Source organism: Nocardia sp. NBC_01327 (genome assembly GCF_035958815.1).
GTDB lineage: Bacteria > Actinomycetota > Actinomycetes > Mycobacteriales > Mycobacteriaceae > Nocardia.
In genome coordinates, this window is the sequence record NZ_CP108383.1 from 4,362,443 (window position 1) to 4,417,783 (window position 55,341).

At 66.9% G+C, this 55,341-nt stretch carries 59 protein-coding genes and 1 riboswitch (2 of these 60 only partly in view); of the genes, 23 read left to right on the plus strand and 36 right to left on the minus strand.

What is annotated here, in order from left to right; genetic code table 11:
- Positions 1–258 carry the 3' end of a TetR/AcrR family transcriptional regulator gene (locus OG326_RS19890; protein WP_327146147.1) on the plus strand. The gene continues 324 nt to the left of window position 1, outside the view, so 258 of the gene's 582 nt are visible here — the last part of the coding sequence; its start codon lies beyond the left edge, outside the window; the stop codon is at positions 256–258.
- Complete coding sequence (locus tag OG326_RS19895) at positions 251–1,699, plus strand: CoA transferase (protein ID WP_327146148.1); 1,449 nt, start codon at positions 251–253, stop codon at positions 1,697–1,699. Before OG326_RS19890 ends, OG326_RS19895 begins: the two co-directional genes overlap by 8 nt.
- A gap of 116 nt (positions 1,700–1,815) precedes the next feature.
- Here OG326_RS19895 and OG326_RS19900 read toward each other — a convergent pair whose 3' ends face one another.
- Positions 1,816–2,457 (minus strand): hypothetical protein, encoded by a 642-nt coding sequence (locus OG326_RS19900; RefSeq protein ID WP_327146149.1) that lies wholly within the window; start codon positions 2,455–2,457, stop codon positions 1,816–1,818.
- A 126-nt stretch (positions 2,458–2,583) separates the two neighbouring features.
- Between OG326_RS19900 and OG326_RS19905 the strand changes: the two genes are divergently transcribed.
- On the plus strand, positions 2,584–3,870 hold the full coding sequence (locus OG326_RS19905) for an alpha/beta hydrolase family protein (protein WP_327146150.1): 1,287 nt from the start codon (positions 2,584–2,586) through the stop codon (positions 3,868–3,870).
- Between the two features lie 130 nt (positions 3,871–4,000).
- A complete protein-coding gene (locus OG326_RS19910; protein WP_327146151.1) occupies positions 4,001–4,501 on the plus strand; it encodes a hypothetical protein in 501 nt (166 codons plus the stop codon).
- A gap of 97 nt (positions 4,502–4,598) precedes the next feature.
- On the opposite strand, the gene OG326_RS19915 is transcribed toward OG326_RS19910, so the two are convergent.
- The 3 genes from OG326_RS19915 to OG326_RS19925 form a co-directional block, all read right to left on the minus strand.
- A complete protein-coding gene (locus OG326_RS19915; protein ID WP_327146152.1) occupies positions 4,599–5,828 on the minus strand; it encodes a cytochrome P450 family protein in 1,230 nt (409 codons plus the stop codon).
- Positions 5,829–5,935: 107 nt separating this feature from the next.
- Positions 5,936–7,105 carry a DmpA family aminopeptidase gene (locus OG326_RS19920; RefSeq protein WP_327146153.1) on the minus strand — a complete coding sequence of 390 codons (1,170 nt, stop codon included), beginning with the start codon at positions 7,103–7,105 and terminating at the stop codon, positions 5,936–5,938.
- Positions 7,106–7,729 (minus strand): TetR/AcrR family transcriptional regulator, encoded by a 624-nt coding sequence (locus tag OG326_RS19925; RefSeq protein ID WP_327146154.1) that lies wholly within the window; start codon positions 7,727–7,729, stop codon positions 7,106–7,108.
- 118 nt (positions 7,730–7,847) lie between these two features.
- On the opposite strand from OG326_RS19925, the gene OG326_RS19930 reads away from it, so the two are divergent.
- On the plus strand, positions 7,848–9,260 hold the full coding sequence (locus tag OG326_RS19930) for an APC family permease (protein ID WP_327146155.1): 1,413 nt from the start codon (positions 7,848–7,850) through the stop codon (positions 9,258–9,260).
- A gap of 29 nt (positions 9,261–9,289) precedes the next feature.
- Here the strand turns inward: OG326_RS19930 and OG326_RS19935 are convergent, their stop codons facing one another.
- The gene (locus tag OG326_RS19935; protein WP_327146156.1) at positions 9,290–10,273 is read right to left on the minus strand and encodes a hypothetical protein; all 984 of its coding nucleotides are present in this window, start codon (positions 10,271–10,273) and stop codon (positions 9,290–9,292) included.
- Positions 10,274–10,429: 156 nt separating this feature from the next.
- On the opposite strand from OG326_RS19935, the gene OG326_RS19940 reads away from it, so the two are divergent.
- Entirely contained in the window at positions 10,430–11,257 is an 828-nt protein-coding gene (locus OG326_RS19940; RefSeq protein WP_327146158.1) for an HpcH/HpaI aldolase/citrate lyase family protein, read from the plus strand.
- Between the two features lie 18 nt (positions 11,258–11,275).
- Here OG326_RS19940 and OG326_RS19945 read toward each other — a convergent pair whose 3' ends face one another.
- Complete coding sequence (locus tag OG326_RS19945) at positions 11,276–12,019, minus strand: maleate cis-trans isomerase family protein (RefSeq protein ID WP_327146159.1); 744 nt, start codon at positions 12,017–12,019, stop codon at positions 11,276–11,278.
- A gap of 38 nt (positions 12,020–12,057) precedes the next feature.
- On the minus strand, positions 12,058–12,627 hold the full coding sequence (locus OG326_RS19950) for a TetR/AcrR family transcriptional regulator (protein ID WP_327146160.1): 570 nt from the start codon (positions 12,625–12,627) through the stop codon (positions 12,058–12,060).
- A gap of 98 nt (positions 12,628–12,725) precedes the next feature.
- Here OG326_RS19950 and OG326_RS19955 point away from each other — a divergent pair, with 98 nt between their 5' ends.
- A complete protein-coding gene (locus tag OG326_RS19955; RefSeq protein WP_327146161.1) occupies positions 12,726–13,619 on the plus strand; it encodes a DUF4437 domain-containing protein in 894 nt (297 codons plus the stop codon).
- Between the two features lie 84 nt (positions 13,620–13,703).
- Here OG326_RS19955 and OG326_RS19960 read toward each other — a convergent pair whose 3' ends face one another.
- Genes OG326_RS19960 through OG326_RS19995 form a run of 8 tightly spaced genes read right to left on the minus strand, consistent with a single transcriptional unit; the run spans position 13,704 to position 21,361 of the window.
- Positions 13,704–14,447, minus strand: a complete 744-nt coding sequence (locus OG326_RS19960; RefSeq protein ID WP_327146162.1) for a maleate cis-trans isomerase family protein — start codon at positions 14,445–14,447, stop codon at positions 13,704–13,706.
- Between the two features lie 31 nt (positions 14,448–14,478).
- Positions 14,479–15,255 (minus strand): SDR family oxidoreductase, encoded by a 777-nt coding sequence (locus OG326_RS19965; RefSeq protein WP_327146163.1) that lies wholly within the window; start codon positions 15,253–15,255, stop codon positions 14,479–14,481.
- Complete coding sequence (locus OG326_RS19970) at positions 15,252–16,163, minus strand: hypothetical protein (RefSeq protein ID WP_327146164.1); 912 nt, start codon at positions 16,161–16,163, stop codon at positions 15,252–15,254. Before OG326_RS19970 ends, OG326_RS19965 begins: the two co-directional genes overlap by 4 nt.
- Complete coding sequence (locus OG326_RS19975) at positions 16,160–16,849, minus strand: hypothetical protein (protein ID WP_327146165.1); 690 nt, start codon at positions 16,847–16,849, stop codon at positions 16,160–16,162. Before OG326_RS19975 ends, OG326_RS19970 begins: the two co-directional genes overlap by 4 nt.
- Entirely contained in the window at positions 16,846–17,967 is a 1,122-nt protein-coding gene (locus tag OG326_RS19980) for an aromatic ring-hydroxylating dioxygenase subunit alpha (RefSeq protein WP_327146166.1), read from the minus strand. The genes OG326_RS19975 and OG326_RS19980 overlap by 4 nt, the downstream gene beginning before the upstream one ends.
- A 9-nt stretch (positions 17,968–17,976) precedes the next feature.
- Positions 17,977–18,918, minus strand: coding sequence for an alpha/beta hydrolase family protein (locus OG326_RS19985; RefSeq protein WP_327146167.1), 942 nt, complete (start codon positions 18,916–18,918; stop codon positions 17,977–17,979).
- The gene (locus tag OG326_RS19990; protein ID WP_327146168.1) at positions 18,915–19,724 is read right to left on the minus strand and encodes an oxidoreductase; all 810 of its coding nucleotides are present in this window, start codon (positions 19,722–19,724) and stop codon (positions 18,915–18,917) included. Before OG326_RS19990 ends, OG326_RS19985 begins: the two co-directional genes overlap by 4 nt.
- On the minus strand, positions 19,721–21,361 hold the full coding sequence (locus OG326_RS19995; protein WP_327146169.1) for a nitrilase-related carbon-nitrogen hydrolase: 1,641 nt from the start codon (positions 21,359–21,361) through the stop codon (positions 19,721–19,723). Before OG326_RS19995 ends, OG326_RS19990 begins: the two co-directional genes overlap by 4 nt.
- Before the next feature lie 256 nt (positions 21,362–21,617).
- On the opposite strand from OG326_RS19995, the gene OG326_RS20000 reads away from it, so the two are divergent.
- The 4 genes from OG326_RS20000 to OG326_RS20015 are packed head-to-tail and all read left to right on the plus strand — an operon-like array spanning position 21,618 to position 24,365.
- Positions 21,618–22,769, plus strand: a complete 1,152-nt coding sequence (locus OG326_RS20000; protein ID WP_327146170.1) for a hypothetical protein — start codon at positions 21,618–21,620, stop codon at positions 22,767–22,769.
- The gene (locus tag OG326_RS20005; protein WP_327146532.1) at positions 22,769–23,347 is read left to right on the plus strand and encodes a neocarzinostatin apoprotein domain-containing protein; all 579 of its coding nucleotides are present in this window, start codon (positions 22,769–22,771) and stop codon (positions 23,345–23,347) included. The genes OG326_RS20000 and OG326_RS20005 overlap by 1 nt, the downstream gene beginning before the upstream one ends.
- A gap of 20 nt (positions 23,348–23,367) precedes the next feature.
- The gene (locus OG326_RS20010) at positions 23,368–23,781 is read left to right on the plus strand and encodes a neocarzinostatin apoprotein domain-containing protein (RefSeq protein ID WP_327146171.1); all 414 of its coding nucleotides are present in this window, start codon (positions 23,368–23,370) and stop codon (positions 23,779–23,781) included.
- An 8-nt stretch (positions 23,782–23,789) separates the two neighbouring features.
- Positions 23,790–24,365, plus strand: coding sequence for a neocarzinostatin apoprotein domain-containing protein (locus tag OG326_RS20015; protein ID WP_327146172.1), 576 nt, complete (start codon positions 23,790–23,792; stop codon positions 24,363–24,365).
- On the opposite strand, the gene OG326_RS20020 is transcribed toward OG326_RS20015, so the two are convergent.
- The 5 genes from OG326_RS20020 to OG326_RS20040 are packed head-to-tail and all read right to left on the minus strand — an operon-like array spanning position 24,319 to position 30,248.
- On the minus strand, positions 24,319–25,782 hold the full coding sequence (locus OG326_RS20020; RefSeq protein ID WP_327146173.1) for an aldehyde dehydrogenase family protein: 1,464 nt from the start codon (positions 25,780–25,782) through the stop codon (positions 24,319–24,321). The two genes, OG326_RS20015 and OG326_RS20020, sit on opposite strands and share 47 nt — an antisense overlap.
- Entirely contained in the window at positions 25,779–26,921 is a 1,143-nt protein-coding gene (locus tag OG326_RS20025; RefSeq protein WP_327146174.1) for an FAD-dependent oxidoreductase, read from the minus strand. The genes OG326_RS20020 and OG326_RS20025 overlap by 4 nt, the downstream gene beginning before the upstream one ends.
- Entirely contained in the window at positions 26,918–28,306 is a 1,389-nt protein-coding gene (locus tag OG326_RS20030; RefSeq protein WP_327146175.1) for an aldehyde dehydrogenase family protein, read from the minus strand. The genes OG326_RS20025 and OG326_RS20030 overlap by 4 nt, the downstream gene beginning before the upstream one ends.
- Positions 28,303–29,772 carry an acyl-CoA dehydrogenase family protein gene (locus OG326_RS20035; RefSeq protein WP_327146176.1) on the minus strand — a complete coding sequence of 490 codons (1,470 nt, stop codon included), beginning with the start codon at positions 29,770–29,772 and terminating at the stop codon, positions 28,303–28,305. The genes OG326_RS20030 and OG326_RS20035 overlap by 4 nt, the downstream gene beginning before the upstream one ends.
- Complete coding sequence (locus tag OG326_RS20040; protein WP_327146177.1) at positions 29,769–30,248, minus strand: flavin reductase family protein; 480 nt, start codon at positions 30,246–30,248, stop codon at positions 29,769–29,771. The genes OG326_RS20035 and OG326_RS20040 overlap by 4 nt, the downstream gene beginning before the upstream one ends.
- Before the next feature lie 128 nt (positions 30,249–30,376).
- Between OG326_RS20040 and OG326_RS20045 the strand changes: the two genes are divergently transcribed.
- Positions 30,377–31,162 carry an IclR family transcriptional regulator gene (locus OG326_RS20045; protein ID WP_327146178.1) on the plus strand — a complete coding sequence of 262 codons (786 nt, stop codon included), beginning with the start codon at positions 30,377–30,379 and terminating at the stop codon, positions 31,160–31,162.
- Here the strand turns inward: OG326_RS20045 and OG326_RS20050 are convergent.
- The 3 genes from OG326_RS20050 to OG326_RS20060 are packed head-to-tail and all read right to left on the minus strand — an operon-like array spanning position 31,159 to position 33,737.
- Positions 31,159–31,866 (minus strand): hypothetical protein, encoded by a 708-nt coding sequence (locus OG326_RS20050; RefSeq protein ID WP_327146179.1) that lies wholly within the window; start codon positions 31,864–31,866, stop codon positions 31,159–31,161. The genes OG326_RS20045 and OG326_RS20050 overlap by 4 nt on opposite strands.
- A gap of 26 nt (positions 31,867–31,892) precedes the next feature.
- Positions 31,893–32,510 carry an isochorismatase family protein gene (locus tag OG326_RS20055; RefSeq protein ID WP_327146180.1) on the minus strand — a complete coding sequence of 206 codons (618 nt, stop codon included), beginning with the start codon at positions 32,508–32,510 and terminating at the stop codon, positions 31,893–31,895.
- Between the two features lie 12 nt (positions 32,511–32,522).
- On the minus strand, positions 32,523–33,737 hold the full coding sequence (locus OG326_RS20060; protein WP_327146181.1) for a CaiB/BaiF CoA transferase family protein: 1,215 nt from the start codon (positions 33,735–33,737) through the stop codon (positions 32,523–32,525).
- A gap of 151 nt (positions 33,738–33,888) precedes the next feature.
- Here OG326_RS20060 and OG326_RS20065 point away from each other — a divergent pair, with 151 nt between their 5' ends.
- On the plus strand, positions 33,889–34,791 hold the full coding sequence (locus OG326_RS20065) for a hydroxymethylglutaryl-CoA lyase (protein WP_327146182.1): 903 nt from the start codon (positions 33,889–33,891) through the stop codon (positions 34,789–34,791).
- Positions 34,792–34,837: 46 nt separating this feature from the next.
- Here OG326_RS20065 and OG326_RS20070 read toward each other — a convergent pair whose 3' ends face one another.
- The 3 genes from OG326_RS20070 to OG326_RS20080 are packed head-to-tail and all read right to left on the minus strand — an operon-like array spanning position 34,838 to position 38,279.
- Positions 34,838–36,280: an MmgE/PrpD family protein gene (locus OG326_RS20070; RefSeq protein WP_327146183.1), complete on the minus strand. Its 1,443-nt coding sequence runs from the start codon at positions 36,278–36,280 to the stop codon at positions 34,838–34,840.
- Positions 36,277–37,095, minus strand: coding sequence for a cyclase family protein (locus OG326_RS20075; RefSeq protein WP_327146184.1), 819 nt, complete (start codon positions 37,093–37,095; stop codon positions 36,277–36,279). Before OG326_RS20075 ends, OG326_RS20070 begins: the two co-directional genes overlap by 4 nt.
- Positions 37,092–38,279, minus strand: coding sequence for a CaiB/BaiF CoA transferase family protein (locus tag OG326_RS20080; RefSeq protein WP_327146185.1), 1,188 nt, complete (start codon positions 38,277–38,279; stop codon positions 37,092–37,094). The genes OG326_RS20075 and OG326_RS20080 overlap by 4 nt, the downstream gene beginning before the upstream one ends.
- Positions 38,280–38,415: 136 nt before the next feature.
- Here OG326_RS20080 and OG326_RS20085 point away from each other — a divergent pair, with 136 nt between their 5' ends.
- Both OG326_RS20085 and OG326_RS20090 read left to right on the plus strand, forming a co-directional pair.
- On the plus strand, positions 38,416–39,897 hold the full coding sequence (locus OG326_RS20085) for a dihydroorotase (protein ID WP_327146186.1): 1,482 nt from the start codon (positions 38,416–38,418) through the stop codon (positions 39,895–39,897).
- Between the two features lie 129 nt (positions 39,898–40,026).
- Positions 40,027–40,380, plus strand: a complete 354-nt coding sequence (locus tag OG326_RS20090) for a hypothetical protein (RefSeq protein ID WP_327146187.1) — start codon at positions 40,027–40,029, stop codon at positions 40,378–40,380.
- A 10-nt stretch (positions 40,381–40,390) separates the two neighbouring features.
- Here the strand turns inward: OG326_RS20090 and OG326_RS20095 are convergent, their stop codons facing one another.
- Positions 40,391–41,326 carry a MerR family transcriptional regulator gene (locus OG326_RS20095; RefSeq protein ID WP_327146188.1) on the minus strand — a complete coding sequence of 312 codons (936 nt, stop codon included), beginning with the start codon at positions 41,324–41,326 and terminating at the stop codon, positions 40,391–40,393.
- A 70-nt stretch (positions 41,327–41,396) separates the two neighbouring features.
- On the opposite strand from OG326_RS20095, the gene OG326_RS20100 reads away from it, so the two are divergent.
- The gene (locus tag OG326_RS20100; protein ID WP_327146189.1) at positions 41,397–42,050 is read left to right on the plus strand and encodes a maleylpyruvate isomerase family mycothiol-dependent enzyme; all 654 of its coding nucleotides are present in this window, start codon (positions 41,397–41,399) and stop codon (positions 42,048–42,050) included.
- A 110-nt stretch (positions 42,051–42,160) separates the two neighbouring features.
- Positions 42,161–42,328 (plus strand): hypothetical protein, encoded by a 168-nt coding sequence (locus OG326_RS20105; protein ID WP_327146190.1) that lies wholly within the window; start codon positions 42,161–42,163, stop codon positions 42,326–42,328.
- Between the two features lie 73 nt (positions 42,329–42,401).
- Here OG326_RS20105 and OG326_RS20110 read toward each other — a convergent pair whose 3' ends face one another.
- The gene (locus tag OG326_RS20110) at positions 42,402–43,316 is read right to left on the minus strand and encodes a LysR family transcriptional regulator (protein WP_327146191.1); all 915 of its coding nucleotides are present in this window, start codon (positions 43,314–43,316) and stop codon (positions 42,402–42,404) included.
- An 87-nt stretch (positions 43,317–43,403) separates the two neighbouring features.
- On the opposite strand from OG326_RS20110, the gene OG326_RS20115 reads away from it, so the two are divergent.
- Both OG326_RS20115 and OG326_RS20120 read left to right on the plus strand, forming a co-directional pair.
- Positions 43,404–43,970 (plus strand): UbiX family flavin prenyltransferase, encoded by a 567-nt coding sequence (locus tag OG326_RS20115; protein WP_327146192.1) that lies wholly within the window; start codon positions 43,404–43,406, stop codon positions 43,968–43,970.
- A 51-nt stretch (positions 43,971–44,021) separates the two neighbouring features.
- The gene (locus OG326_RS20120; RefSeq protein ID WP_327146193.1) at positions 44,022–45,515 is read left to right on the plus strand and encodes a UbiD family decarboxylase; all 1,494 of its coding nucleotides are present in this window, start codon (positions 44,022–44,024) and stop codon (positions 45,513–45,515) included.
- 42 nt (positions 45,516–45,557) lie between these two features.
- Here OG326_RS20120 and OG326_RS20125 read toward each other — a convergent pair whose 3' ends face one another.
- The 7 genes from OG326_RS20125 to OG326_RS20155 form a co-directional block, all read right to left on the minus strand.
- Positions 45,558–46,331 carry a MerR family transcriptional regulator gene (locus tag OG326_RS20125; RefSeq protein WP_327146194.1) on the minus strand — a complete coding sequence of 258 codons (774 nt, stop codon included), beginning with the start codon at positions 46,329–46,331 and terminating at the stop codon, positions 45,558–45,560.
- 104 nt (positions 46,332–46,435) lie between these two features.
- A complete protein-coding gene (locus tag OG326_RS20130; RefSeq protein ID WP_442790979.1) occupies positions 46,436–47,956 on the minus strand; it encodes a flavin-containing monooxygenase in 1,521 nt (506 codons plus the stop codon).
- Positions 47,953–48,876 carry a ferritin-like domain-containing protein gene (locus OG326_RS20135; protein WP_327146195.1) on the minus strand — a complete coding sequence of 308 codons (924 nt, stop codon included), beginning with the start codon at positions 48,874–48,876 and terminating at the stop codon, positions 47,953–47,955. Before OG326_RS20135 ends, OG326_RS20130 begins: the two co-directional genes overlap by 4 nt.
- Before the next feature lies 1 nt (position 48,877).
- On the minus strand, positions 48,878–49,783 hold the full coding sequence (locus OG326_RS20140) for an SDR family NAD(P)-dependent oxidoreductase (protein WP_327146196.1): 906 nt from the start codon (positions 49,781–49,783) through the stop codon (positions 48,878–48,880).
- A 1-nt stretch (position 49,784) separates the two neighbouring features.
- Positions 49,785–50,801 (minus strand): alpha/beta hydrolase, encoded by a 1,017-nt coding sequence (locus OG326_RS20145; RefSeq protein ID WP_327146197.1) that lies wholly within the window; start codon positions 50,799–50,801, stop codon positions 49,785–49,787.
- 125 nt (positions 50,802–50,926) lie between these two features.
- Positions 50,927–51,190, minus strand: a complete 264-nt coding sequence (locus tag OG326_RS20150) for a GlsB/YeaQ/YmgE family stress response membrane protein (protein WP_327146198.1) — start codon at positions 51,188–51,190, stop codon at positions 50,927–50,929.
- A 240-nt stretch (positions 51,191–51,430) separates the two neighbouring features.
- Positions 51,431–52,015 carry a TetR/AcrR family transcriptional regulator gene (locus OG326_RS20155; protein WP_327146199.1) on the minus strand — a complete coding sequence of 195 codons (585 nt, stop codon included), beginning with the start codon at positions 52,013–52,015 and terminating at the stop codon, positions 51,431–51,433.
- A 44-nt stretch (positions 52,016–52,059) separates the two neighbouring features.
- On the opposite strand from OG326_RS20155, the gene OG326_RS20160 reads away from it, so the two are divergent.
- Positions 52,060–52,917, plus strand: coding sequence for a phytanoyl-CoA dioxygenase family protein (locus OG326_RS20160; RefSeq protein ID WP_327146200.1), 858 nt, complete (start codon positions 52,060–52,062; stop codon positions 52,915–52,917).
- Between the two features lie 9 nt (positions 52,918–52,926).
- Here the strand turns inward: OG326_RS20160 and OG326_RS20165 are convergent, their stop codons facing one another.
- Positions 52,927–53,745, minus strand: coding sequence for an alpha/beta fold hydrolase (locus OG326_RS20165; protein ID WP_327146201.1), 819 nt, complete (start codon positions 53,743–53,745; stop codon positions 52,927–52,929).
- 106 nt (positions 53,746–53,851) lie between these two features.
- Here OG326_RS20165 and OG326_RS20170 point away from each other — a divergent pair, with 106 nt between their 5' ends.
- The 3 genes from OG326_RS20170 to OG326_RS20180 all read left to right on the plus strand — a co-directional run.
- Complete coding sequence (locus OG326_RS20170; RefSeq protein ID WP_327146202.1) at positions 53,852–54,622, plus strand: SDR family oxidoreductase; 771 nt, start codon at positions 53,852–53,854, stop codon at positions 54,620–54,622.
- A gap of 66 nt (positions 54,623–54,688) precedes the next feature.
- Positions 54,689–54,756, plus strand: a riboswitch (guanidine-III (ykkC-III) riboswitch).
- An 18-nt stretch (positions 54,757–54,774) separates the two neighbouring features.
- On the plus strand, positions 54,775–55,089 hold the full coding sequence (locus OG326_RS20175) for a DMT family transporter (RefSeq protein ID WP_327146203.1): 315 nt from the start codon (positions 54,775–54,777) through the stop codon (positions 55,087–55,089).
- A gap of 100 nt (positions 55,090–55,189) precedes the next feature.
- A protein-coding gene (locus OG326_RS20180) for an SHOCT domain-containing protein (RefSeq protein ID WP_327146204.1) crosses the window boundary here: on the plus strand, positions 55,190–55,341 show its beginning. The gene runs 523 nt beyond the window's last position; 152 of the gene's 675 nt are visible here — the first part of the coding sequence; the start codon lies at positions 55,190–55,192; its stop codon lies beyond the right edge, outside the window.

The window sequence follows — 55,341 nt, forward strand, 5'->3', positions numbered from 1 at the left end:
AGGCTGCTCGAGCACGAGGCGCGCGGGCGCGCGGCGCTGGCCGCACTGCTGACCGAGAAGCTCGCGGCCGCCGGGCGTGTACCGCTGCTACCGGTGGAAGACCTCACCCGGCTGATCGTGATGGTCGTCGAGGGCGAGAACCTGCATACTCTGACCGAGCACGCTGCGGGACATACCGAATCGACCACTGCGCGTTGGGGACTCGTCGAAACCCTGATGGATCGACTGTCCGCTCCCGAAGGAGACATAGATGACTGACCAGGCAATCAGCCCGGATATCACCGGCCTCGACCACGTCGCGGCCTTGGACGACCTGCTGGCGAATCTCGGGCTTGCGGCCGAGAACACCGGTGGCAGTGTCAGTTTCGCCGGTCAGGATCCGATTCTTCCGGCGCGGCATCGGCTGGGTGCGAGTATCGGGATTCCGATCATGGCCGCGGCTGTCGGCGCGGTCGCTCTGCATCGCCGCCGGGGCGGTCCGGATCAGGATGTGCAGCTGGATCTGCGGCAGGCCGTGCACGGCATCACCCCGCATGCGTTCTGGCATCCCACGCTGGCCGGTGAACTGCCGCCGCATCCACTGGTCGCGGACAATCCTTTTCTGCTCGCGCCCTACCGCACCGCGGACGGCCGCACGGTCATGGCGTCGGGCGTGTACCCGCACCTGGCCGCGAAATGGTGCCGATTCCTTGATGCCCCACCCGATTACGAGAAAGTCGCTGCCGCCTTCGCGACCCGTGAGGCCGCCGAGCTCGAGGAGTCGGCCAATGCGGCGGGGCTGCCACTGTGCATCGCCCGCACGCCCGAGGAATGGCTCGCCCATCCGCAGGGCGCGCTGCTGGCCGGGCAACCGGTGATCGGGCTGCGCCGCATCGGCGATGCGCCGGTGCACGACTTCGGCCCGGCCGCACGGCCTTTGGACGATATTCGGGTGCTGTCGTTCACCCACGCCATCGCCGGACCGACGGTCGGGCGCACCCTTGCCGAGTACGGCGCGGAGGTGCTGTGCGCTACGCGTCCCAACGACTACGAGCACGACTTCATCTATGCCGAAGCCAATATCGGCTCTCGCAGTGCGTATCTCGACCTCACCACCGATGCCGGGCGTGAACGTGCCGATCGGCTGCTGGCCGGCACCCACATCGTGGTCAACAACCATCGCGGCGACAAACTCGAGAAGCTCGGCCTCGACCCGGAGCAGCTCGCCGCCCGCTATCCGGGCATCATCGTCGTCTCGGTGAGTTGCTACGGTTCCGAAGGGCCCTGGCGCACCCGCGGCGGCTTCGATATGAACGGTTCGGCGGCGTCGGGTCTGATGACGCTCGAGGGCAGCCCCGAAAACCCGAAACTTCCTGTCACCGGGATGATCAACGATTTCATCACCGGTTATATGGGAGCCATCGGTGCACTCGCCGCACTCGGTAAGAGAGCGAGCGAAGGCGGCTCCTGGCACGTCACGGTCAACCTCACCCGCACGGCCATGTGGTATCAAACCCTCGGCCTGGTCGACCCCGAGGGCGCCGGTGTCGGCGACCAGCACACGCTGCGCGAACCGGCCGCCTACGATGCCCCCAGCCCACTCGGCGACATCCACATGCTCGCTCCGCCGGTGCAGTTCTCCCACTTCACCCCGGCATGGCCCGACCCGCCACTGGTGCCCCGCGGCTCCAGCCGGCCGCAATGGCGCGCTGACCAGTAGGAGTGAGACACGAAGCGCCCCACTGGGAATCGGATGGGGCATTTCGAGCCGGACTGGCGAGTTCGGTGCGATAGCGCGCCACCGCAGGCACTGCGGCTCGCTCGAATCCGTCCATGTCATACGGCGACAGCATGTCCGATGATGATGTTGCCGTAAGAGTTTCGTGCGTAGACCTGCACGATGTCCTGTGCCTCGCCGACCGCTGCCAGCTGGTTGTGCACGCTGCCGTTCCGGGTGCCGGTCTCCAGTCGTGCCGCGCTGCCCGGGCTGATGCCGACTTCCAGCTCACCCATGCATGTTTCGAGCTGAAGCACCCCGTGTGAGGCTGCACCGATGCGGATATTGCCCTTGGCGGTCTTGGCGCTGACCGATCCGCGCACGCGGTCGACGCTGATATCGCCCGCGGCGATCTCCAGCTCACAGGGGCCGAGCTCGCCGACGCTTCGCAACACGCCCATACCGGCAATGGCGTTGAGCCGGGAGCCGGTGGGAACCTGAACAGTGACCTCGATCGACGGATTGCCGCTGAAGGGCGTGTACGTGCGCCACCCCTTCGGCGTTTTCACAGTCAGGGTGCCGCCGGAGAAATCGACCTGCGTGTGTGTGGCAGCACGCACGTCATCGCGTTTGGACTGATCGGTCGGGCGGATGTCGACGACGGTGTCGGTGCGGTCGGAGGCAATGACCGTGACATTGCCGTAGAGCACGTCAACGGTGATGGCGATCGGTTCCGGAGTGGCGAATGCGTTGTTGTTCATGGGAATACTGTCGCGAGTAGCGCTGATACCGGCCTGATGCCGACCTGACACGTCCCCCGACACCCCATTCGAAGACAGGGGTACAAAGGGATCGACTACGGATGCACTCGAGGTCAGGGGGATCGGATGGCCGTCGACTCGGCAGGGTGTGCGCTGGAGATTCTGCGGGGGTTTCGGGAGGGGCGGATTCGTGAAGCAGGTGACCTGCGGCCCGACGGGCTCGCTGAATGGCCGGCGAGTGAGATCGAGCAGGAGTGGGGAAGTGCGCTGGCCGAGCACGGGGCGATCCGGGAGATTGGCGAACCACTCTGCGAAAGTGCCGGCAATGGGGTTACTGCCGTGCATATTCCAGTGGTCTGCGTCCGAGGCGGTTTCACGTTCAGTGTCGCCGTCGACAATGAAGGTTTGCTGATCGGCTGGACTTTGGCGCCGATCGGACGGGCGGTGCCTTGGGCCTGTCCGGACTACGCCGACACGGGGGCTTTCACCGAAACCGAGGTGATGGTCGGTGACGGACCCCTGGCTGTACCCGGCACGCTGACCGTGCCCAGGGCAGGTGGGAAGGTGCCGGGTGTGGCATTGCTGGCCGGGTCCGGCGCCAATGATCGCGACGAGACCCTCTCCGGCAATCCGCAGAACAAGTCCTTCAAGGATCTCGCCTGGGGGCTCGCCACGCGAGGTGTCGCGGTGCTGCGCTTCGATAAGGTCACTCGGGTGCACGGGGATATGATTGATCCCGAAACACTCACTCCCATAGGTGAATACGTCGATCCCGCGAAGGCGGCGATCCACTTGTTGCAACAGCACCCGTCGGTCGACCCGGATCGGGTGTTCCTGCTCGGGCACAGCCTGGGCGGGTCCGTCGCGCCGAACATCGCCAGTACCGCGCCGAGTATTGCCGGGGTAATCGTTATGGCCGGTGGGGCGCAGCCGCCGCACCACTCGCTGCTTCGGCAGATTCGCTACCTGAGTGGTCTGTCCGCGGGAACCGACGTTGATTCCATGCCGCACGTGCGGGAACTTGCCGGACGCGTGGCATTGCTCGACAGCCCGGAATTCTCTGCGGCAACAGCCGCGGACCGGTTGCCGTTCAACCTGCCTGCCCGTTATTGGATCGGCTGGCTGGCGCTCGATCCGGTTGGCACCGCCGCGACAGTGGATAAGCCGTTTCTCGTTCTGCAGGGGGGCCGGGACTACCAGGTCACAGTTGGCGAGGATTTCGCGGCGTGGCAGACCGGTCTGGGCGGTCGCCTCGATGTCACCACGCGTGTCTATCCGGCTGACAATCATCAATTCTTTTCGGGCACTGGACTATCCAGTCCTGCGGACTATCTGACCGCTCAGCACGTCGATCCGGTGGTCGTCGGCGACATTGCCGACTGGATCATCGCGAAGTATGAGGATCTGGACTGAAAGTGCTCTAACGCTTGCTTCGGGTAACCGTTCGGCGGGTGTCGTCAGTACTGTCGGGGGTCGTGTGGCGTGGCGGCCGGGTGGCTGTGACGGTGCACGATGGATTTAGTCGAACGTAAAGGATGAGTAGTTGACGTTTCAGAAGACTGGACGCATAGCGATCGCGGCGCTGGCTGCCGTGACCGTGCTCGGGTTGTCGGCGTGTGGCAGCGGTGACAAGACGACGAGCGCCAAGCCCGCCAAGACCTCCACGTCGCAGACGGCGGCCGCCCAGACCTTCCCGCCGGCCCCGACCGCGGCGGACCTGAACACCGAACTGCAGAAGGTGCTGGATCCCAGCGTTCCGGACTCCGAGAAGCTGGACCTGATGCAGGGCATGCAGGCGGACCCGGGCCTGCCCACGCGAATTATCGACGCCTACAAGCAGAACAATGCCACCATCACCGTCACCAGCGTCACCGACCTGGGCAACGGCACCCTCACCGCCGACGCGCAGGCGGCGATCAACGGCGGCGCACCGCAGCAGGCCGTCGTGCCGTTCGTGGTCGAGGACGGTAAGTGGAAGGTCCAGAAGGAATGGATCTGCAACATCCTGACCCTCGGCAACCAGAGTTCGCCCGCCTGCAGCTGATTCGGGCACGAACGGTCCGCGCCGAGGATTGCGCGGACCTTCCGGTACCGCCCCGTCGTGTCTCGGACTGTTCACGTCGGGGCGGATTCGGCAGCGGTTAGGGCGATTCCAGGTGGACCGGGAGTTGGGCGTGGCCGTTGGAGATAAAACTGCCGACCGTTTTCAACGTGACGGGGTCGGCGGCGAGGGTGAGGCCGGGGAAGCGGGTGAAGAGGGCCGGGAGGGCCACCGTGGCTTCGAGGCGGGCCAGCGGTGAACCCAGGCAATGGTGGACGCCGTGGCCGAAGGCCAGGTGCTGGTCCTTGGTGGTGCGGTGCGGATCGAATTCGTCCGCGGTGGGGCCGTGCACCTTCGGATCGCGATTGGCGCCGGCGTAGGACGCCAGAATGGGATCGCCCGTGGGGATGAGGCGGCCTTCGATATCGATGTCCTCCACGGCATATCGCAGCGGGAGGTGGGCGACGGGTGCTTCGAAGCGCAGGGTCTCCTCCACCAGATCCGCCCAGCTGACGCGGCCCTCGGTGACGGCAGCGCGATGCTCCGGATGGGTGAGCAGCGTGAAGACCGCCTGGTCGAGCAGATTGACGGTGGTCTCGTGCCCCGCGTTGATAATGAGCATCAGGGTGTCGACGAGTTCCTTCTCCGACAGCCGCGAGCCGTCGTCCTCGTCCCGGGCCGCGATGAGTTCGCTGATCAGATCGTCGCCGGGGGTTTCCCGCTTGAGCTGCACGATTTCCGTGACCAGGCCGTACATTTCGATGTAGTTGGCCATGCCCTCCTCCGGCCCGAGCGAACCGTCGAAGAATCCGTCGACGCATGTGCGCAGTGCCGGATTGCGCTCCTCCGGCACTCCCATCAGCTCGCTGATCACCTGGATCGGCACCGGATAGCAGTACGCCTCACGCAGATCGATCACCGTGCCCGCGGGGGTCTGCGCCAGCTGATCGAGCAGGACGGAGGTGATCGCCTCGATGCGGGACTGCAGCGCCGTGGTGCGGCGGTGGGTGAAGGCGGGCGCGACCAGTTTGCGCAGGCGACGGTGGTCGGTGCCGTAGGCGGTGAACATATTGTCCACGGCCACCCACGGCAGCAGCGGCCACTCGGCGGTGATCTCGCCGTTCATGTACGCGGTCCAGTGCTGCGCAGCGTCTTTCGAGACGCGCGGGTCGGTCAGCAGCCGCTTCAGTACGCCGGCATCGGTGACCGACCAGGCGCGCACGCCCCCGGGCAACTCGACCAGGGTGACGGGACCGCTCGCGCGGATATGGGCGGATTCACCCTGGATATCGGAACCCATGGGGTCCAGGACAATTACCTGTGCGTCCATCGTATTCTCCTCACAACTCCGACAGCAGTCTCCCGCGTTGCGCGGACAATGTCGATGGTTGTGCGGTTGCCCCAAACGTGCTGTGTGGCAAATGCTTCGGATGCCGCCTACCCCTCTGTCAGTGCGGCGAGCAGCTGATCGTGGGGGAGCGCGGGGGAGTGATGGCCGTCGCGACCGGTCATATCGGTATTGACGACGAGGCTGTTCAGGACGGCCTCCTCGACCGCTTCGACAACGGCGGTGTAGAGGGAATCCATACGGTTCCAAGGCATTCGGGCGGTGGTGACCAGTTCGTCGCCGGTGGGATCGCCGATCGGAAACCCGGTGTCGGAAGCGCGGTCGCCGGCCGTGGAGAACGCGAGGAACAGATCACCGGAGAAGAGACTGCCGGTGGTTCCCGTGCGCGCCAGCCCGAACGGCACCCGGCGGGCCATGGCCTTGCACTGCAACGGTTCGAGGGGAGCGTCGGTGGCGACGACGACGATCACCGAACCCGCACCGCCGGGCGCGGCCGGATCCTGGTCCGGCGCCGTGCCCCAGCTGGTGGACTCCTGCGGATTATCCACCGTGAGCCGCTCGCCGACGCGTCTGCCTCGAATCGTAAGTTCCTGTCGCGAGCCGAAATTCGCCTGCAGGAAGACCCCGACCGTGTACGTCCGCGCGCCGAATTCGACGAGCCTGGACGCGGTACCGCTGCCGCCCTTGAAGGCATAGCAGTTCATCCCGGTGCCACCGCCGACCGAACCCTCCTGCACCGGACCCGACTGCGCCGAATCGAGTGCGGCCTCAACGATTTCCGGCGTGACATGACCGCCGTTGATGTCATTGAGATAGCCGTCCCAGGTCTCGGCGCAGACCGGGAGCAGCCACTGCCGGCTCAGATCCGGCCGCACCGCATTGATCCAGGCGATGGCGCCGGTATGACAGGCCCCGATGGCATGGGTATTGGAGATCGTGACGGGCATCGAGAGCTGGCCGACCTCGTCGATCCATGCGGTGCCGGTCATTTCGCCATTGCCGTTGAGCGAGTAGCGCCCCGCGGCGCACGGCCTGCCGACACCATCCCGGCCGCGCGGCAGGATCGCCGTCACTCCGGTGCGCACCGGTCCGGCACCCACCCGCAGCGGTCCCGCGCCCTCGATCAGGGTCCGGTATCCCACCTCGACTCCGGGAACGTCGGTAATGGCATTCCACGGCCCTGGCGTGCCCGCCGGATGCAGGCCTAGGGCGCGGGCCCGGGGCCGTCCGTCGGGGGAGAACGATTGATACTCGGTCATTCAGAAGCCCTTCGACGGAGTCGTAATGTCCGGGCAGCAGGTCGCCGTCCGGGCATAGGAGCAAATCAGCTGAGCGGCACGGGCTTTGGTCACCGACCGATTCCCGGTGACGATGTGCAGGCCGTACGCGTCCTCCAGGGCGACCAGATTCGCGGCCACCTCCAGGATCGGCGCATCGATCATGAAGTGCCCCTGCGCACTTCCGACCTCGAGTGCGCTCATGTACACCGCGACCTGCTTGTCGAACAGCGCCGTGATCAGGTCGCCGTGCTCGGCCGCGATATTGCGATACGCCACCAGCCGGTACAGTGCGACGACCAGTTGATCGGTATCGTCCGCCGGCAGTCCGGCCCAGATCAGCGCGCCGATCTTCGCCCGGGCATCCGGGATATCGGCGACCATGGTCAGGCGCGCACCGAAGAATCGATCGCTGGCCTCCCGGTGGACTTCGCGCAGCAGCGTGTCCAGATCGTCGAAGTAGTAGTGCACCGTGGCGGGTGAGACACCCGCGAGCTCGGCCACATCCCGAATCCGGAGCCTGCCGACCTCGCGGCTGGACACCGCCGCCAGCGCGGCGTCGAGGATGGTGCGGCGTGCCCGCACCTGATCCTTCCGGCGTGCCATCCGTTTCCCTCCCGTTTCTTACCCTGATGATGAGTTAAGTACTTGTTACGTCTGAAACACCGTATTGCCAGCGAGTTTGGATCATTCTTTGATTGTAAATCAAAGAAAGGAGTCGGTCATGGCGATGCACCCCTCGACCGGCCGGACAGCCGCAGGCGACCCGGAAAACAGTTATAGGCAACAGCTTTCGCGGGCCCTCGGAATGGGGGAGAACATTCTGATCACGCTGTCCGCGGTGACACCGGCCTCCAGCGTGTTCATCATCATTCCGTCGATTCTGCTGGCGGTGGGCGGAGCGTCGGTGCTGACGCTGGGCATCGCCGCGCTCGCATCGGTGTGCGTCGGCCTGTGCTACGCCGAACTGTCGGCGCGGTACCCGATCGCGGGCGGCGAATACACTTGGGCCGCACGCCTGCTCGGACGTCCCCTCGGATTCGCCATGTTCCTGCTCACCCTGGTCAACGGGGTGCTGATCATCTCGGTCATCGCGCTGGGGACCGGCGACTATCTCGGCGTGGCGATCCCGAGTCTCGGTGGCAAATGGGTCGGCGTGGCCGTCATCGTGGTGACCACCGGCGTGGCGCTACTGAATATCAAGACCAATGCCTGGGTCACGGGGATTTTCCTGGCTGTGGAGGTCGCGGCCATCAGTGTGCTTGTCTTCCTGGGCTTTCGGCATGTGGAGCGTGGTCCGGCGGAATGGTTCCATCCGCTCACCGCGGGCGGCGGCGGCACGGTCGGGGTCGGTATGGGCGCCCTACCGGCCCTGATTCCGGTGGCCCTGTTCGCCTACAACGGTTACGGCGCCGCCATCTACTACTCGGAGGAGACCAAGAACGCCACCAAGACGATCGGCCGGGTGATCATGGTCTGCCTGGCGGCGACCGTGGCCATCGAAATCCTGCCCATCGCCGCGGTGGTGCTGGGCGCACCGTCGATGACCGACCTGCTGCAGAGCCCCGCCCCGCTGAACTACTTCCTGACCGCGCGCGGTGGTTCCGCCGTGAATACGGTTGTGAGCGTGGGCATTGCGATCGCCATCATCAACGCGGTCATCGCGATCATCCTGCAGATCTCCCGCCTGGTCTTCGCCTCGGCCCGCGATCGCAGCTGGCCCGAGCCGATCGACCGCACCTTGGCGGCCGTGCACCCGCGCCTGCACACCCCCGTGGCCGCGACCATCCTGGTGGGCGCGATCGCCGCGATCGCCGCCGCGGTCCTGCCCCTCAACTGGCTGATCACCGCGACCGGCGCGGGCCTGGTGCTGGTGTACCTCTTCGTGGCGCTGGCGGCACTTCGGGTGCGCCGCACGGGCGTTTCGGAGTCTTATCGCATGCCACTGTGGCCGCTGCCGCCGGTGATCGTCATCGCGGTCATGGTGTACGCCGGATACAGCCTCGGAAAGGATTCCTGGCAGCAGTTGGTGGTAGCGGTCGTCACCATGGCGCTCGGCATCGCGTACTACCTGATCTACCTGCGTCCCCGCGCGTCCGAACGCTGGCTGCTGCCCGATCCGGTGCACGAACCCTGAACCGGCATTCGGTCGCGGACACCGGCGCGTCAGGCTCCGCTGAGTGGCTGGACATTCGGCACTGCGGGAATTGTCGCAGGGCGGGCCGGATCGTCCGGGTAATAGCCGGCGGTGTGTGTGCCGTTGATGAAGTCACCGGTCCACACGGACGTCAGCTGTTGCAGCGCCGCGACATTGACCGGCTGAGGCATCCCGCACAGGAGTTCACCGATGCTGTCGGAACTGGCGCCCTCCGCATCGGTGTGCGCGCCCGCAGGGATTCGGACGCCGATGAAGGGCCGGTGCAGCAGGGCTTCCATGGCCGCGGTGCCGCCACCGAAGTTATTGCACGGCGACGGCGGGCCGGACACGGTCAGCAGGGGCAGGCCGGTGGCATCCAGATCGGTCAGGGCCACGTCGGTGTTGTTGCCCAGGAACGACTTCACCGGGTCCAGCAGTACCAGACCACGCAGCTCCGACCAGGTCGACGAGGAGCTGGTGTGCAGTCGATGCGCGACGTATTCGACCGCCTCGGCGCCCGCGGAGTGGCCGACGAAGACGAGCTGTCCGGGCATGGCCGGGACCGGTCGTCCGGAACTGGCCGCGGCGGCTTCGAGGCTGTGGGCCAGGGGACCGGCGGGATCGTTCGCGGTGGCGAACAGATCCGCCACCTGATTCAGGAACGGTGTGTTGTCGCCGAGGTTCTGCAGCGTACAGCCGGACAGGTTCAGGAACGGCAGACTGGGTGCGAACACGAGATATCCGGCGTCCGCGAGAGTTTCGGCGAGGGCCGCGATATTGTCGTTGTCCCGTGCGAAACCGTGCTGGACCCAGACCAGGGCACGCGGTTGTCCCGCGGGCAGGTACCAGTCGGCGCTCTGATGCAGAGTGCTCGCAGCGCAGGGTATTTCGACCGTTCCCGGTAGTCGTGGCGGTTCGGCGGTGCCGACTCCGGTGGCGGCGGCGATGCACACCGCGGCGAGGATGGTCAGGGTCGAACCTCGAAGGCTCATCGCGACTCCAGGGGCGAGCATGCCGGTTTCCTTTGGCGGAACGGCGTTTCTGTTGGGCTGGGTAGACGATAACAGCTGGACAGTGCCGCGTGATTGCAGATATGTTTCGATGAGCGAAACGGTGTTTCGTAAAACGAACAGGCGTCGTGTGCTGCGCCCGCTGTGAGGAGTCGCCCAGTGAGATCCGCGCTCTACGTCCCCGGCAATCGTCCGGATTTGTTCGACAAGGCGCTCAGCGGCCCGGCCGACGTGGTGTTGCTGGATCTCGAGGACTCGGTGCCGCCGGGGGAGAAGGACTCCGCCCGGGCGGAAGTGTCCGCCTGGCTGCGCACCCTCACGGCTGCTCGCCCCAGCGTCTGGGTCCGGGTGAACTCCGGCGCCGCTGCCGAGCGGGACCTGCGAGCCGTCGCATTGCCTGCGGTCGCGGCCATCTGCCTGGCGAAAACCGAATCGGCGGAACAGGTTCGGGCTGTGGGAACGATCCTGGGTGCGCACGAGGATGTACCCGATCGTATTCGAATCTGCCCGCTGCTGGAGAGCGCCGCGGCCGTCCTGGCGGCCGCCGCGATCGCGGCCGCACCGCGCGTATCCCGATTGCAGCTGGGGGAGGCGGACCTGTGCGCTGATACCGACATCGATCCCGGCGATCGTGATGGGCTGCTCGCCGTGCGCACCCAGGTGGTGCTGGCCAGCGCCGCCGCGGGGATCGATCCGCCGCTCGGCCCGGCCGAGACCGATTTCCGTGACCTGGACGCGCTGCGTGAATCCACGAAGGCGCTGGCGCGTATGGGCTTTCGCGGCCGTTCGTGCATTCACCCGGCCCAGGTGCCGATCATCAACGAGGTATTCACCCCCACCGCTGCCGAACTCGTCCGCGCCCGGGATCTGGTGGACCGCTTCGACGCCGCGAACGGCGGCATTGTCTTCGACTCCGGCGGCCGCATGGTGGACCTGGCCGTAATCCGCCGGGCCCGCAGGCTATTGGCGGACGCGCCTGCCGAGTAAGGCTGCCCCGCAATAACTTCAGTGTTCACGCAGTAGTCGGCCCGAGCCTTCGACCCGGTCGTGAAGGCCGTGCTCGCGCAGTGCGTGCCAGAGTGTCGCGGAGTTGATGGCGATGACCGGCTTGCCGAGCTCGCGTTCGAGTTCGTCGGCCAGGGCGACGAACGAGAGATTGGTGCCGACTTGGACGATGGCCTCGATATCCGGTCCGTCGAGCGAGGCCACCACCTGCCGCAGCCGATCCGGTGGCACCCGTGCGATATCCATGGCCGTCGGGCAGCGCAGCCCGGTGATGGCGGCGACCTCGAAGCCCGCCTCGGTGAAGAAGGCGCCGACCTCCTTGTCGGCTATGGGCTGATACGGCGAAAACACGGCAATGCGCCGGCAGCCGAGCTCGTGCAGCGCCGCCCGGCAGGAGCTCGCGCCGGTCGTCACGGGCAGGCCGGTGCGGTCGCGCAAGCGCTGTTCGAAGGCCGCATTACCGTGGACGCCGCCCCAGAAGGTCTCTGCGGACATGCCCATGACCATCCGATCCGGCTCGGCGGTGAGTGCATCGCGGACCGCGGTGTCGATGGACGCCCGGATCTGGCCCAGTAGCGCCTGGAAGTCGTTGTCGTCGCCCATGACCGGATTCGGAATGTACATCGATCCCGCGCGATAGGTGATGCCGGGCAACCCGGCCTTCCAATAGTCGTGCTCGACAACGGTATTGGTGCTGGGCACGATCACCCCGAAGACGGCTCGGGTTCCCACGGCATTGGTCATCGGTTTCCTCGGTGGTGCGCAGTATCGGGAAGAGCTGATCAGTGGGTACGGGTTGTGGTGCGGGACAGCGCGTCCGCCACCGCGCGATGGGCGCGATCCCGGTCGGCGGCGCGATCCAGGAGCAGCGCGTCGACGAGCAGGGGAGCCACGATGGTCATGGCCGTCTCCTCGACGGGCGCGGGGTCCTCGATACCGGCCGCCCGGGCCGCGGTACCGAAGGGTGCGAGCAGATCCCGCACATAGCGACGGCGTAGTTCGGCGCATTCCGGATCGGTGGTGGAAGCGGTGACCAGCGCGCGCAGGAAGGCGGCAACGGGCTTGTCGCGCAGGCGATCACAGAGCACATCCACTTCGGCGTGCAGATCGGCCACCGGATCACCGGTGGGCTGCGGCGACGGATGCGGGGCCACCGCGATGAGCGCGGCGAGGAAGTCCCTGGGTGCGGGCCAGTGCCGGTAGATGGTCGTGCGGGCGACGCCCGTAATGCTGTGCAGCCGTTGCGGAGTGAGCGCGCCGGCGCCCTCGGTGAGTACAAGCTCGAGGGCTGCGGTGAGCACGATCGCTGTGGTGTCGGCGGCGGGTCCGGCCGGTCGTCCGGGTCTGGTCACAGCAATAAACGATACATCTTGTTTTGCTTATTCGTAAGCGCTACATTCTGTATCGGAAACACTGCTTCCCTCAAACACTGCTTCCCCCAGGAGGACCCATGCGTCCGCATGTCGAACTCATCGACGAAAAAGATCTGATCTGGCACATCGCCGAATTCGAGCACGGCACGGGTAGCGCGGAACAGCGCAATCTCAGCTATGACGAGGAGGACGGCTCGGCCTCCCTCAAGGTTCGGTTCACCAGTGAGTGGACTCGGCCCGCCGGTGTCCATCATGCCGAGACGGAATGGTTCGTGCTGTCCGGGCGTGTCACTGTCGGCGGGACGGTGCTCGGCCCGGAGGGCTACTGGGCGGCCCCGCCGGGGGTATGGACGCCGGAGCTCTCGGTGGCGGCGGGAACCGAGATCCTGCTGTTCCGCGAGTTCGGCGACTGGCACTTCGACCTCGCCGCGGCCGACCGTGAATTCGTCCGTGCCGACCAGAGACTCATCGTTCTGGATTCGGCGGCGATGCCGTGGATCGACGTCAAGGACGGCAGCCCGATGCGCTTCGATCTGGGCGGCACCCCCGTCCCCGGCCTCTACATCAAACTGCTGCATCGCGATGAGAAGACCGGGTTCTACACCCGCCTGATCAAGGCCAAGCCGGGCTGGCGGGAGGTCCCGCTGGCACATCATCCGTGCAGTGAGGAGGCATACTGCCTGGACGGCGGTTTCGAGTACAACTTCGGAACCATGTGGCCCGGAACGTATTTCTGGCGCCCGGCCTTCATCCGGCACGGCGACTTCACCGCGGACGCCGAACTGGGCTGCACCTGGCTGCTCCGCTCGGATGCCGACCTGGTCGACTGGTACACCGACAATGCCAAGGTCGTCATGACCGGTGATGCCACGAACTGGGGCCCGGACTTCCCGCAGAGCATCGCGCCCCGGTTCATCTCACCGGTTCGCTCCGCCTCCATCGGCGCGTGGGCTGATCCGACCCACCAGTGACACTCCGACCCACCAGTGACACGCAGTGTCCGGGTCCATCCGAGGTGATCGGATGGACCCGGACATTTCTTTCGAAGGTGAGAGTCAGTGGTCGCGCAGCAGCGATCCGGCCCCCTCGATCCGGTCGGTGATCCCGTTGTCCCGCAATGCCATCCACCAGGTGGCGGCATTGATGGCGAGGACCGGCTTGCCCAGCCAGCGCTCGGCCTCATCGGCCAGCCGGACCATGGACAGATTGGTCCCGCACTGCACGAGCGCGTCCACGCCGTCACTATCGGCTTCCAGGAGGGCCTCGCGTAGCCGTTCCTCGGGCACATGGGCAATGGATACCGCTGTCGGGCAGCGCAATCCGATGATCGTCCGCACCTCGTACCCGAGTTCCCCGAAGAACCGCACCACGTTCTCGTCGCCGACCGGCTGATACGGGGTGACCACGCCGATCCGCTCGGCCCCGTAGAGCTTCAGAGCCCGACTGCACGCCTCCGCTCCGGTCGCTACCTCCAGACCGGTCGCCTCGTGGATCTGCGCGACGAATCGCCGGTTGCCCTCCACACCGCCCCAGAAGGTTTCGGCCGACATACCCATCACCATGTAGTCGGGCTCGCAGGTCAGCACCCGCTCGCAGGTCGTGACCAACTCGGCGCGAATCTGATCGAGCAGCCGCCCCATACCGGTGTCGTCGCTCATATTCTGATCGCGAATATGGATGCGGCCGAAGTGTGCGGTCACCCCGGGCACGCCCATACGCGCGAAATCCGGTTCCACAACCGTATTGGTGGACGGGGCCAGTACCCCGAATTTGGTGCGCCAGCCGAGCACATCGGGCATCGGATCATCTCCTGGTAGTACGGATGTCGAATCAGTCGGCGAACAGATCGCGCGTGCGGAAAGGGGCGGCGGCGAAGCGGCGCAGCACCTTTCCGGTGGTCAGCCACCGCACGTGCGCGCCATTGCGGGTGCGGGTGACGGCGCGCTCGGCCAGCCACGGGGTGACGGTCTCGACGCGGTCGGCGAGGATGTTGAAGATCCTGCGCGCCTTCGCCAGTTCGGCGGGATCGCTGTATCCGCCGATGAGCAGGTCGGTGACCACCATGCCGGGACTGAGCAGCCCGACGGTCACCTGATCGGGGGTTTCCTTCGCCAGCGCCTCGGTCAGATAGGTGACGGCCCGCTTGCTGGCGCCGTACACCCCGAGCCCGGGTACCGAGCGGCCGTCGCTGCCCAGACCCTCCATATTCCAGATGTGACCGCGGCCGTGTGCGGCCATGGCCGGCACCGCGACGGCGCACCCATTGAGCACGCCGAGGAGATTGGTGTTCACCACTTTTCGCGCATCGTCGGCCGCCAGTTCCCACAGAGGTGTGCGCGTGTGGGAGATGCCCGCGTTGTTGATCCAGATATCCACACCCCCGAAGCGCTCGACCGCCGCATTCCAGAAGCCCTGCACCTGGTCGCGATCGGTGACGTCGGCGGCGTGAACCAGTGCGCTATCGGGCAATTCGGCCCGCACCCTGTCGGTCCGTTCCGGGTCCGTACCGCACACCGCGACCCGGTGCCCTCGCGCCAGCAAAGCCTGCGCCATACCGAATCCGATGCCGCGGGTGCCGCCGGTGATCGCCACGGTCGCGGTGCTCATTCGCGCTCCAGGACGCCGTGGAGAACGGCGGACAGGCTGTTGTGCTGGAACAGCTGGTACACCACCGCGAGGGTGCCGCCCGCCCCCATTCCGGGCTCGGCGTCGAGCATGAATTCCCGCCCGACCAGGCGGCGCCCGTCGTTCTGATGCAGGCGCACGAAATGGGCGCGCCCGTAGGCCAGCCCATTGCCCCAGATATCGAAGCCCTCGTAGAAGGAGCGAATACCGTCGCGGCGCACCGTGAACCGAGAATCGGACTCGATCAGCCCCGATATGGTCCGGTGATGCTCGGCGACGAGCAGGCTGAGCGGGTCGACGGCGACCGTCATGCGCACCTTGCCGAGCTCCTGCTGATCGGCGCTCCACAGCTGCAGATCGCCCGAGAATCGGCTCTCGTCCTTCGTGGGCACCGTGAACGGCACGGCTCCACAGCGGGTTTCGGTATCGATGCGCTGCTGCACCAGTTCGGGGTCGCGGGTGTAGACGCCGTTGAACACGCCCACCATCGCCGGTCCCTGGTACAGCACCGAGGAGTACACCTGGGTATCGTCGATGGTCTGGTTCCAGGTGTTCAGCGATACCTGCCAGCCCGGGCCGTAGTAGTTGGCGTCGACGAATCCGCCGTAGGGCTGGCCCGCACCGTAGAAATCGGGTCCGGTGTAGATCCGGTCGCCGTCGGAGTCGATCACCCCGAATTCGAAGGGTGCTCCGAGAGCGAAGCGCCCGGCGAGCTTTCCGCCGCCGGTGAGTCCGCCGTCCATGAAGTAGGTCGTCTCACCGTCGGCGAAGACCGATGAGCGGCGGATGTCCTCGAACCCGAGCCAGACCCCCTCCGCGTCGAAAAGTGAAGGCCGGCCGACCCATTCACCGGCAATACGCTGTTGCCAGAGGCTCGGTGCGCCGGTCATGACGCGAGCTCCCGGCGCACTCGTTCGGATTGTTCGGCCCCGAGCAGCCGGGTGACCTGCGCCCATACCGGATCCACCTGGGGGCTGAAGAGATTCGCGCGATTGGCCAGATCCCGGGCGGGGAGATCGGCGTCCACGGCGGGTACCCCCTTGTCCACCAGCGTGAGCCAGTGCCGCAGGTACGCATCGACGCTGTCGCCCAGCGCGCCGAACGCCGTCTCCGTCGCCCGGCAGACCACCATCCACGGCGACATGAGCGCCCGCTGCCGGGGCCCGATCGCCGCCGGTGTCACCCCGTCGATCTCCCAGGCGGACTCCAGCACCGGGGTCAGCGGCAGATAGGCGGCGTCGAGATACTCCAGATTCACCGCCAGATCCGCGCGTGGAATGAGGTCCAGATGCATGGCGTAGTAGTCGCCGCCGTAGACCGAGTCCAGCGTGAAATGCGGTACCGCGGAATCGTTCCCAGTGAATGCGAAGATCATATGGCTGTCCAGCCCGATCGGCGGCACCACCAGATCGACGGTCACCGCCTTGTCGATCGTGCCGCCGCGCAGCACGCGCAGCCGTCCCACCGGTTCCGGTGACGTGGCGCTGGTCAGCGCGATGTCCTCGGCGACGGTCAATCCGAGTGCGGTGGAGAGGGTTTCGAGAGTGCGCGCACTGAGCGCGGCAGGCAGGCTCATAACGGTGTTCCTCCAGTGCGCGCCTTGTGCACCCAGGCGCTGGCGAGTTCGGGATTGTCGCGGCGGCCCGGTGAGGCGATGACGGTGGCGGTGCGCCGGGGGGCGTCACCGGTGATGAGGTCATCGCCCTGCACCCACCAGCCCTGCTTGATGAGCTCCGCGCGCCGGCGCCGATAGGCGACCTGCAGTGCGTCACTGCGCACATGCAATTCGTCCGAGAGGTCGAAGGGCAGCAGCTCCGGTCGCTGCGACTCCACCACCGGGCGGTCCTGCAGCAGGATCTTCTCGATGCGCTTGCGGGCGTTGGCATCGGCCCACGAACCGGTGAAGAAATTGCGGAAGCCGAGGATCTTGACCAGCGTCCGGTCCTGGGAGAGCGGGATATTGAAGTCGTAGAGGATCAGATCGCCGATCGGCAGCCGCACATGCAATTTCACAATGTTCGGCAGATACCAGGCATTGGTGACCGTGACGTATTCCGGTCGCGGTTTGCCTCTGGCGAGCAGGCCCCACAGCCCCTTGGGCGGCGGCGGGCTGAGCTGGAAATCGGCCTCGGCCGACCAATCCGTCTGGTTCACCCGGAAATCCGGGATCTCGGGTTTATCGGGATTGCCGAAGGCGGTGCCGTGCACGAACGGGGTGTGCGAGGCGTCGGCGACGTTCTCGAAGGTGCGCTCGTAGTTGGCGTCGATCACCATATCGACCTGGACCGCGCGGAAGGCGGGGTCGTCCCACTGCGGTATTTCCGGAATTGGCGGGCGCTCCGGCTCCGGCAGATCGCCGAGGAACGCCCACACCATGCCGTGGCGCTCGAGGGTGGGGTAACTGTCCACGCGCGCTTTTCGCGGGATGGTGCGTTCGGGTGCATTGGCCGGGATGCGCACGCAGACGCCGTCGGGGTTGTACTGCCAGCCGTGGTACGGGCAGGTAATACAGTCCCCGGTCACCTTGCCCATGGACAGCGCGCCGCCGCGATGCACGCACAGATCCGACAGGCAGGTCACGGCCCCGGATTCGGTGCGGTAGAGCACAAAATCCTGTCCGAGGCAGGTCACCCTGCGTGGTTCGCGACCGATGCGATCGGCGAATTCGACGGCGTACCAGAAGTTCTTGAGCACTCGATCTCCCTATCGCCGTTTCAATAACATGCCGTCGTCGAAGCCCGCGAGTTCATCGCGCGCGGTCGCCGAATCACGCAGATGCGCGTGCAGGAACAGCGCGGTGAGTCGCGCGAATCCCGGAAGTGCGTCGGTCTCGGCCGGACCGTCCAGAAATGCGCGCGCGGCGGTCGGATCGGCGTCCGCGATGCCGAAATGGTTGGCGCCCGGCACGATGGCGAGCAGGTGCTCGCCCTCCGGCAGGGCCTCCGCGAAGGTGCGCGCCACCGGGTCGGGCCGGTCCTCGCCTTCGCCGTAGCGGTCGGCGCTGCCCTTGATGACACCGTCATTGGTGCCGACACCCAGCAATACCGGGCAGTTCACCTGTGCGGGCAGCACCGTCCCCGGATCCCAGCCGAGCATGGTGGCCACCATGGTGTGCGCACCCCAGGCGAAGACCGCACGCACGGAGGGGAAATAGCTCGCCGACTGCAGTACGACGGTGCCACCGGCCGAGTGACCGCCGAGAGCGATCCGATCCAGATCCAATGCGCCGCGCAAGGGTTCGGTCTCATTGAGTTCGGCGAGCGCCGCCAGTACCGCCGGAATGGTGGGACAGGTGGGCCGGGTGCCGTAGGTGTCAGGCCGGGCGGCGGCGATATCGACCCCCGGCGTCAGGCCGCGCACCCCGCCGAACAATTCGGCCACTCGGTCGAAAGTCACCACGACGAAACCGGATTCGGCGACGGCGGTGGCGAAACGCCGGTAGGAGTCCTGGCCGACATTCACCCCGGACAGGAACAGCACCACGGGATACGGCGCAGCGGCGGCGTCCGGGGAGAAGACGCCACTGAGCCGTTCGGCATCGGTCCCGGAGGCCACGGCCGGGTAGTAGACCTTCAGATGGGCGGTATCGAACGGCGCCGCACCCTCGGTGCGCACCGACCACCAGAGCGAACGGATCATGCTCATGCCTCCGGCCTCGGCAGCACGCGGTCGCCGCCCCACAGGGCGCGCACCAACCGCTGGGTCAATTCCGGTCCGAACATGCGCTCGCCCATGACATTCGCGGGATCACGCTCGGCGATATTGCGGCGGATGCGAAGATCCCGGGCCGCGAGCTCGGTCCGCTCCGCGGCGGGTACGGGCGCGGCGGCATCGACCCAGCCGAGCCACTGGTCCACCTTCGCGGTCAGCAGGTCACGCACGGTGTCGAGATTGGGCCGGGTGGCGGGAAAGGAGTAGCAGTAGGCGGTGGGGGAGAGACTGGCGCGAATGAAACCGGTGCGGCTGGTGAACCAGGTGAAGTCCGGATGGTCCTGCTTGAACTGGAGCCACGGGGCATCCGCGTCCGCGTAGTAGTCGTCGAAGTAATCGCCGTCGCCGACCAGGTCGCCGCGCGGGACGCCGTCGACGTAGAACCATCCCTCCGGCCAGAGCAGCAGCGCCGAGCCCAGATGCGGTACGCGAACCTGCGGGCCCAGCCAGGCGGTCAGGTGCAGATTCACGAAACCCGTTCGCGGATCACCGATCCAGGAATGCACCAGCCAATCGATCTCCGGACCGGAGTAGGCGGCGAGACTGCCGGACGGACCGGTCGCCGCATCGCCGTAGGACTGCAGGTCTTCGGTGGACGGGTCGCGGTGCAGTTCGAAACGCTCGGCGATCTTGTCCTTGAGACCGCCCAGTAGCGCCTGCCATTCCAGGAATGTCTCGGTCACATCGATTCTGGGTGTTTCGTCGACCATCTGCTCGACGTGTTGCACGGTTTCACTCATGGCAGCTCCGGTTGGGTGGTCAGGGTGGCGGGCTCCCGGGTGAGGGCGGCGAGCGCGGGGCGCGGCCGTCCGCCGACCAGGTCGGTGCCCTTGGATACATTGCGGTTCACGGCCTGCGCCGGACGGACCAGTGCGTGCACCCGGGTCGCTCCGGCAGCGGCGGTGGTGATCTCGGGGTGGCTGATGACGCCGGTGAAGGGGCCGCTCCAGGCGGTCCAGAGGGTGAAATCGGGACTCAGCGCGTAGACGGCGGCCACCAGGCCGCCCTGCGGATCCAGTCCGGCGGCAACCACATTGAGGCGGTTCTCCGCGGATCGCTCCGGCAGGCCGAGGCGCGACTCCCACGATTCGACGGGGGAGTGCGCGACCGCGACGACATCGGCGTCCTGGATCGCGGCCAGCCGGAAGGTCTCCGGGAACAGCGCATCGTCGCCGACCGCGAGCGCCACTCGGCCCCAGGGCAATTCGAAGATCTCCAGCCGAGAGCCGGTGTCGGTGAGCCAGGGGTGCCGGCCGGTGCGGTGCAGCTGCGGCTGGCGTCCGGCAATGCCGGCGGCGCCGACCAGTAGTCCGTGCTGTGCGCCGCCCTCGCGGACGGTGAGCACAGCGTGCGCGGAGGTGCCCCGCAGGGCGGCGATCACCTGGGCGGCGGACAGCGTCGACGCTTCCGGAAGCACCAGCAATTCCGCACCGTCCGAGACTGTCTCGGCGATCACATCGAGATCGGGGAGGACGGCGGCGACACGCAGTGTGTCCGCGCCCGCCGGCGCTTGCCGGAGCGACGGTTCAGCGAGCAGCGGTGTGTAGAGCCGCGGCCGTCTGGCGGCGAGGATGTCGGTGCCGTCCGGCCGGCGTTTGTCATCGGCCAGGTCGATGTCGATATCGGCAATCGCCAGCGCCTCGCCGGTGGCCGGAGCCCTGGCCAGCGTGCTGCCGTCCGGCGCGACGATCTGGCTCTCACCCGCGCCGTGCAGCCGATCCGGCGGGACGCCCAGCCGCGCCGCGATGGCGGGCAGCTGCTGCGCCGGGAGCAGCGGACCGACCTTGTTGGCGGCCACCACCCACACCTTGTTCTCCGCGGCGCGGACCGGAATGTGCAGGCTCGCTTCATCTGTCGCGAACGAATTGAGACTGTTGAGCAGCAGTTGCGCACCGCGCACGGCCAGTGAGCGCGCCACCTCGCAGGTCACGCCCTCCATGCAGGCGTACATGCCGATGCGTCCGATCGGGGTGTCGATGATCGGTGAATCGAACAGGCCGGGATCGAGATGGTCGTTCTCCGCGCCCATCAGAATCTGCTTGTCCGACTGCCCCAGTACTGAGCCGTCGGGTCCGAACAGCAGACCGGTTCCGGTGGTGCGACCGTACGCGCCGGCGAGGGTCACGCCGATCTTGAGGTAGATCCGATGCTGCGCGGCGCGTTCGGCGATAGGGGCCAGGAATGAGTCGCCGGGGCGGCAGGCCATTCGGTGCGCGTGGGCGCGGTCGGTGTACCACGATAGGTGATTACAGAACTCGGGCAATACCACCAGTTCCGCGTTCTCCGCCGCAGCGGCATCGATCATGCGAAGGCAGGCGTCGAGGTTGTCCGCGACATCGGTGCCCGCGGCGAGTTGTGCGGCCGCGACTCTGGTCATGAACTCGCACCCTCCTACTCGGTGCATGTTTCGGAGATCGAAACACTGTTTCCAATATTCGTGATTCTGTACCGGTCGCGCTCATCTGTCCAGAGGTCGGCCGATATTTCACGCCGCTGTAATCGCTACGGGTGAATACCTGCTGTTTCCAGGCGGTTACGCGCCGCTGCGGCCTTGACACCCGCAGGTGACGCAGGTTCAATATGGCAACTGCGAAACCGTGTTTCCACTAGCGAAACACGTGCTGGAGGTGAGGATGTCGACGCGAAACGCATCCGGATTCGACCGCATGACCGGCTCCTGGCTCACCGTGCTGCTCGCGGCGGTGGTGGGACCGATGGCCGGCATCGAAATCGTGCTGCTGGACAAATCACTCGGCGGAGTCGTCGGGCTGCCCGGCGCGGTCGTCGGGTACATCGCGCTGACCGCGGTCGGGTTCGGGGTGGTCGGGGTGCTGCCCGCCGTGCGATGGCGACTCATCGCCTCCGGCCGCGGTACGGGCGGATGCGGTGTGCTCGCGGGCACGGGACTGGTTGTCGCGGGGGCGTTTCCGGGAATCGGGACGTTCACCGGAGGCGTGCTGGTCGCCGGTGTGCTGATGGGTCCGGTGCTGGTGGCCGGGCTCGCCTCGCAGGTTCGGGTGCGGGCGGGTTACGCGGTGCCGGCCGCCGGGCTGGTCGGGGGAGCGCTGGCTGCCGGTGGATGCCTGGAGCATCCCGGAATCGCTGTGCTGGCAACGGGTTCGGTCGCAGTGGCGTTGGGAGTTGCGGTCATCGCGCTGAATCGGCCTGCCGGTATGGAGGCGAGCGGCGGCATCCTGCGACTCATCCGGAAGGCGCGGTGGGTGTTAACCGCTTATGCCGCAACGGGGTTCGCCGTCGGAGCCGCACTGCTTCCCGCGCTTCATCTACTGCTGTTTCGCTGGAATGTGCTCGATGGCGACCATCCCTGGTATCTGGCTTCGGCTGCCACGCCCATGGTCCTCGTCGCGCTGCTACCCGGACGGCACGCCGCCGCGATCCCATCGCTGCTGATCCTCGCCGCAGGGGGTGCGCTGCTGGTTGCCACCGCACCCGGTGCGTGGCAGTCGGCGGTCGGGACGGCCGTGACGCTCGCGGCAGCGGTCCGTTGCCTGTCGGTGCTGGATTCGCTGTCGAGTCAGGAGTTCTCGGTCGCCGAGGGCCTCGCACGCAGCGCTGTCACCGTGTGCACGGTCGCGTCGGGCGGCCTCGCGGGCCTCGGATTCGCCGCCGCGGCCGGGCACGTGTGGGGGACGGGCTCAGCTCTGACTCTCTCGGTGCTGCCGGTGCTCGCCGCAGCACTGTTCACCGTCCGTGCCGACCCAGCCCGCGACCGGGTTGCGGCCGGCTTCCACACCGCACTCGTCACAGAAGGAGGCGCCCGGTGATGCGTACATTTGTGTGCGGCTGCGCCGCGCTCGCATTCGCGGGATGGACCGTGATCGCCCCGGCCGCCGCCGACCCCGCCGCCGCACTGCACGTCAGCGCCACCGGTGACCTTGCCGAGGCGCAGCGAATCACAGTGGGAGGCACCGGTTTCCAGGCCGGGCTGGCGGCCGTGGCGGTAGGCATGTGTAAGCAGGGCTTCACCAATGGTCTGAAGGACTGCGACCTCGACGGCGGAGCGACCTTCGTGAATATCGGCTCCGACGGCACCTTCAAGACCCTGACGCTCACTGTGCGACCGCATTTCAACGGCATCGACTGTACGCATCAGCAGTGCGTCATCGCCGCCGCACCACTGCCCGGCACCGAACCGGCCGCCGTCATCGCCGCCAATTCGGCGTCGGTGCCGGTGACCTTCGCGGGCTCGCAGTTGCCGGCCCCCACCCCGGCTCCGGCAACCACCACCGCCGCGGCTGCTGCCGCCGGCACCGGCGGCCCCTCCGCGGTGCTGTGGTCGGTGACCGCGGGGCTGCTCGTCATCGTCGCCGGAACGGCCTTCGCCGATCGGCGGCGGCTCTAGTAGAACCCAAGGAGAACAAGATGTTTCGAATCCTCTTACGATCCAGTGCCGTGCTCTCGGGCCTGGCGACCGTCGCACTGATCGGCGGCGCGCCGGCACAGGCGGCCTCGGTACAACTGAGCCGATCCGGTGGCGTAGGCGCCGGGCAATCCATCACCGTCTCGGTGAGCGGCTTGGCTCCCGGTCTCGCCTCCGTCGCTGTGGGCCAGTGCAAATCGCAGATTTCCGGACCCAACGACTGCAACCTCGGCGGCTCGATCCTGGGCAATGCCGACGGCTCCGGCACCTGGCAGGCAGACAGTCACTCCATCACCCTGGTGGGCTCGATCGGCGGCGTCGACTGTACGTCGGCACCGGGCGCCTGCACCATCTCCGTCACCAGCCTGACCGACCCCACCAATATCCTCGCGTCCATCCCCCTGACCTTCGGCTGAGAAAAGGTATGAGAAGCAACATCTTTCGAGGTGTCGCGGGCGCGGCGGTCACGGCCGCCGCGCTGCTCGCGACCAGTGCCCCGGCCGGTGCGGCCCCCGTCCTGCACCCGACCCCCACCGGCGACGTCACCGTGGGTCAATCGATCACCGTGGCGTTGGACGGCCTGCCGCCCAATCTTCCCACCGTCGCCATCGGCCAATGCAAGCCCCAGATCACCAGCCCCGCCGACTGCAACCTGGGCGGTTCGCTCCTGGGCGGCGCTGACGCGCAGGGCATCTGGAAACCCGGTGCTCGAGGAGCGGTGGTGACCCTCGTGGCCTCCGTCGGTGGCATCGACTGCACTTCCGCCCCCGGAGCCTGCACCCTGGCGGTCACCAGCCTGACGAACCCCGCCGATATTCTGGCGTCGGTCCCGCTGACGTTCACCAAACCCGGCGCATCGCACGAAAATGCCGGCGCCACAGCCGACTCGAGCTCCTCCGATTCGACGGTCGTCGGAGTGATCATCGCGATCGTCGTCGTGGTGGTCCTTTCGGTCATTCTGGCTGCGGTGGTCCTCCGTCGCCGCCGTAGGCCCCGATGACGGCGGTCTCGGTGGGATAGGCGCGGGCGGACATGCCGGCGCCGCCCGCCCGGAAGACGGCAGGGGAGTGAATTACGGTGGTCCTGGTGTATTCGAGGAGCCCCTCTTCGGCGTATTCGCGTCCGTAGCCACTGGATTTGATTCCGCCGAACGGCGCGCGCAGCGACATCCCGGTCCGGTTGTGGGTATTGATGAAGGTGAATCCCGCTTCGATCCGGGCAGCGAAGTCGAAGGCCCGGGATTCGTCGGCCGACCAGACCGAGGCCGCCAGCCCCAGCGCGGAATCGTTGGCACGAGAAAGGGCTTCGAATTCATCGCGGTAGGTCAGAAGTGGGACCGCCGGGCCGAATTGTTCGGTGTTCACCAGCGGCGCACTGTCGGGCAGATCGAGCGCCAGGATCGGGGCGACGAAGTATCCCGATGATTCGGGTACGTCCGCCAGCGGGAGGATGCGGCCGCCGCGGGCTCGGGCATCCGCGATGAGTGCGGAGACGCGGTCGGCCGCGTCCCGGGTGACCACCGGGCCCATGGTGACCGCTTCGTCCAGTGGATCGCCCACCGTCAGAATGCGCTGTGCGGCTTCGAGATACGCCTCGGTGAACTCATCCGCACGACGGTGGGGCACGTAGAGGCGTTTGGCGGCCATACATACCTGACCCGCGGTGGCGAAGGACGCGAGGACGAGGCGGTCGTAATCGTCCGGGGTCAAGGCGAAGTCGTCGAGGAACACGGCCGGGTCATTACCGCCCAATTCCAGGACGACGGGCGTGATCGCCTGTCCGGCGGCAGCCGCGATGCTGCGGCCGGCCACATCGCCTCCGGTGAAGGCGACCTTGCCGACCAGGGGATGGGCGATGAGGGCATGCACCAGCTCCGCGCCACCGTGCACCACCGTGGTCACCGGGAAGAGTTCGGCCACCCTGGTGACCGTGAGTGGAGCGAGGGGAGACGGCTTGAGTATCACCGTGTTTCCCGCAGCGAGGGCCGGGCCCACCTTGAGTAAGGAGAGAATGATCGGTGCATTCCAGGGCGTGATCGCCGTGACGACACCATACGGGCGTGCGGCGAGGGTGAGGCGCCCTTGCGCGTCGTCGATACGGATATCGCTGTACACGGTGGCCGCTCGTCGGCAGATCCAGCGCAGATAGGTTGCGGCGAAGGATAGTTCGCCACGGCAGTCGGCAATGGGCTTACCGGTCTCGCGTGCCAGCAGGGCGGCCAGCTCGGAGCGCTCGGCATCCAGCCCGTCCGCCGCTTCCGACAGCTTCGCCAGCCGGTCCGGCAGTGGCCAGGCCGACCATTCTCGGAATCGGCGATCGGATTCGCGCACAATGACATCCACCGCGCCCGGTGGCATGATCGGCACCGATCCGACTATCTCCCGCGGGCGGGCCGGGTTCTCCCGGGTGATCCTCACGATGCCCTCTCCAGCGAATCCATCAGGCACGCACGTCGCAGATGCGCGCGGGTTGCGACCGGATCGGCAGCCAAGGCGCGCAACTGGTCGCGGTATCCGCGGTCGTGGCCGCGCAGCCGTGACCAATTGGCGTGGCTTGCCCGCTGCACGTGTTCGATGGCGACGGTGCGCCGCAGTGCTGCCGCGTCATCGAGAATCCCCTGCGGCGCACCGGTGAGGACATCGGCGAGCGCCCCTGCCATCCGCACCGCATCGTGAATGCCGCTGTTCATACCCAGCCCACCCAGCGGGTTGTTGACGTGTGCGGCATCGCCCATGAGCAGTACCCGGCCGTCCCGGAACTGTGGCGCCACCCGCTGATGCACCCGATAGAGCGAAGCGTGGGCAATCCGCCACGGCCGTCCGAGATCGGCGACGCCCGCCAAACGCTCGGGGAGACGGGATAATTCGAGATTGTCGGCCGACCCTTCCGGGGTCGGTAGCAGGACCCGCCAGTGGTCCGGGGTGCGCAGCAGTACCAGCCATTCGGCGGGGTCGAAGACATAGTTGATGGGCGCGATGCCGGGCATTGCGGCGGTGAGGTCCTCCTCGACCGATGCCACCAGGAATCGCTCCGGATAGGTGCTGCCCTCGAAACTCGCGCCGATGGCTCGCCGGACCGCCGAATGCGCACCGTCCGCACCGATCAGCCAATCGGCGCGCACCGGACCGGCCGAGGTGCTCACGGTCACCCCGGCCTCGCCGGTGTCCACCCCTTCGACCCGATGATCGAATCGCACCCGCACGGACTTAGGCAGCGCGTCCAGCAGGATCGGTGTGAGCTTGCTCTGCTCACACTGCACGCGGTACGGAAAGGCCGTATCCGCCGCCAGCACTGCCATATTCAGTGTGGCGATCTCCCCGCCGCCGCGTTCGCGGTACTGGAAGGTCTCGGCCACGATGCCCTTGTTCAGCAGCGCGTCCACCACACCGAGTTCGTCGAGCATCTCCAGCGTCGGCGGATGAAAAGTGGAGGCACGCGATTCCGTCGCGAGTTCCGGACCTGCCTCGAGCACGGTCACATCCACGCCTCGCCGGGCCAGAGTGAGTGCGGCGGTGAGCCCCACCGGCCCGGCCCCGGCGATCGCGACGGTGGTCATGCGGTGTGCAGGGCGAAACGCCCCTCGACGCCGACAACACGAGCCCCGGTGAAGAAGCGCAGCGTCTCGGCCGTACCTTCCTCGCCGAGACCGGAGATGCCCCATGCCGGGCGCGGGGTCATGAGGTTCAGGCTCATGATCGACGAGCCGTTCACCTTCACCTCCCCGGCACGGATGCGGCGGGCGATGGCGAGCGCGAACTCGGTATCCGCGCCGCACACATAGGCTTCCAGGCCGTACGGCACGGCATTGGCCAGTCGCGCCACGTCCTCGACGCTGTCGTAGGTGACCACGCCCGCCACCGGTCCGAACACCTCCTCGGGCTGATCATCGTCGAGAAGGGTGGGAGCGACGTAGTTTCCGGCGTCGGGCAGGACGCCGAAACTGCGATGATCACGGCCCGCGATCGCGGTGCGCAGCGCCGCGACGTGCCGTGAATGCACGAGCGGCCCGAACTCCGTGTCCGGATCCAGAGGCGAACCCATGCGCAGCGAGTCGAGTCGCTTACCGATCGCCTCGACCAGGTCGGCGGCTCGGTCCGCGGGCACGATCAATCGCCCCAGGGCCCGGCACCATTGACCGTTGAGCGTGGTCAGCAATTCCGCGGCCATCCGCGCGGCCGTGTCGAGATCGGCATCCGGCAGCACGATGAGCGGGTTGTTGCCACCCAATTCCAGCTGACAGGGCCGGAACAGGGGTGCGGAGAGGGTGGCAACGGCTCGGCCGCCCGTGACACCACCGGTGAACGACACCGCCTTGATACGAGGATCGGCGACCAGCTGCGCACCGGTCCCGGCGCCACCCTGGACCAGCTGGAACATTCCGGCCGGCACGTGCGCGGCGATCACCTCGGCCAGCAGGACCGCGCTGTAGGGCGTCAGCTCGCTGACCTTGAGGATGACCGGGCATCCGGCCGCCAGGGCATTGGCGACCTTGTGCGCGGCCATGGGCGCGGGCGCGTTCCACGGGACGAGACACAGCGCCGGACCCAGCGGCAGCCGGTGCACTTCGACACCCTCGCGGTCGTCCCGGAGCGCCCCGGCGCGAATCTGCATGGCCGCCAGGCGGAATGCGCCGGAGACGATAATGCCCAGCGGCTCGGCCTGCCGGATCGGCACACCCGTCGCGAACGCATCGAGCTCGGTGATGGCGGGCAGCCGGATATCGAGCGCGTCGGCGATCGACTCGAGCATCTCCGCGGTGATACGCCCGCTCGCCCGATCAGCGACCGCGAGCGCACGCTCCACGCGGTCGGGCGCGGTCGCCACGGCCTCTGCGATCGCGGTGCCGGAGGACGGATCTTCCAGTGCCACACCCAGATCCACCTTCGGTGTGCCCCACGTATCATCGATGAGATCGCGTATGGCGGGCAGTTCCGGGGTCATCGCGCGACCTCACTGGTGGTGCGGTCCTGGGTGACAGCGTTCGCCGTCGCGGAAGCACTGGTCGCCGGCGGAGTTTCGTTCATCGCCCGAGTCTGGGCCGTAATACCCGCGGATTCCGTCTCGGACGTGTTGCCCGCAGATTTCGGTTCCGGCGTGGAGTCACCGCTCGTATTCGGCACCTGCGGCGGGAGGTTCGGCGCCGGTGTCTCGGGTGCGGTCGCGAACAATTCGTTGGCCTTGGCCTCGGTGACAATGCGGGCGACCTCGAGCATTCCGCGCTCGGCGGGGAAGGTCATGACAAGTCCCATGGCCAGATCCCGGAGTGCGCGCCCGGCAATACCGTCCATCGAGGCCGCCGAGGTGCCGCCCGCCTTGAGCCCCCCGAGCGCGACCCGGAAGCAGGCCTCGGTGACCGCGCCCTTGCCGAGCCGCCACTGCGTGAAGACCTCCTGCTTGGGTTTGAACGGCACCTCGGCGGTCTCGACCGTCAACTGGTAGCGCAGCCACAGGTAGGCGGTCTGCAGATCGCGGGTCATCTCACCGAACAGCACCTGGTGCACGGGGGAGGAGGCAATGGGCGCGCCGGTATCGGCGAAGGTCTTCGTTGTGGTGGCGGTGAGGATTTCGTCGTACACGCGCTGGGCGCATCCGGTGTAGACGGCGGCGATGGCGAGCTGATTGCCCACGAAACTGCCCCGGCTCATGGTGAGCATCTTGGTGAATGCGCCCGGTATGCCGAGTGCTTCGTCCTCGGCTACGAACACATCGGTGAGGCGGATGCCATTGTTGGCGGTCGCGCGCATTCCGAGTCCGTCCCACGGCGCGCGCACGGTCACTCCGGGCGCGTCACGCGGCACGAAGAAGGTGGCCAGACCTTCGGCGGTGTTGTAGCCCTCGAGCTTGGCGGAGGTCAGGTAATAGTCCGCGACCCCGGTGGCGCACCCGAAAGACTTCTCCCCATTGAGAATCCATCCGCCGTCCACCTTGTGCGCGGTGGTGGCGATGGTGATGTTCGCCCCCGAGGTCTTGACCGACTCGGAGGCGAAATTCGCCAGCCACACCCCGTCCGCCATCCGGGTGAGCACCTTTTCGGCGAAGGCGCGCACCACCGGTATCTCGGCCGTGTCGAACAGCCCGGCGTCGATGGCCTCCAGCGGCAGCAAACCGCGTGAGGCACTGGTGTTGTGGAAAAAATAGGCAAGTGCCGTGGACGGGCAGGCGGTGCCCATGGCATAGGTGGCCGCCGCGAGATCGCGCAGGGTGCCGCCCAGTCCGCCGAACTGCTCCGGCACCACCAGGCCCAGCAGCCCGGCCTCGCGGAGCAGGCCGATATGCGAGACCGGGAAGGTGGCGGTCCGGTCGGCCTCCGCGGCGGCCGCGCGCAGGGCGGGAAGCACAGCCTCGACCCGTTGGGCGCGTTGACGTTCCGCATCGGTCATATCTTCGATGAGTCGTTCTCCGATCATCGGGCAATCCCCTCGTAATAGGTCCGGTCGTGATAGATGAGCGGGGCGGTCGGGCGCGGAGTCGCCGCATCCTGGACCATCCCGAGCACAATGGTGTGATCGCCGGCCGGATAGCAGGCGGCGACAGCGCAATCCACCCAGGCGACGGCATCGGCGAGGACAGCCGCTCCCGTGGTCGCGGTATCCCAGCGTCCCTCCGCGAAACGGTCGTCGAGGCCGGGGCCGGCGAAGCGGCGGCCGACCTCCTCGTGGTCACTGCCGAGCACATTGACCGCGAAAACGCCGCTGCGCCTGATCATTCGGCAGGTCGCGCCGGCGGATACCACGCAGACCGAGACGAGCGGGGGTTCGAGCGCCACACTGGTGAACGAGCTCGCCGTCATGCCGTGCCGGCCGCCATCCTCGGCGAGGGTGGTGACCACGACTACGCCAGTTGCCCACTGCGCCAGCACCGTACGGAGATACTGCGGCTCCATCTGGAACTCCGTTTCGGTAGTGGAAACGCTGTTACGCACAAGGTAACGCCGCGATGTGGGCGGGCGCAAGGGGAACAGCAGGGGGAGGGTGTTTCCCATCGGGAAATCTGCCGCCTAGACTCGGCGGCGTGCCCGATATCGAATCCGACACTCAGAGCCGTTCGATCGCCGCCGTCGAACGTGCCATGGACGTGCTGCTGCTGTTCGGACGCAGCGGCCGGCCCGATCTCGGAGTCACCGAGATCGCCAATGAACTCAATATCACCAAGGCGGCGGTGCACCGGATTCTCACCGCACTGCGCAGCCGGGATCTGATCACCCTGGAACCCACCACCCGCCGCTACGCGCTCGGGCATGCCGCGATGGCGCTGGGCCGGGCCTATCTGGCGCGGACCGATCTGCGGGTCATGGCGGCGCCGGAGCTACGGCGGCTGGCCTCGCTCACCGGTGAGACCGCCACCCTGTCCATCCGTCGCGGCGATACGCGAATGTATGTGGACCAGGTGGTGCCGGATCAGGAATTGCGGATGGAAGTGGCTCTGGGGCAACCGTATCCGCTGCATGCGGGCAGTTCTTCGAAGGTCATCCTCGCGTACCTGCGCAAGGAGGAGATCGACGAGTACCTCGGCCGCCACGAGCTGACCGCGTTCACCGACGCCACCGTCACCTCGCAGCGCAAACTGCGCACCGAGCTGAACGCCGTGCGGAAGCGCGGTTACGCGGTATCGCTGGGGGAGCGGCAGATCGGGGCGGCGTCGGTCGCCGCGCCCATTCTCGATCACGACGGCGGCGTGGTTGCCGCCATCAGTGTGTGTGGTCCGCTGTCGCGGTTCGAGCCTCGTATGGAGGAGTACGTACCCATGCTGCTCAAGGCCTCCGGCGCGCTGTCGACCCAACTCGGTTACTCCGGTTAGAGATTCGCTCCGGGTTTGAACACTCCGAGCGCCGCGGCGGTGAGCACGCTGCCCCAGATGACCCAGACATAGGGCAGGCAGCCGTTCACGCTGCGGCGCAGAATGTTCTCCACCTCCGGGCTGGAGCCCTGGGTCTGCAATCGCACGAATGCGGGACCGAAGGGGCGCAAGGTGATTCGGATACCGAGCCCCGCCGCGACGGCGGCGGTGTAGAGCAGAATCTTGCCGCCCAGCCAGCGCGGGTCGGTGGTGACGCCGAACGGGTCGTGCGCCAGCAGTGTGTAGCCACCGGCGGCGGCCATACCCGCGATCACCGCGAGACGGATGCTCAGATCGGCCTGCCGCACAATGGCGATCCGGCCGTGGGTGCGGTGCGCCGCGATCGCCAGTGCCAGCCATCCGGCGGCGAAGAGCCAGACGGCAACCACGAACCACCAGGGGAACAGCGCGATTCCGAACAGGGTCGCACCGTGCGGATCCATCGCCATCAAGGTGACGCCGCTGGGCAGGAACAGCACCAGGCAGATCTTCGGCCCCAGATCCAGCCCGCTCATGATCGCCAGCGCGGTCGCCCGTGCCGGAGGTGTCTGCGCGGGGTCGATGACAAAACGACTGGAGTAGAACACCCCCAGATCACCGCCCAGCCAGAACACGAACAGCACCAAGTGCAGCAGGATCCACCATCCGTAGTGATGCGGTCCCATGGAAATCCCTTCGGGGAGAAGATGAATCAGTGCAGGACGGTCAGTGCGGTGTCGAGGTCGATCACATCGGCGTACTTGGCGTCCAGGTCCAGGAGATTGGCCTCGTGCAGCCGTGGATCGCGGTCGCCGCAGGCGTCGGCGACCACCAGCGGGCGGAAGCCGTGCTGCAGGGCATCGGTGGCGGTGGCCCGGACGCAGCCACTGGTGGTCAATCCCGTGATCAGAACGGTGTCGATCTGCTGTGCGGTCAGGGTGGCGGCGAGCGAGGTGCCGTGGAATCCGCTGGCGTACTGCTTGGTCACCACCACTTCACCGGGTAGCGGCGCGGGATCGGCCAGGAAGTCGCCGAGGGGATTGCCCTCCTCGAAGGCGTTGAGCGCCGGTACTTTTCGCCGGAACAACCCGCCGTCGGCGCTGCCGGGCCGATAACGCACCCGGGTGAAGACGACGGGGCGATCGACGGCGCGGGCCCGTGCGACCAGTCGCGCCGTGGCCCGCACGGCATCCTCCACCGGCGCGCGCAGCGGCGAACCGTCGGTGAGATACGCCGCGCAGATATCGATCACCAGTACGGCCGGCCGGATACCGGGGCCGAGCCGGGCGGCGAATCCGTGACGGCGATAGTCGTCGGCCAGATCGGACACCGGAATCTCCTTTCAGATCACGCCGGAGCGGGTCAGCCCGGCGAGTGTCTGCGCATCCAGCCCCAGCAGGGATCCGTACACGTCGGCATTGTGTTCGCCCAGTTCCGGGCCGGGGTGGCGCACCGAGCCGGGCGTCTCGCTGAGTTTGGGAAAGACGTTCTGCATGGGGATTTCGCCGAACTCGGGATGTGCGAGCCGCACGATGGCCTCCCGGGCCGCGAAATGCGGATCGGCGAACATATCCCGTGCGGTGTAGATGCGTCCCGCGGGAACCCCGGCCTCGTGCAGGGTGGCCAGCAGCTCATCTGCCGACAGGGTGGTGGTCCACTCGGCGATGACGTCGTCGAGCTCGGCCATATGCTCGCCGCGGCGGGAATGGGTGGCGAAGCGTTCGGTATCCGCCAATTCGGGCTGTCCCATGGTCTTTGCCAACCGTGAGAAGACGGTGTCCTGGTTGGCGGCGATGAGGACCAACTCGCCCCCGGCGGTCCCGTAGACATTGCTGGGCGACACATTCGGGAGTACCGGGCCGGTACGTTCACGCTGGTAGTCGGTGATGCCCCACTCCGGCAGCAGTGACTCCATCATGGCGAGCACCGCCTCGTAGATGGCGGCGTCGACGATCTGCCCGCGCCCGCTGCTGTGCCGATGATGCACCGCCGCCAGGGTTCCGATCGTGGCGAACACCGCCGCCAGTGAATCACCCAGGGAGATACCGGTTCTCGCGGGCGGATGATCGGGGTCGCCGGTGGTGTAGCGAATGCCTCCCATCGCCTCGCCGATGGAGCCGTAACCGGCGCGCGGGGAATACGGTCCGGTCTGGCCGTAGCCGGTGACGCGGGTCAGGATGAGGCCGGGATTACCGGCGCGCAGGGTGTCGTAATCGAGCCCCCAGCGCTCCAGGGTGCCGGGCCGGAAGTTCTCCACCACGATATCGGCGCGGGCGATGAGGTCACGCGCCAGTTGCTGCCCGGCGGCGGTGCGCAGATTGCAGGTGACCGATTTCTTATTGCGCGCCACCACCGGCCACCACAGTGAGCGGCCGTACGGCTTCTCCCGGCCCCATTCGCGCATCGGGTCGCCCTGGCCGGGGGATTCGAGTTTGATCACCTCGGCCCCGAGGTCACCGAGCAACTGGCCGCAGAACGGGCCCGCCAGCAGCTGTCCCATCTCGATCACTCGCAGATCGGCCAGGGGCCCGGGCGCGGGGGTGTGCAGGTCCGGCATTCGGCCAACTCCGTTCTGTCGCACCGTGAGGCGGAGTCGTGCGCACCTCCGGTAAGAATGGATACAATGTATCCCGTAGCGAAACGGCTAGCAAGATCGAGCTGAGATGCGATCAGCTGCTCGCCGAATCACCTGGTACTGAGGAGAATTCGTGGACATCACGCTCGTCGAGGTCGCGCCCAGGGACGGCCTGCAGAACGAATCGCAGCCCATACCGACTGCCGACAAGATCGAGTTGATCCAGCGTGCGGTGGATGCGGGTCTGCGCCGCATCGAGGCTGTCAGCTTCGTGAACCCCGCGCGGGTTCCGCAGCTGGCCGATGCCGAGGCGGTCATGGCGGGGGTGCCGCGGGTGGGCGACATCTCCTATGCGGGACTGGTTTTCAACGATCGCGGGCTGGACCGGGCGCTCGCCGCCGGAGTCGACGAGATCAATGTGGTCGTGGTGGCGACGGATACCTTCAGCCGGCGCAATCAGGGCTGCACCACGGCGGAGGGCGTTCGCCGCTGGCAGCGCCTCGCGGACCGCGCCGCCGCATCCGGCCTGTGGCGGACCGTCACCCTCGCCGCCGCCTTCGGCTGTCCCTTCGAAGGCGAGGTCGCCGAATCGACTGTTCTGGACCTGATCGCCCAGGTCGCCGACGCCAACCCGGACGAGATCGCGCTCGCCGACACCATCGGGGTCGGCACCCCCGACCGGGTGCGCAGACTGGTGGGGGGTCTGCGGTCGATCGCCCCGAATGCCCTGCCCCGCTGCCACTTCCACAACACCCGCAATACCGGCTACGCCAATGCCCTGGCCGCTCTGGAAGCCGGAACGCGGGTGCTCGACGCCAGTATCGGCGGAATCGGCGGGTGCCCGTTCGCGCCCGCCGCGACCGGCAATATCGCCACCGAAGATCTGCTGTATGCGTTGGACCGCATGGGAATCGACACCGGTGTTCGTCTCGACCTCTCCATCGAAACGGCGACCTGGCTCGGCGGGGTGCTCGGCGCCCCGGTCCCCGCACTGCTCGGCCGGGCGGGGATCTTCCCGGCCGGAATCGGCAGGTAGCCGGACGGGAGCAATCGGGTACCGCCGCGGCGATGCCCGGCAGCGCTCACCCCGTGGGATGGTGCGCGGGGCCGTCCGGCCGGGCATCCCGCAGCGGTTGCAGCAGCGCTTCGAGATTCGGTGCCGTGGCCAGCCGGAAGGTGGTTTCACTGATTCGATCGGCGATCGGCGCCGGCAGCGCCGATGCGGTGTTGAGCCGGAACTTGGTCGCCAGTTCCTGGGGCGAGAGGGGATTGCCGGGACCACCGCGATTCACCTCCACGCGTTCGGTGAGGACGTGGCCGTTGTGCAGTCGCGCGGTCAGGACGGCGGGAAACTGGTGCGGGAAGATGCTGTCGCACTGCGGGTCCGGGACGCAGCGCACCTTTGCCGCCAGGGCGAGACGTTCGGGATCGCGCGCCGCGGCATCGGTGAAATCCTCGTGGAACAGCCCGAGTCCGCCACCGCCGAGGAGGGCGGCCGCGACGGTGTAGGGGCCGGAAAAGGCCGCGTGATAGCCGGATTCGGGTGCGGCCTTGGCCGCGGCGGGAAAGCCGATGGTGCGCAGGGCCGCAGTGGGCGCGCCCAGTTCGAGGTCGTCGATAGCGCCGGGATCGATGCCCCGGGCGCGCAGGCGCAGTGCGGCGTCGATGCCCGCGTGCGTGAAATGGTTGCAGGGGTAGGGCTTGAAGAAGACGCCGGGCAGCTCCCAGTGGTCGCCGAGGCCGGTCAGGATGGCGGCCATATCGGTGCGGTCGCCGCAGAATGCTTGGAGCAGGCCGAATCTGCCCTCCAGCACGGTTGGGGGACCGGTCAGGCCGGTACGGGCCAGGCCCGCCGCGACAACCGCACCGTGTGCCGCCCAGCCGCAGTGCACGCGTTTGACCGTGCCGCCGGTGCGATTGGCCTCGAGCAGACCGGATCCCATGCTGGCGGCGATCGCCATGGCGTGCGCGATTCCCGCGGCATCGAGGCCCGAGAGCATGGCTGCCGCGGCCGCCGCGCCGACCGCACCGCAGATGGCGGTGGCATGCAGTCCGCGCTCGAAGAATACCGAATTGCCCAGGGCCGCATCATATCCGGCCATACCGAGCCGGACGGTGATCTCGATTCCCACGGCCACCGCATCCAGCAGCGCCGCGCCGCTCGCATTGCGCGATTCGGCGACCGCCAGTGCGGTGGGCACCACCGATGCCGACGGATGCAGCACCGAGGGCAGGTGGGTGTCATCGAAATCCATGGCGTGCGCGAGTGTTCCGCCGAGCAGCGCGGCGCTGGGTTCGGGCCAGCTGCCAGGCAGGCCGAGGGCGGTCGCCCGCGGTCGCCCACCCCATTCGTCCACCAGGGCGCGTACCGCGATGGCGGGCGAGGTATCGAGGGCGGCCAGGCTGTTGCCCAGGACGTCGAGGACCCGGCGGGCGGCATCGGCGCGCAATTCCGCGCCGACACCGCACAGCCGGGCCATCTCGGCGAACTCCGCCAGGTGCTGGACCACGGTCCGGTCGTTCATCGTCGTACCGCCGCGAGCGGGCGCACCGGGGAACCGGTGCCGCCGACAATGCGCAAAGGCGCCAGCAGGAAGACGAATTCGGCGAGTCCGGCGCCAGCGAGATCCTCCAGCGCCAAATGTTCGAGGATGTAGATCCCGGATTCGACGAGCAGCGCCCGGTGTACGGGCAGCACACTGTGGCCCGCGCCCGGTGAAATACATTCGTACGCGGTGGTATCGGATCCGGTCGCCACCACACCGCGCTCGGCCAGCCAGCGTGCCGCGGCGACACCCACGCCGGGCACGCCCGAGGCTGCGCCGAGGTAGGCCTCACGGTCGCTGAACAGCCGGGACCAGCCCGTGCGAATCACCGCGATATCGCCGGACTCCGGTTCGGTCCCGGCCTGTTTCGCGGCTCGGGTCAGATCCGCGGCCGTGATCTCGTAGCCGCCGGGCAGTACCTCGACGCCGTGCAGTCGCGCGACGTCCAGCAGGACGCCACGCCGCAGCAAGCCGGGGAGGTGCTCGGCGCCGTGCTCGGTGAAAGCCCCGCCGCGCTGCGCCTGGTAGGCATCGACGCCGTTGTGCAGCAGCCCGTCGTGGCTGACATGGCTGAGCGCATCGATATGCGTCCCGACATGCCCGCCGGTCACGATGATCTCGTTGGCGGCCGAGCCGCCGTCGGGCCGCATCATATCGCCGTGCCTGCGTACGAGGGTCATCCGGAATCCGGGATGATTCGGTGAACAGGGCATGCCCGTGAAGAACGGCTGACCCAGTTCGATGAGTTCGACGCCGCCGGCGACAGCGGCGACCAGCGCATCACGCTCGCTCATCGCACGACCCCCGCGACGCGCAGCTGTGCCAGTGCTTGCTCATCGACGCCGTAGCGGGACAGCACCGCGGCGGTATCGGCCCCCAGCGGTGGTCCCGTCCAGCGAATCTCGCCCGGCGTCTCGGAGAGGCGAAACAGGATGTTCTGCATACGAATCGGGCCGAGTTGCGAGTCGTGCAGGGTGATGATCGACTCCAGTGCCCGGAACTGCGGATCGTTCACGATATCGGCGGCGGTGTAGACCGGTGCGACGGCGGCGTCGGCCTCCTCGAAGGCGCGCAGTACTTCCGCGGTCGTGCGTACCGAGATCCAGGACCCGACGGCCTCGTCCAATTCCACCGCGTGCCCGGCCCGTCCGGCGCCGGTGGTGAACCACGGCTCCCCGATGAAGTCCGGTCGTCCCACCAGCCCTACCACGCGTTCGGCCACCGACTGCGCGCTGGTCGAGACCGCCACCCAGCCGTCGTCCGCGGTGCGATAGATATTGCGGGGCGCATTGTTCGACGAGCGATTGCCGGTCCGCGGCGGTAGTTGCCCGAGCTGGTCGTAGGCGACGATGTGCGGGCCGAGCAGCGTGAGGATCGGCTCGACAATCGCCAGATCGATCTGCTGCCCGTGCCCGTCGCGGTCGCGGGCACGCAGCGCGGTCATGATGGCGAAAGCTGTTGTGAGGGCGGCGATCCCATCGGCGAGACCGAAGGGCGGCAGGGTGGGCGGTCCGTCGGGTTCTCCGGTCATGGCCGCGAAACCGCTCATGGCCTCGGCGAGCGTGCCGAAGCCCGGTCGCTGTGCGTAAGGGCCGATCTGCCCGAAGGCGGTGACCCGCGCCAGCACCAGGCGCGGATTGATCTCGCGCAGTGCGGAATACCCCAGACCCCACCGCTCCAAAGTCCCGGGGCGGAAATTCTCGATCACCACATCCGCGTCGGCGACCATGCGGCGGAACAACTCCTGGCCCTGCGGCGCTCCGAGATACAGCGTTACCGATCGCTTCCCGCGCCCGATCATCTTCCACCACAGCCCGATTCCCTCCCGCTGCGCGCCGTGGCTGCGCACCGGATCTCCCTCGGGATGCTCGATCTTGATCACCTCGGCGCCGAAATCCGCCAGCAGCGTTGCCGCCAGCGGTCCGGCGAAGAGGGTCGCGGCATCGAGGACCCGTATGCCGGCGAGCGGACCATCCATTGCTCAACTCCTTACCGCCGAAGTGTTTCCCACAACGAAACATTGAATGCGCTTGCGGCGTTGACTACCAGCGAATAGTACTGCGATGATCGCATAGCCAGTCAAGATGTTTCGCAGAAGGAAACTGGAGAAGGTTGTGGCGGAGACTGATCTACTGATCCGGAACGCTCGCGTCGTGCGCCCCGGCGACCCCTCGGTCGGTGTGCCCGAGCCTAGGGATATCGCCGTCTCCGGCGGTGTCATCACCCGCATCGCCGCCGCGATCGCGCCCGAATCCGCGGCCGAGGTGATCGACGCGGGCGGGCTGCTGGCCTTCCCCGGAGTGGTCGATGCGCACCAGCACTGGGGCATTTACGCCGATCTCGGGCAGGACACCGAGACCGAGAGCCGCGCTTGTGCTCAGGGCGGCGTCACCACCTCGCTGAGCTATCTGCGCACGGGGCGCTACTACCTCAATCGCGGCGGCTCCTACCGGGATTTCGTCCCCGATGCGCTCGGCCGGATGGCCGGCCGTTCATACGTGGACCACGGGTTGCATCTGGCTCCGATGACTCGTGAGCACATCGACGAAATCCCGTATCTGGTCGAGGAATTCGGTATCACCTCGTTCAAGATCTTCATGTTCTACGGCGGCCACGGCCTGCACGGACGCTCCAGCGATCAGGCCGACTTCCTGATGATCGGGCCGGACGAACGCTACGACCTTGCCCACTTCGAATTCGTCATGCGCGGCCTCCAGCGCGCCCGCGAGCGATTCGGCGACAGCCTGTCGCTGTCGCTGCACTGCGAGACCGCCGAAATCATGGCCGCCTACACCGAACTCGTGGAAGCCGACGGTTCACTCTCCGGCCTGCGGGCCTACAGTGCCTCGCGCCCAGCGCATTCGGAGGGGCTGGCCATCACCATGGCCTCCTACCTCGCGCACGAGACCGGTTTCCCGAACATCAATCTGCTGCACCTGTCCTCGGCCAAAGCCGTGGACGCCGCGCTGCGCATGGCCGCTGCGTTCCCGCACGTCGATTTCCGCCGCGAGGTCACCATCGGTCATCTGCTGGCCGACGTGGACACCGCCAACGGCATCGGCGGCAAGGTGAACCCGCCGCTGCGCGAACGCGCCGACGTCGAAGCCCTGTGGCGGCATCTGCTTGCGGGCGAAATCGATTGGGTGGTCAGCGATCACGCCTGCTGCCGGGCCGAGCAGAAGTTCGGAGCGGACGCCGGCGATGTCTTTCTCGCGAAGTCGGGCTTCGGTGGCGCGGAATACCTGCTGCCCGGGCTGGTCGGTGCGGGCCTGGAACGCGGTCTGCCGCTGGCCCGGATCGCCGAATTGACCTCCGCCAACCCGGCTCGCCGCTACGGCCTGGCCCGTAAGGGGGCGCTGTCGCCGGGCTACGACGCCGATATCGCCCTGGTGGACCCCGCCGCGCGGTGGGTGGTGCACGCCGCCGATTCGGAATCCGCCCAGGAATACACACCTTTCGAAGGGTTCGAGATGTCCGCGCGCGTCACCGACGTCTTCCTGCGCGGTCGCCGGATCGTTCGGGACGGAAAGGTTCAGGGAACGCCCTCCGGGCTCTACCTTCGGCGCGACAGCGGCCTGGAATCCGAGGCGTCCTGAGAAAACGGCAAGCCTTCTAGCTGGCACAACGCGAAAGTCTGTGCGTAATCGCAGGAGAACCTCAGGCTATGACCAGGACCGGGCGGCACTGTGGAGGGAGTAATGGTGTCGGTGAAAGCGAGGTCCACGATGGTCGAGTTCGAGCTCACGGGGACGACTGTGACAGTGCATGTGACCGGAGCGCATCGCGTGCTGGCGCTGCGCGAGCATGTGACTTTCGATCTATCGCAGATCACCCAGGTTGTTCCGGCCGAGGTGGATCTGCGTCCGCCGTGGGTGCGTGCGCCCGGCACCTTCTTCCCCGGTGTGATCGCGGCCGGAACCTTTCGGGGTAAGGGCCGCAAGGAGTTCTGGGACACCCAGTTCGGCGGTCAGGGCATTCGTATCGAACTCTCCGGAGCTCCCCTGACCCGCCTCGTCGTCGATGTGGCCGATCCGAAATTGGCCATGGCCACCCTGCGCACCGCTGCCGCGGCAGCCTGATTCGAGGCCGCTAGGCGGAGTCCGGTACGGCTGTCGCCCGGACGAGTGCGCTGTGCAACCACAGCTGTCCCGCACCGGCTGTGGTTGTACTGCGCATGATTTCGCCCGCGCAGTGCCAATAGCGGTGAATGCGCAGGTCATTGTCGTGGTTGCCGGAGCGGAGACGCGTCCGGAAGCCGGGGGTGTCACGCGTATTGCGGGCGGTGGCGTGTGCGTCCACGAACCGGTCCAGTGCCGGGCCCGGGCAGGGGGCGACGCCATGGGCGATCTGTGATTCGGCCATACCGCACGCCTCGGCGACTCCCGCGAGCAGACCTGCCCGATCGCGAATCGCCCTCGGGTCGCCGCGCCAGAGCTGCTGGGAGATGATCGTGCCGAATTCCCGGTCCCGGGTGAGCGTGACGAGTTCGGCGTATCCGACCACCTGATCGGGTGTCGGATCATGCTGTGGCGGCGGCACATTCATATCGACGAAGGCCTCGAACAGTTCCGCGGGCACCGGCGACAGCAGGCGCCGCCAGAAGCTGATCAAACTGTCGTGCGCATCGGCCCCGTTCTGCACCGCGGCCAGTAATTCCAGTCTGGCCGCGCGCTCGGCCGGTGTCGCATTCTCTATGGCGGACAGCGACGCTCGCCGCCATGCGAGCGCGCCGAGTTCGATATCGACCGCCGCACGCTCGGCGGCGACCGCCTCCGCCATCGACCGCTCGCCCGACAGCACGGCGGTGATCGCGGTCAGACCCAGCCCCAGTGCGCGCAACCGGCGAATCAGGAGCAGCCGATCCACCGCCGCAGTTCGATCGAACATGCGGTGACCGCCGGAACTGCGGACCGATTCCACAACGCCGCTGTCGCAGTAGAACCGAATTGTGCGGACGGGCACCCCGGTGAGCTCCGAGAGCTCGCCGATGGTCAGCAACGCCTCGCGAATTGTGTGGTGAGTCACAATCGCTTGAACCTCCACTCGGGTGGAGTTCCTACGGTACTAGCGCCCTACCGGAAAGGAATTCACCCTGATGATCACCACACCCGATGAGATCTGGCGAGCGGTCTCCGCCGAACGCACCACCCTGGTGGAACTGCTCGAAAAGCTTCCCGAGACGGAGTGGGACCACGCCTCGCTCTGCGCGGGATGGCGTGTCCGCGATGTGGTCGCCCACGTGGTGCTGTCGAGCCGGCCGACAGTGCTCTCGCTGCTGGCCAATCTGATTCGCGCGCGCGGCAGCATCCCGCGGCTGAATCTCGACAGCGCGATTCGCTACGCGGATGCGACCAGCTCTCGCCAGCTGCTGACCGATCTCCGCGCTGTTGTCCCGATGCGCCGCACTCCGCCCGGCACCACCCCGGCCGATCGTCTGATGGATGTGCTCGTACACATCCAGGACATTGCCCTGCCGCTCGGGCTGGAGTATGAAATGCCCACGGCATCAGCACGTCTCGCGCTCGAGCGGGTCTGGCGGACGCGGTGGCTGTTCCGTGCTCAGGAGCGGTTCTCCGGTTTCCGGCTCACCGCCACCGACACCACATGGACAGCCGGGACGGGCCCGGCCGTCGAGGGGACCGTCGCGGATCTGTTGCTCCTGGTAGCCGGTCGAAATGCGCGACTTTCCGCGCTCACAGGAGAGGGTGCGGGCACGCTGCCGGAACGATCTCTGCGCACCCTCGGATAACGATCCGGCGGCGTCGTGGTCAGCGGATGGACACGTCATGCGTGGACGGGGGTGGGAACGGGAATACCACCCCTGCAAGCTTTTCGAAAGCGGCGACCGAGGAGGACACCATGAACGAGCCCGTGTGCATCGACTGCTGGCGCCGCGACAACCTCACCTTTGTCCAGCGGCTGGATCCCGCGTTCTACCGGCCCGGTCCGGTGCACCGCTGCGCCATGCACCGCGCCCTGCACGAGGATCCCAGCACCGGCACCGGAACCATCCGCAAGGCTGCGTGATTCGAATTCGGCGCAGGCCCAGCGCTTTTCGGCGCGGGGCCCAGCGTCGTCGGTGCGGGGCCCAGCGTCGCGACTACCGGTGCGCCCGCGCCCCGGACGGTGTGAGCTGATACGGCGCGGCGAGATTGGCGAAGTCGCGAATCTTGCTGTCGTCATTACCTTTTCGCCAGACCAATACCACCCGGGCATCCGGCATGCCGGTGAACGGGATGAACTGCACACCGGGGTGCGAGAAGTGGGTCGGCATAGCGGTCGTGGTCAGGAACACCCCGCGGTTGTTCGCAACGGTGCCGAGCATCTCCGGTTCGGTGCGCGCCGCCGGTAACCGGGGGATCGGGCGGCCGGTGGGGGTGAGCGCAGGCGGCCAGAAGGTGCGCGCCAATTCCGGCGGCACCTGCGGGGACGGGCCGATGACGGGGAGATCGGCCAGGTCCTCGAGGGTGAGGACCGCCGAATTCGCCCTCGGGTGTGTTTTGGCTATTGCCAGCAGGCGCGGGAAGGTGGCGATTTCCGGTCCGATGACCAGACCCGGTTGCTCGACGGGCGCCAGGCACAGTTGCAGATCGATCTCCGAGCGGTACAGCGCGCCGAACACGTCGGTCCACGGCACCTGGACCAGCTCGACGGGGCAGTCCGGGAACCGGGCCACATGATGCGCGATCGGTTCGGTGAGGGTGCTGACATAGGGACCGAGAAACCCGATGCGCAAACCCTGTGCGGCGGAACGGGTATCGGCGACCGCTCGCTGCAGTTCGGCGAAGGCCGGGCGCACGCCGCGAAGCAGGCGCTCGCCCAGCGGATTCAGCGTCACGCGGCGACTGGTCCGCTCGAACAGCAGTCCACCCACCCGGCGTTCCAGCGCACGCAGCAGCTGACTCACCCGTGGTTGCGAGAGACCGAGTCGCGCTGCCGTACGGCCGAAGTGGAGCTCCTCGGCGAGAGTCAGGAAGATCTCCAGTTCGTTGAGATCTATGCGATCGGTGTCCATAACTCCTCAGCCATTGATAATCCCTGCTTCTCAATAGTGGCCGATTCTCTCGTTGATAGCCAACGCGGGAGACTCGATCCTTGTCGGGTGGACAAAACGCAACGACTCGTCGTGGGTATCAGCGGTGCGACCGGCATCGCCTACGGTGTCCGCGTGCTGGAGCTGGCCCGCAAGGCCGGCGTCGAAACCCACCTCGTTGTCACCCCCGCGGCGCAGCAGACCAGGGCATACGAGACGGATCTGAGCGCCCGGGATCTCGCCGCCATGGCAGATGTGACCTACCGGCCCGCGGATATCGGCGCGGCCATCGCCTCCGGATCGTTCCGCACCGCGGGCATGATCGTGGCGCCGTGCTCGGTGCGCACGCTGTCTGCGGTGGCGTACGCCAATAATGACAATCTGCTGACCCGCGCCGCCGATGTCACGCTCAAGGAGCGGCGCAGGCTGGTGCTGATGGTGCGCGAAACCCCGTTCACCCTGGCGCATTTGCGCGCGATGACGGCCGTGACGGAGATGGGCGGCATCATCATGCCGCCGGTGCCCGCGTTCTATCTGAAGCCGGACTCCGTCGAGGACATTGTCGACCACACCGCGGGCCGCGCCCTCGACCTGCTCGGGATCGACGTTCCCGATCTGCCGCGGTGGGGTGAGTAGTCCACGAAACCTGTTCGGTCAGTGCACCATTGGCAGTAAGGAAATCCCTGTATGACGCACCTGCGCAGCTTGCGTGAGTTCATTTCGGAGCTGGAGAGCATCGGCGAGATCCAGCAGATCGACGCCGAGGTGGACTGGAATCTGGAACTGGGCGCGGTGATCCGCCGATCCTACGATCTGCGCGCTCCCGCACCGCTTTTCACCAATATCACCGGCTACGGCGATAGCGGGTTCCGGGTGCTGGGCGCGCCGGGTGCGCTCAGCGGCCCGAAGCATCGGCTGGCGCGGATCGCGCTCGCGGTCGGCCTGCCCTACGACGCGACCGGTCAGCAGATCGTCGAGGCCCTGGCCGATGCGCGGTCCAAGCCGGGTATCGCGCCGGTGGTGGTGTGGGCCGCCGATGCGCCGTGCAAGCAGAACATCGTGACCGGCGACGATATCGATCTGTTCGCCTTCCCGACGCCGCTGATCCACGGCGGCGACGGTGGCCGCTATATCCAGACCTACGGCATGAATATCGTCAAGACGCCGGACGGCTCCTGGACCAACTGGTCGATCAACCGCATGATGATCGCCGATAAGAACACGCTGGCCTGCCTGATTCCGGCGCCGCAGCATCTGGGCATCATTCGCTCCCAGTGGATCGAGGCCGGCGAACCCATGCCGATCGCGCTGGCCATCGGCGTCGAGCCGGGTCTGCCGTTTGTCGGCGGTATGCCGATCCCCGAGGGTGAGGACGAAAGTCATTATCTGGGCGCGCTTTTCGGTGAGGGCATCGAGCTGGTCGCGGCCGAGACCGTCGATCTGCTGGTGCCCGCGACCGCGGAGATCGTGATCGAGGGGCACATCCTGCTCGACGAGACGATCATGGAGGGGCCGTTCAACGAGTTCCCCGGCTACAACGCCACCGAGGCCAGCCCGAAGCAGGTCTTCAAGGTCACCGCGATCACCTACCGCGACGGCGCTATTCAGCCGGTGGTCGCCGCCGGTCCGCCGGTGGAGGAGGACCACACCATCATCGGCACCACCAGCGCGGCGGAGATCCTCTACCTGCTGCGCCAGGCGGAACTGCCGATCTCCTCGGCCTGGTACAACTACGAGGCCGCGGTGCACTGGCTGACGCTGTCGGTCCGGCAGGATTGGCACGAGAAGACCGGGCTGGGTTCGCACGAACTGGTGGACAAGATCGCCGAGGTGATCTTCACCGGTAAGCCGTCGGTCAATGCGCCCAAGATCCTGCTGGTCGAGGACGATGTCGACATCACCGATCTGGAGCAGGTGGTGTGGGCCTTCGCCACCCGCTCGCATCCGGACCTCGATCGGGGCGAATTCCATTACGCCCACAAGGTTTCCGATCAGCTCGCGGTCTACCTCTCGAAGGAGGAGTCGCACACCTTCATGGCGGGCAAGGTCATCTACAACTGCCTGCTCGCCGATCTGTACCCGGAGGGTAAGCGCCCGGTGAAGGGCAGCTTCGAAAACGGCTGGCCCACCGAGATCCAGGATCGCGTGCTGGCCAATTGGGAGAAGTACGGCTACCGGTAGAACCGGCCGGCACGGTCGTGGCGGATGTCGAGGGGTCCTCCGCTACGACCGCACGTCGGGTGACGCCGTGGACCGCTGCTGTTCGCGTTCGGCGGCGGTGGCGAGATAGTCGCCGAGTTCGCGGCGCAGGGTGACATCGAGCGAGCGCGCCAGCGTGGAATGCACAGAGGTGACGGCCAGCTCACGCATCTTGTTGAGCATGGCCGTCGTCTCGGCGATTTCGCTACTGGTCTCCGGCAGCCAGCCCTTGCCGTGCTTATCCTCGATGTGCTGCTTGGCCGCGGTGATCATGGTGTGGGTGACGTCGTCGATGCGGTCGGCGACCTTGGCATAGATTGCGATGAGCATGCGCAGTTCGAGCCCGTACTCGTGCAGCTCCGCGAACGAGGTGAGCAGGGCGGTATCGGTGAAGGTGACGGTGTCGCCGTCGATCCGCACCAGCTTCATCTCCGCGAGCTGATCGAGCAGTTCCTCGGTGTCCGCACCGAGAATGGTGCCGACGAGTTCGCGCGGCACCTCGAAGGTTTCGTCCTCGCCCCACGCGGCGGTGACCGCGTGCTGCAGGCCGAGCACCTCGCTGAGATCCTTACCGGTCTCCCAGCTGGTGATGAAGTCGCCGATATGCGAGGTGGTGAAACCGCGCTGCAGCAGTGCGTCGATGAGTCGCAGGCGTTCGAGATGGGTGTCGTCGTAAATGCTTGCGCGCCCGGCCTTTCCGGCCGGGGGCGGCAGCAGGCCGCGCTCCTGATAGGCGCGCACATTGCGGGTCGTCGTGCCCGCGGCGCGCGCGAGGTCGTCGATCCGGTACTGCGGCACCGATATCACCTCCCTCGCCTCGGGACGCCGGTCGAGCCGGCGGCCGGAACACACACGGTCCTGGACCGACCGAGTCTATCGTCCTGGCCGCCGGCCGCCGTCACCTACGAATTCACCACGATCCGTGGCGCCGTCCGCTCCGCGGTGACCGGCACGACGTGGTAGTCGCCGAGCTCGACCGTGCGCAACTGACCGACGTACTGGGTCGCGAAGCCCGGGTACATGGTCGCATTGAACCCGTCCTCGGTGAGATACCAGCTGCGGCAGCCCGAATTCCAGGTGGTGCTGTCCAGCCGGCGCTGGATGGCGGCGTTGTACTCGTCCTGCCGCTCGCGGCGCACATCGAGCATGCGCAGATCCCGGTCGAGAACGGTGCTGATCGCCTCGACGAGATAGTTGATCTGCGCCTCCATGTACACCAGCGCCGAATTGTGGCCCGGCCCCGAATTCGGTCCGAAGGTGAAGAACAGATTCGGATAGCCCGAGACCGCGATGCTCTTGTACGCGAACGCGCCGCGCTGCCACTCGGTGGCGAGCACGCGCCCGTCCCGGCCCACGATCGGAATCGGCGTCCCGGCCTTGGACACCTCGAAGCCGGTGGCGAAGACAATGCAATCAGCCTGGTGCTCAATGCCTTCCGCGGTGCGGATGCCACGCTCGGAGATGCGCGCGATCGGCCACGTCACCAGTTTGCAGTTCTCACGCTGCAGAGCCGGGTAGTAGTCGTCGGTCATCAGCAGCCGCTTGCAGCCGGCGCGGAATTCCGGGGTGAGCTGACGGCGCAGCCACGGATCCTTCACCTGCCGGCGCAGCTGGGCACGGCCGACCATTTCCACGACCCGGGTCAGCGGAGTGTTCCAGACCACGCCGAGGGCGACCGACTCGTGCCCGTAGAACCAGGCTGCGCGCGAGAGGGATTCGGCCGCGGGCACGCGCCGGTAGAGCTCCTTGGTCAGCGGACTGGTCTGCCGGTTGATGCGCGGCAGCACCCAGCCCGGCGTCCGCTGGAACACCTTCACCGAGGCGGCCTTGTCGACCAGTTCCGGAATGATCTGCACCGCACTGGCTCCGGTGCCGACGACGGCGACCTTCTTACCGGTGAAGTCGTAGTCGTGATCCCAGCGGGCGCTGTGGATCTTGTGCCCCTGGTAATCCTCGATTCCGGGGATCTTCGGCAGACTGGCATTGGCCAGCGGTCCCGAGGCCAGCACGACGGTGCGGGCCCGGACGATATCGGCGCGGCCCTCGACCGAGATATCCCACACGCCGGCATCCTCGTCGAAGACGATGCCGGTGATGTTGTGCCCGAACCGGAAATGCCGGTGCAGACCGAACTGTGTGGCCATCGATTCGATATAGCCGAGGATCTCATTGCTGCCCGAGTAGGTGTGCGACCAATTCGGATTCGGCGCGAAGCCGTAGGAGTACAGCCGCGACGGAATATCGCAGGCCGCACCGGGATAGGTGTTGTCGCGCCAGGTGCCGCCGATCGAGGTGCCGCGTTCGAAGATGGCGAAATCGCCGATCCCCTTCTGCTTCAGGCGAATCGCGGCGCCGATCCCGGCGAACCCGCCGCCGATGATGGCGACGTCGAGTATCTGGGTGTTCATGAGATCCTTCGTCATGCCGCGGGCTCGTAGGTGAGTTCCTTGGACCAGGTGGGCTGACGCAGCCACCGCTGCGGTACGTGCGCGGAGACCTTGACCAGGGCGTCGGCCATCAGGTGATACGGGTGCTCGCGATTGATCACCCAGCCGCTGTGCCGCTTGACGATCTGGAACATGGGCAGTCTGCGGGCGAATTCGCTGCGCTCGCCGACATTGGCGTACCGCTTGAACGCCGCGTACAGCTTCTCCTCGTCGACGCCCATCTCGACGATATTGTCGCGCATCTTGTTCAGCAGCGGCACATAGCTCAGGACGCCGATGAGGAAGGTGGGCTTGACCCAGCCGCCGACCAATTCGGTGAGCAGTTTGCGCATTCCGGCGTGCCCGAGCAGATCCATGACGGCGAAATCGACGGCGAGGTGCCGGGATTCGTCGGAATTGATCTTCTTGAACGCCTCCTGGCAGATCGGATCCTCGATCTCGTCCATGATGAACTTGATCAGCGCGCCGTCCAGGGCGACCTCGAGCATGGGAATCACGGTGCCCAGGAACGACAGCGACATATCGTCGGAGTACTTGTCCAGGAAGTCGATGACCAGCTTGACATTGATATTCGGCTCGGGGATCTCGTCACCGTCGAGCATGCCCCAGCGCCGCATGAGCGCAAGCTCGGCATTGGCGTGCTTCTGCTCCTCGGCGTGGAAATAGCGGTAGATCTCGCGCAGCGTCTCGGTGGGCGCCTTCTTCGCCATGGCGGCGAAACCGCGTGCGCCGACATTCTCGATCCACATGAGATCGGCCATGAACGGCTGGAGTTTGGCGTGCAGTTCGGGCGAGATCGTTTCCGCGCCCGGCGCATCCCAGTCGATATCGGCCAGCGCCCACTGCCGGTCCTTGATCTTCTGCAGCATATCGTCGAAATCCATAGCGTTCGCCATGTCAGACTCCCGTCTTATCGGAGACCGAGGTCCGGTCGTGGGTGGTCGGATGCTCCTGCGGCAGTAGCCGATCCAGGAGGCCCAGCGCATAGGTGTACTGCGCGGGGAAGTAGCGCTTCAGACGCCAGACGACGTGTGCGTCCAATTGCGGCAGCACGTACAGCTGGCCGCGATCGTGGGCGTCGAGGGTGGTGCGCGCGACATGCTCGGGGGAGAAGCCGGTCAGGCGCATGAGGGTGTCGGCCAGGCGGGCCGACTGCTGGGTGATGCGGCCGTCCCGCGCCACATTGGTCTTGACGAAGGTGGGGCACAGCACGGTGACGGCGACTCCGGTGCCGCTCATCTCGGCGGCCAGGGTCTCCGACAGCGACATCACCGCCGCCTTGGAGGTGTTGTAGACCGCCATCGAGGGCGCGGCCGCGAATCCGGCCGCCGAGGCCACATTGATGATGCCGCCGCGGCGTGCGGCGCGCAGCTGCGGTGCGAAGATCTCGCATCCGTGCACCACACCCCACAGATTGATGCCGAGCGCCCACTCCCAATCGCCGAAACCGATCTCGCCGACATGTTTGCCGCCGATGCCGACACCGGCATTGTTGATCACCAGGGTGATCGGGCCGCCGAAGACCGATTCGGCAAAGCGCGCAAGGACTTCCACGTCATCGCGCTTGGCGACATCGCAGCGGAAGGGGTGGGCGGCGCCCGGATGGCCGGACTCGATGAGCGCGGCGGTTTCCGCGGCGCGGACCTCGTCGATATCGGCGCAGATGACCTGTCCGCCACGCGCGGCGATTTCGAGCGCGAAGGCCCGGCCGATGCCGCTGCCGGCCCCGGTCACCACCGCGCGGGCGTCGTAGCTGCGGCGGGGGCGGACGCTGAGGGGGATGAGTTTTTCCAGTCCGAACATGTCAGCCCACTCTTTCCGTGGCGGTAGTGCTGGAATTCAGTGCGGCCCCGAGGAATTCGGCGACGCGCCGGAGTGCCGGATCGGCCTCCGGGACGAGCAGGGGGAGCGCCTGGAAGACGTGCACCTGGCCGGGCCAGATCTCCAGCTCGCACCTGCCGCCGGCGGCGCGGACCATATCGCGCAGGTGTCGGGCGTCGGCACTGAGCATTTCGGCGCCGCCGACCTGAACCAGCATGGGCGGCAGGGTGATTCCCTTCGGCAACCGCAGGTGCAGGCGCGGGGAATCGGCAGGTAGATCCCGGGTGTAGGCGAGCGGGAGCCGGGCGGCGATACGGGCGGAGATGACCGGATCCCGGTGCCGCCGTTCCTGTTCGGCGGCCAGGCCGAAGGTGAGATCGATCAGCGGGGAGAACAGCGCCACCCCCGCCGGCTGCGGCCGGGAGTGCCGTTCGTTCTCGATCAGCAGATCCAGCGCCAGATGCCCGCCGGCTGAATCACCGGCGATGACCAGATCTTCCGCGGCGATGCCCTGTTCGAGCAGCCAGCGATATCCAGCCTCGACATCATCGGCGGCGGCGGGAAAACGATGCTCGGGGGCGAGGCGGTAGTCGGTCAGGAATACCGGCAACCCGGTCTTCTTCGACAGCTGGGAGGCCAGTCCCCGGTGCGTGCGCGCCGAGCACAGCACGTAGCCGCTGCCGTGGATGTAGTAGATGGCGCGGGTGGCATTCGGGGCGGGACGGGGGACGATCCGGGAATCGACACCGGGTGCGCACACCCATTCGCCGCGTACCGGGCCGGACCTGACCGGAACGACCGTCGTGCCCGGCACCGGTGGACCCGCCGTGGCCATGATCGTCGCGATGAGCTTGCGTGCGAACCACACTCCCGGTGCGTTCAGCGGTACCGCATTGTTGAGCGGCCGCAGCCCGATCCCGCATGCCGTGGCTGCGAGCCGGGATCGAGCGGAAGCTACCGCCGGAACGCCGGGGACCGAGGTCCTCGTTGACCTTGTCATGTCTCTAGAGTCACCGATGAATGTGCCAGTTGTCAATGGCACATTCAGAAGTGGTGCAGCATTGCCTCATCCGGCAAGAAGAACGCCCCGGCCGAGTGTCGGCCGGGGCGTGTCGGGATCGAGCGCTAGCGGCGGCCGCCGACGCGGTTGTAGACGAACAACAGCACCACCGCGCCCGCGAGGCAGGTGAAGAAGCTGAACCACAGACCGGCGTCGCGGACATCGACGCCGAGGATCTTCAGCAGGAACCCGCCGACCAGACCGCCGACGACACCGACCACAATATTGAGCACGATGCCCTGCTGGGCGTCGGTTTTCATGATCTTGCTCGCAATCCAGCCCGCGAGCCCGCCGATAATGATCCACCCGATAATGCCGAGACCGAGCATGGCGTTCTCCTGTCTATCAACGGCTGACCTGTGGCTTCAGCTTCACATACCAACCGGGGAATTCGGCGCACCCTGGACGGTCGTTCGGTGTGTGGCGTTTATTAGAAGATTGCCCATTATTCGTGTCGACAACTCCGTGGTCACTCAGATCAATGTCTTCACCTTGCCGACGCAGAATCAACTACCGCTGATCGACTATCTGGCGCGCACGGCCCAGGTCTCGAGTGAGGTGCCGGGGTGTCATGGGCGGTGGGCGCCTACCGCGGCGGCGATGAAGCGCCACAGTCCCTCGGTGGCCTCGTCGACCGACGGGCGGGGGTGGCGGCGCAGTTGTTCGGCGATGCCGTGGCGCAGTGCGCCCATTACGCACGCGCCGGCGAGGTCCGGATCGATGGCGGGGTCCAGTTCGCCGGACTGCTGGCCGGTGCGAATATTGCGGCCGGCCGATTCGATAATGCGCGCGAGTGCGGCGGCCTCCAATTCGGCGACTTCGGGTTCGGTGCTGATCGGTCCGAGCAGGAGTTCCGAAAGAGGGTCGGCGAAATGGTAGGCCACGAAATTGCGGGTGCGAGCGCGTTCGCGGGCGGCCCAGCCGACCGAGTCGGCGATTGTCTCGTCGGCAATGGCGGCGACCAGTCCGGCATGGAATTCCTCGTAGATCGCCACCAGCAGACCGGCTTTGGATCCGAAATGGTGATACAGCGCGCCGGTGCTCAGCCCGGAGCGGCGCTTGAGCGCATTGAGATCAACGGTACCGCTGCCGGCCACCAGTTCCGCGCGCGCGGCGTCGAGCAGTTGTTGACGTCCGAGGGGGGCGCGTGCCATGCTCCGGAGCATAACAGAACTCAGTTATGTTTCGGAGGTGCGCCGTGGGCGCTGAGGTGTCATCCGTAACCGATCTTTCCGGTGATCTCGCCGGAACCTATCGCCGCACCGAAAGCAGCGGCAGCACAGTCGATCCCGCGGTGGTGGACGCCGATCTGGCCGCGGTGCTGCGCGACGGATACGTCATCCTGCCGGATCTGCTCACCGCGCAGGAGCTGCGGGATATTCGCGACAGCACGGCAGAGCTGCTGAATCTCAAGGGCCGCAACAATTTCGAAGGCCATGCCACACAGCGCATCTACAGCGTGCTGAACAAAACCCGCAGCTGCGACCGGCTCGCCTCGCATCCCCGGGTGCTCGCGCTGCTCGACCGGCTGCTCATGCCGAACTATCTGCTGTCCATGCTGCAGGTCATCAATATCCTGCCCGGGGAATCCGCGCAGATGCTGCACACCGACGACGGTTTCTATCCGCTACCGCGCCCCCGGGCCGCACTGAGCGCCGCAACCATCTGGGCCATAGACGATTTCACCGCCGAGAACGGTGCGACCGATATCGTGCCCGGCAGCCACGAATGGGGTGAGGTCCTGCCCGACTCTTCCGCTGAACGTCAGCCCGTCGTCATGAGCGCCGGATCCTGCGTCTTCTTCGTCGGCACGCTCTGGCACGGCGGCGGTGCGAACCGCACCGACGCCGCCCGCCTCGCCGTCACCGCGCAGTACTGCGAGCCCTGGCTGCGCCCGCAGGAGGCTTTCACCCTCTCGACCCCGCACGATATCGTCCGCACCGTCGATGAGGACATCCGCCGCATGCTCGGCTACAGCATCCATCCGCCGTTCATCGGCCAGGTCGACGGTATGCACCCCAAGCGCCTTCTGGACAACGATCCCGAAGACGCCTGAGGGCGCCGGTCAGAGTTTCGGTGCGGCGGTGAGGAAGTCGATGACCACGCGATTGACTTCCTCCGGACGCTCCAGATAGCCGTAGTGCCCGCACTTTTCGATCTCGACATAGCGGGCGCGGGGGATGGCCGCGGCGACCTCACGGCCGAATGCCGGTGGCAGCATGCGATCGTCGGCGAACCCGACGACCAGGGTGGGCGCGGTGATTCGGCCGTACTCGGCGAGCCGGTCGCGGGAGCGATCCATGCCCAGCTGCGCCCGCACACCCGGCGACGGGGCGGTGCCCGCGCCGTATTCGAGAATGTCGAGCCATTCCTGGGCGCGGTTCGGATCGTGCAGGGTGTGCGGGGAGAAGTTCAGAATCGCCTTGATCGCGGCGGAGTACTCCGGAGGCAGTGTGATGCCCTGGTCCTGCAGCGCCTGTTCACCGCGATTGAGCATCTGCGACACCGGATGCGGGCGGCCGGTCGTGGCCAGCAGGACGGCCTTGCCGACCAGTTCCGGTCGCGCGAGCGAAAGCTCCTGTGCCACTCGGGCGCCCATCGAGGTGCCGACGAGGTGGGCGGGCCCGCCGCCGAGATGTTCGATGAGCGCGGCGGTATCGGCGACCAGATCCTCGATGCGGATGCCCGCCGCGGACTCCTCCGAGGGCGCGATACCGCGATTGTCCATGGTCGCGACGCGGAAACCGGCCTTCACCAGGGCCGGAACCTGATACGTCCGCCAGACGCGGCCGGGACTCCCGGTGCCCATGATCAGCAAGACCAGCGGGCCGGTACCGGTCACTTCGTAGCTGAGCCGGATTCCATTGAGAGTGGCGATAGGCAAGTTCGGTCTTCCTTCGGTGGGCTGCGGTGCGGCCGCTGACTGTATCGCGAACGCCGTGCCCGAATCCCGCCGGACACCGGATGCTCCGGTCCGTTGAATAGCTTTCATGAGCGAAAACGGAACGCAGAGAAGGAAAACAGCCCTGGTGACCGGGGCGAGCAAGGGCATCGGCCGGGCCGTGGCCGAGCGCCTGGCCCGTGAAGGTGTGCTCGTAGCAGTGCATTTCGGCCGGGACGAGGCGGCGGCCAAGGAGGTGGTCGCGGGCATCGAGGCCGAGGGCGGCCGCGCCTTCGCACTGCGTGGTGATCTGGGCTCCACCGACTTCGCCGCGCTGCTGGACGATATGGACGAAGGCTTCGTCGACCTGGGTGCGCCCGCCGGCCTGGACATCCTGATCAACAATGCGGGCATCACGGTGATGAAGGGTGTCGAGGCCATGACGCCCGCCGAATTCGACACCCTCTTCGCCACCAATGTCCGCGCCCCGTTCTTTCTGGCGCAAGGCCTTCTGGATCGGCTGCGCGCGGGTGGCCGCGTGGTGAATCTGTCCTCGGCCGTCACCCGGATCGCGATCCCGGACATCCTGGCCTACTCCATGACCAAGGGCGCGATCGACACCTTCACCCGCGTCCTCGCCCAAGCTCTCGGCGCACGCGGCATCACCGTCAATGCCGTCGCCCCCGGCTATGTCCTCACCGATATGAACGCCTGGCTCATCGACAATCCGGACGGGCAGCGCGAGGCCGCCGCCAATGTCGCGCTCGGCCGCATCGGCCGCCCGGCCGATATTGCGGATATCGTCGCCTTCCTCGTCAGCGACGACGCCCGCTGGATCACCGGCCAAACTCTCGACGCCAGCGGCGGAACAGCCCTCTAGCAGGGGTTATATCTGGATGGTGAGGAGAATCTCCACCCGGTCGCGGGTCGATTGGGTATGGTCGATGGCGAGTCGCGGTCTGCGACCCACTGGACGATCGGAACCGTACCCAGGCAGCGCAAAGACGGTATTTCCTGAAAGGAATACGTGTCATGGCCTGGTTGATTCTCGCGATTTCCGGTGTGCTCGAAGCGGTTTGGGCCACAGCGCTCGGTAAATCCGAAGGCTTCACCAAACTCGCACCGACCGCTCTGTTCGCGGGTGCGCTCGTGCTGTCCATGGGCGGGCTGGCCTACGCGATGCGGACGCTGCCCATCGGCACCTCGTATGCGGTGTGGGTGGGCATCGGCGCCGTGCTCACCGTGGGTTACTCGATGGCCACGGGGGCCGAGAGCGCCTCGGCGCTGAAGATGGTGCTGCTGGTGATGATCGTCGGCGGTGTGGTCGGGCTGAAACTGGCGCACTGAGCTCCGAGGTTCGCCCGATTCCACTGCGGGTACCGACCGATCGGCTCACACTGTCTGGACAGGTCGTATGGTCGCGGCCCGGTGGTCAGGTGGGTGTGCGATGACCGTAGGCAAACTGGCCGTGGTCTTCTGGACGTGGTTCATTGTGATGTGTGTCGGGTTCATGCCCGCGCTGCTGGCGGTGAATCACATTCCGGGGCTGGCTCCTCCGGTGCGGGTGGGGCTTTCGGTATTCGTGGTGGCGGTGCTGTG

Excerpts from the sequence above, each read along its gene's own strand:
- OG326_RS19895 (WP_327146148.1), top strand. The coding sequence starts at position 251 with ATGACTGACCAGGCAATCAGCCCGGATATCACCGGCCTCGACCACGTC.
- OG326_RS19900 (WP_327146149.1), bottom strand. The coding sequence starts at position 2,457 with ATGAACAACAACGCATTCGCCACTCCGGAACCGATCGCCATCACCGTT.
- OG326_RS19905 (WP_327146150.1), top strand. The coding sequence starts at position 2,584 with ATGGCCGTCGACTCGGCAGGGTGTGCGCTGGAGATTCTGCGGGGGTTT.
- OG326_RS19915 (WP_327146152.1), bottom strand. The coding sequence starts at position 5,828 with ATGGACGCACAGGTAATTGTCCTGGACCCCATGGGTTCCGATATCCAG.
- OG326_RS19920 (WP_327146153.1), bottom strand. The coding sequence starts at position 7,105 with ATGACCGAGTATCAATCGTTCTCCCCCGACGGACGGCCCCGGGCCCGC.
- OG326_RS19925 (WP_327146154.1), bottom strand. The coding sequence starts at position 7,729 with ATGGCACGCCGGAAGGATCAGGTGCGGGCACGCCGCACCATCCTCGAC.
- OG326_RS19930 (WP_327146155.1), top strand. The coding sequence starts at position 7,848 with ATGGCGATGCACCCCTCGACCGGCCGGACAGCCGCAGGCGACCCGGAA.
- OG326_RS19935 (WP_327146156.1), bottom strand. The coding sequence starts at position 10,273 with ATGCTCGCCCCTGGAGTCGCGATGAGCCTTCGAGGTTCGACCCTGACC.
- OG326_RS19945 (WP_327146159.1), bottom strand. The coding sequence starts at position 12,019 with ATGACCAATGCCGTGGGAACCCGAGCCGTCTTCGGGGTGATCGTGCCC.
- OG326_RS19955 (WP_327146161.1), top strand. The coding sequence starts at position 12,726 with ATGCGTCCGCATGTCGAACTCATCGACGAAAAAGATCTGATCTGGCAC.
- OG326_RS19960 (WP_327146162.1), bottom strand. The coding sequence starts at position 14,447 with ATGCCCGATGTGCTCGGCTGGCGCACCAAATTCGGGGTACTGGCCCCG.
- OG326_RS19965 (WP_327146163.1), bottom strand. The coding sequence starts at position 15,255 with ATGAGCACCGCGACCGTGGCGATCACCGGCGGCACCCGCGGCATCGGA.
- OG326_RS19970 (WP_327146164.1), bottom strand. The coding sequence starts at position 16,163 with ATGACCGGCGCACCGAGCCTCTGGCAACAGCGTATTGCCGGTGAATGG.
- OG326_RS19975 (WP_327146165.1), bottom strand. The coding sequence starts at position 16,849 with ATGAGCCTGCCTGCCGCGCTCAGTGCGCGCACTCTCGAAACCCTCTCC.
- OG326_RS19985 (WP_327146167.1), bottom strand. The coding sequence starts at position 18,918 with ATGAGCATGATCCGTTCGCTCTGGTGGTCGGTGCGCACCGAGGGTGCG.
- OG326_RS19990 (WP_327146168.1), bottom strand. The coding sequence starts at position 19,724 with ATGAGTGAAACCGTGCAACACGTCGAGCAGATGGTCGACGAAACACCC.
- OG326_RS19995 (WP_327146169.1), bottom strand. The coding sequence starts at position 21,361 with ATGACCAGAGTCGCGGCCGCACAACTCGCCGCGGGCACCGATGTCGCG.
- OG326_RS20000 (WP_327146170.1), top strand. The coding sequence starts at position 21,618 with ATGTCGACGCGAAACGCATCCGGATTCGACCGCATGACCGGCTCCTGG.
- OG326_RS20005 (WP_327146532.1), top strand. The coding sequence starts at position 22,769 with ATGCGTACATTTGTGTGCGGCTGCGCCGCGCTCGCATTCGCGGGATGG.
- OG326_RS20010 (WP_327146171.1), top strand. The coding sequence starts at position 23,368 with ATGTTTCGAATCCTCTTACGATCCAGTGCCGTGCTCTCGGGCCTGGCG.
- OG326_RS20015 (WP_327146172.1), top strand. The coding sequence starts at position 23,790 with ATGAGAAGCAACATCTTTCGAGGTGTCGCGGGCGCGGCGGTCACGGCC.
- OG326_RS20025 (WP_327146174.1), bottom strand. The coding sequence starts at position 26,921 with ATGACCACCGTCGCGATCGCCGGGGCCGGGCCGGTGGGGCTCACCGCC.
- OG326_RS20030 (WP_327146175.1), bottom strand. The coding sequence starts at position 28,306 with ATGACCCCGGAACTGCCCGCCATACGCGATCTCATCGATGATACGTGG.
- OG326_RS20035 (WP_327146176.1), bottom strand. The coding sequence starts at position 29,772 with ATGATCGGAGAACGACTCATCGAAGATATGACCGATGCGGAACGTCAA.
- OG326_RS20040 (WP_327146177.1), bottom strand. The coding sequence starts at position 30,248 with ATGGAGCCGCAGTATCTCCGTACGGTGCTGGCGCAGTGGGCAACTGGC.
- OG326_RS20050 (WP_327146179.1), bottom strand. The coding sequence starts at position 31,866 with ATGGGACCGCATCACTACGGATGGTGGATCCTGCTGCACTTGGTGCTG.
- OG326_RS20060 (WP_327146181.1), bottom strand. The coding sequence starts at position 33,737 with ATGCCGGACCTGCACACCCCCGCGCCCGGGCCCCTGGCCGATCTGCGA.
- OG326_RS20070 (WP_327146183.1), bottom strand. The coding sequence starts at position 36,280 with ATGAACGACCGGACCGTGGTCCAGCACCTGGCGGAGTTCGCCGAGATG.
- OG326_RS20075 (WP_327146184.1), bottom strand. The coding sequence starts at position 37,095 with ATGAGCGAGCGTGATGCGCTGGTCGCCGCTGTCGCCGGCGGCGTCGAA.
- OG326_RS20080 (WP_327146185.1), bottom strand. The coding sequence starts at position 38,279 with ATGGATGGTCCGCTCGCCGGCATACGGGTCCTCGATGCCGCGACCCTC.
- OG326_RS20090 (WP_327146187.1), top strand. The coding sequence starts at position 40,027 with ATGGTCGAGTTCGAGCTCACGGGGACGACTGTGACAGTGCATGTGACC.
- OG326_RS20100 (WP_327146189.1), top strand. The coding sequence starts at position 41,397 with ATGATCACCACACCCGATGAGATCTGGCGAGCGGTCTCCGCCGAACGC.
- OG326_RS20105 (WP_327146190.1), top strand. The coding sequence starts at position 42,161 with ATGAACGAGCCCGTGTGCATCGACTGCTGGCGCCGCGACAACCTCACC.
- OG326_RS20110 (WP_327146191.1), bottom strand. The coding sequence starts at position 43,316 with ATGGACACCGATCGCATAGATCTCAACGAACTGGAGATCTTCCTGACT.
- OG326_RS20120 (WP_327146193.1), top strand. The coding sequence starts at position 44,022 with ATGACGCACCTGCGCAGCTTGCGTGAGTTCATTTCGGAGCTGGAGAGC.
- OG326_RS20130 (WP_442790979.1), bottom strand. The coding sequence starts at position 47,956 with ATGACGAAGGATCTCATGAACACCCAGATACTCGACGTCGCCATCATC.
- OG326_RS20135 (WP_327146195.1), bottom strand. The coding sequence starts at position 48,876 with ATGGCGAACGCTATGGATTTCGACGATATGCTGCAGAAGATCAAGGAC.
- OG326_RS20140 (WP_327146196.1), bottom strand. The coding sequence starts at position 49,783 with ATGTTCGGACTGGAAAAACTCATCCCCCTCAGCGTCCGCCCCCGCCGC.
- OG326_RS20145 (WP_327146197.1), bottom strand. The coding sequence starts at position 50,801 with ATGACAAGGTCAACGAGGACCTCGGTCCCCGGCGTTCCGGCGGTAGCT.
- OG326_RS20150 (WP_327146198.1), bottom strand. The coding sequence starts at position 51,190 with ATGCTCGGTCTCGGCATTATCGGGTGGATCATTATCGGCGGGCTCGCG.
- OG326_RS20155 (WP_327146199.1), bottom strand. The coding sequence starts at position 52,015 with ATGGCACGCGCCCCCCTCGGACGTCAACAACTGCTCGACGCCGCGCGC.
- OG326_RS20170 (WP_327146202.1), top strand. The coding sequence starts at position 53,852 with ATGAGCGAAAACGGAACGCAGAGAAGGAAAACAGCCCTGGTGACCGGG.
- OG326_RS20175 (WP_327146203.1), top strand. The coding sequence starts at position 54,775 with ATGGCCTGGTTGATTCTCGCGATTTCCGGTGTGCTCGAAGCGGTTTGG.